Annotated in this window: 61 protein-coding genes and 2 pseudogenes (1 of these 63 only partly in view); 31 read left to right on the forward strand and 32 right to left on the reverse strand. The window is 63.8% G+C overall.

The features are described from left to right. Window positions 1-381: 381 nt before the first annotated feature. From X771_RS139260 to X771_RS139240, 5 genes are all read right to left on the reverse strand, one after another. Window positions 382-627: a MoaD/ThiS family protein gene (locus X771_RS139260; RefSeq protein ID WP_023690044.1), complete on the reverse strand. Its 246-nt coding sequence runs from the start codon at window positions 625-627 to the stop codon at window positions 382-384. Window positions 628-651: 24 nt separating this feature from the next. Continuing rightward, complete coding sequence (locus tag X771_RS139255; RefSeq protein ID WP_023690045.1) at window positions 652-2,916, reverse strand: xanthine dehydrogenase family protein molybdopterin-binding subunit; 2,265 nt, start codon at window positions 2,914-2,916, stop codon at window positions 652-654. Next, complete coding sequence (locus tag X771_RS139250) at window positions 2,913-3,395, reverse strand: (2Fe-2S)-binding protein (RefSeq protein WP_023690046.1); 483 nt, start codon at window positions 3,393-3,395, stop codon at window positions 2,913-2,915. The genes X771_RS139255 and X771_RS139250 overlap by 4 nt, the downstream gene beginning before the upstream one ends. Next, window positions 3,395-4,255, reverse strand: coding sequence for a xanthine dehydrogenase family protein subunit M (locus X771_RS139245; RefSeq protein WP_023690047.1), 861 nt, complete (start codon window positions 4,253-4,255; stop codon window positions 3,395-3,397). Before X771_RS139245 ends, X771_RS139250 begins: the two co-directional genes overlap by 1 nt. A 178-nt stretch (window positions 4,256-4,433) precedes the next feature. Further along, entirely contained in the window at window positions 4,434-5,390 is a 957-nt protein-coding gene (locus X771_RS139240; protein ID WP_023690048.1) for an SDR family oxidoreductase, read from the reverse strand. Window positions 5,391-5,485: 95 nt separating this feature from the next. Between X771_RS139240 and X771_RS139235 the strand changes: the two genes are divergently transcribed. Next, window positions 5,486-6,394 (forward strand): LysR family transcriptional regulator, encoded by a 909-nt coding sequence (locus X771_RS139235; protein WP_023690049.1) that lies wholly within the window; start codon window positions 5,486-5,488, stop codon window positions 6,392-6,394. Here the strand turns inward: X771_RS139235 and X771_RS139230 are convergent. The 3 genes from X771_RS139230 to X771_RS139220 all read right to left on the reverse strand — a co-directional run bounded on the left by X771_RS139230 (window position 6,358) and on the right by X771_RS139220 (window position 8,807). Beyond that, complete coding sequence (locus X771_RS139230; protein ID WP_023690050.1) at window positions 6,358-7,533, reverse strand: MFS transporter; 1,176 nt, start codon at window positions 7,531-7,533, stop codon at window positions 6,358-6,360. The genes X771_RS139235 and X771_RS139230 overlap by 37 nt on opposite strands. 155 nt (window positions 7,534-7,688) lie before the next feature. Further along, window positions 7,689-7,997 carry a DUF1244 domain-containing protein gene (locus X771_RS139225; protein WP_023690051.1) on the reverse strand — a complete coding sequence of 103 codons (309 nt, stop codon included), beginning with the start codon at window positions 7,995-7,997 and terminating at the stop codon, window positions 7,689-7,691. A gap of 12 nt (window positions 7,998-8,009) precedes the next feature. After that, a complete protein-coding gene (locus X771_RS139220) occupies window positions 8,010-8,807 on the reverse strand; it encodes an N-formylglutamate amidohydrolase (protein ID WP_023690052.1) in 798 nt (265 codons plus the stop codon). 246 nt (window positions 8,808-9,053) lie between these two features. On the opposite strand from X771_RS139220, the gene X771_RS139215 reads away from it, so the two are divergent. Both X771_RS139215 and pyk read left to right on the forward strand, forming a co-directional pair. Beyond that, window positions 9,054-9,542 (forward strand): DUF1036 domain-containing protein, encoded by a 489-nt coding sequence (locus X771_RS139215; protein WP_023673118.1) that lies wholly within the window; start codon window positions 9,054-9,056, stop codon window positions 9,540-9,542. Next, on the forward strand, window positions 9,539-10,984 hold the full coding sequence (gene pyk / locus X771_RS139210) for a pyruvate kinase (protein ID WP_023690053.1): 1,446 nt from the start codon (window positions 9,539-9,541) through the stop codon (window positions 10,982-10,984). Before X771_RS139215 ends, pyk begins: the two co-directional genes overlap by 4 nt. On the opposite strand, the pseudogene X771_RS01000000165445 reads toward pyk, so the two are convergent. The 4 genes and pseudogenes from X771_RS01000000165445 to ykgO all read right to left on the reverse strand — a co-directional run bounded on the left by X771_RS01000000165445 (window position 10,942) and on the right by ykgO (window position 13,466). Beyond that, a pseudogene (locus X771_RS01000000165445) lies at window positions 10,942-11,447 on the reverse strand (hypothetical protein). The gene pyk and the pseudogene X771_RS01000000165445 overlap by 43 nt on opposite strands. Before the next feature lie 5 nt (window positions 11,448-11,452). Next, on the reverse strand, window positions 11,453-12,517 hold the full coding sequence (locus tag X771_RS139205; protein WP_023690054.1) for an alpha/beta hydrolase: 1,065 nt from the start codon (window positions 12,515-12,517) through the stop codon (window positions 11,453-11,455). Between the two features lie 128 nt (window positions 12,518-12,645). Beyond that, window positions 12,646-13,227: a hypothetical protein gene (locus tag X771_RS139200; protein ID WP_023690055.1), complete on the reverse strand. Its 582-nt coding sequence runs from the start codon at window positions 13,225-13,227 to the stop codon at window positions 12,646-12,648. Window positions 13,228-13,340: 113 nt separating this feature from the next. After that, the gene (ykgO, locus tag X771_RS139195; RefSeq protein ID WP_006327841.1) at window positions 13,341-13,466 is read right to left on the reverse strand and encodes a type B 50S ribosomal protein L36; all 126 of its coding nucleotides are present in this window, start codon (window positions 13,464-13,466) and stop codon (window positions 13,341-13,343) included. Window positions 13,467-13,708: 242 nt separating this feature from the next. On the opposite strand from ykgO, the gene X771_RS139190 reads away from it, so the two are divergent. After that, window positions 13,709-14,137 carry a lysozyme inhibitor LprI family protein gene (locus X771_RS139190; RefSeq protein WP_023684031.1) on the forward strand — a complete coding sequence of 143 codons (429 nt, stop codon included), beginning with the start codon at window positions 13,709-13,711 and terminating at the stop codon, window positions 14,135-14,137. Between the two features lie 38 nt (window positions 14,138-14,175). On the opposite strand, the gene X771_RS139185 is transcribed toward X771_RS139190, so the two are convergent. From X771_RS139185 to X771_RS139150, 8 genes are all read right to left on the reverse strand, one after another. Beyond that, window positions 14,176-15,252: a 5-(carboxyamino)imidazole ribonucleotide synthase gene (locus tag X771_RS139185; protein ID WP_023690056.1), complete on the reverse strand. Its 1,077-nt coding sequence runs from the start codon at window positions 15,250-15,252 to the stop codon at window positions 14,176-14,178. Beyond that, complete coding sequence (gene purE, locus X771_RS139180) at window positions 15,249-15,746, reverse strand: 5-(carboxyamino)imidazole ribonucleotide mutase (RefSeq protein ID WP_023684029.1); 498 nt, start codon at window positions 15,744-15,746, stop codon at window positions 15,249-15,251. The genes X771_RS139185 and purE overlap by 4 nt, the downstream gene beginning before the upstream one ends. A 74-nt stretch (window positions 15,747-15,820) precedes the next feature. Continuing rightward, complete coding sequence (locus tag X771_RS139175; RefSeq protein WP_031203187.1) at window positions 15,821-17,026, reverse strand: aminotransferase class V-fold PLP-dependent enzyme; 1,206 nt, start codon at window positions 17,024-17,026, stop codon at window positions 15,821-15,823. A 20-nt stretch (window positions 17,027-17,046) separates the two neighbouring features. Continuing rightward, complete coding sequence (locus X771_RS139170; protein WP_023673109.1) at window positions 17,047-17,508, reverse strand: RidA family protein; 462 nt, start codon at window positions 17,506-17,508, stop codon at window positions 17,047-17,049. A 117-nt stretch (window positions 17,509-17,625) separates the two neighbouring features. Continuing rightward, complete coding sequence (locus X771_RS139165) at window positions 17,626-18,420, reverse strand: amino acid ABC transporter ATP-binding protein (RefSeq protein WP_023690058.1); 795 nt, start codon at window positions 18,418-18,420, stop codon at window positions 17,626-17,628. A gap of 4 nt (window positions 18,421-18,424) precedes the next feature. After that, window positions 18,425-19,075 carry an amino acid ABC transporter permease gene (locus tag X771_RS139160; RefSeq protein WP_023684027.1) on the reverse strand — a complete coding sequence of 217 codons (651 nt, stop codon included), beginning with the start codon at window positions 19,073-19,075 and terminating at the stop codon, window positions 18,425-18,427. Window position 19,076: 1 nt separating this feature from the next. Next, window positions 19,077-19,742 (reverse strand): amino acid ABC transporter permease, encoded by a 666-nt coding sequence (locus tag X771_RS139155; RefSeq protein WP_023673106.1) that lies wholly within the window; start codon window positions 19,740-19,742, stop codon window positions 19,077-19,079. Between the two features lie 69 nt (window positions 19,743-19,811). Continuing rightward, window positions 19,812-20,642 (reverse strand): transporter substrate-binding domain-containing protein, encoded by an 831-nt coding sequence (locus X771_RS139150; RefSeq protein WP_023673105.1) that lies wholly within the window; start codon window positions 20,640-20,642, stop codon window positions 19,812-19,814. Between the two features lie 155 nt (window positions 20,643-20,797). On the opposite strand from X771_RS139150, the gene X771_RS139145 reads away from it, so the two are divergent. Beyond that, window positions 20,798-21,613 (forward strand): IclR family transcriptional regulator, encoded by an 816-nt coding sequence (locus X771_RS139145; RefSeq protein WP_023684025.1) that lies wholly within the window; start codon window positions 20,798-20,800, stop codon window positions 21,611-21,613. Between the two features lie 24 nt (window positions 21,614-21,637). Here the strand turns inward: X771_RS139145 and X771_RS139140 are convergent, their stop codons facing one another. Next, window positions 21,638-21,841, reverse strand: a complete 204-nt coding sequence (locus X771_RS139140) for a YdcH family protein (protein WP_023673103.1) — start codon at window positions 21,839-21,841, stop codon at window positions 21,638-21,640. Between the two features lie 239 nt (window positions 21,842-22,080). Between X771_RS139140 and X771_RS139135 the strand changes: the two genes are divergently transcribed. The 6 genes from X771_RS139135 to X771_RS139110 all read left to right on the forward strand — a co-directional run bounded on the left by X771_RS139135 (window position 22,081) and on the right by X771_RS139110 (window position 27,362). Next, window positions 22,081-22,260, forward strand: a complete 180-nt coding sequence (locus X771_RS139135) for a YdcH family protein (RefSeq protein WP_023684024.1) — start codon at window positions 22,081-22,083, stop codon at window positions 22,258-22,260. Between the two features lie 287 nt (window positions 22,261-22,547). Continuing rightward, window positions 22,548-23,801 (forward strand): flavodoxin-dependent (E)-4-hydroxy-3-methylbut-2-enyl-diphosphate synthase, encoded by a 1,254-nt coding sequence (gene ispG / locus X771_RS139130; protein ID WP_023690059.1) that lies wholly within the window; start codon window positions 22,548-22,550, stop codon window positions 23,799-23,801. A 3-nt stretch (window positions 23,802-23,804) separates the two neighbouring features. After that, on the forward strand, window positions 23,805-24,662 hold the full coding sequence (locus tag X771_RS139125; protein WP_023690060.1) for a lytic transglycosylase domain-containing protein: 858 nt from the start codon (window positions 23,805-23,807) through the stop codon (window positions 24,660-24,662). A gap of 8 nt (window positions 24,663-24,670) precedes the next feature. Continuing rightward, window positions 24,671-25,222, forward strand: coding sequence for a chloramphenicol phosphotransferase (locus X771_RS139120; RefSeq protein ID WP_023690061.1), 552 nt, complete (start codon window positions 24,671-24,673; stop codon window positions 25,220-25,222). 176 nt (window positions 25,223-25,398) lie between these two features. Then, window positions 25,399-26,529, forward strand: coding sequence for a sterol desaturase family protein (locus tag X771_RS139115; protein WP_023690062.1), 1,131 nt, complete (start codon window positions 25,399-25,401; stop codon window positions 26,527-26,529). Window positions 26,530-26,609: 80 nt separating this feature from the next. After that, window positions 26,610-27,362 carry a Stf0 family sulfotransferase gene (locus X771_RS139110; protein ID WP_023690063.1) on the forward strand — a complete coding sequence of 251 codons (753 nt, stop codon included), beginning with the start codon at window positions 26,610-26,612 and terminating at the stop codon, window positions 27,360-27,362. Here the strand turns inward: X771_RS139110 and X771_RS01000000165450 are convergent. From X771_RS01000000165450 to X771_RS139100, 3 genes and pseudogenes are all read right to left on the reverse strand, one after another. Then, window positions 27,363-29,715 (reverse strand): annotated as a pseudogene (locus X771_RS01000000165450) (response regulator). It abuts the gene before it with no gap. A gap of 85 nt (window positions 29,716-29,800) precedes the next feature. Further along, window positions 29,801-29,986: a hypothetical protein gene (locus tag X771_RS139105; protein ID WP_023684018.1), complete on the reverse strand. Its 186-nt coding sequence runs from the start codon at window positions 29,984-29,986 to the stop codon at window positions 29,801-29,803. 37 nt (window positions 29,987-30,023) lie between these two features. Continuing rightward, complete coding sequence (locus X771_RS139100; protein WP_031195645.1) at window positions 30,024-31,043, reverse strand: substrate-binding domain-containing protein; 1,020 nt, start codon at window positions 31,041-31,043, stop codon at window positions 30,024-30,026. 218 nt (window positions 31,044-31,261) lie between these two features. Between X771_RS139100 and X771_RS139095 the strand changes: the two genes are divergently transcribed. The 6 genes from X771_RS139095 (at window position 31,262) to X771_RS139070 (ending at window position 38,021) form a co-directional block, all read left to right on the forward strand. Continuing rightward, window positions 31,262-32,095 (forward strand): inositol monophosphatase, encoded by an 834-nt coding sequence (locus tag X771_RS139095; RefSeq protein WP_050587494.1) that lies wholly within the window; start codon window positions 31,262-31,264, stop codon window positions 32,093-32,095. A gap of 34 nt (window positions 32,096-32,129) precedes the next feature. Beyond that, the gene (locus tag X771_RS139090) at window positions 32,130-33,182 is read left to right on the forward strand and encodes an ABC transporter substrate-binding protein (protein ID WP_084023702.1); all 1,053 of its coding nucleotides are present in this window, start codon (window positions 32,130-32,132) and stop codon (window positions 33,180-33,182) included. Window positions 33,183-33,290: 108 nt separating this feature from the next. Then, window positions 33,291-35,477: an iron ABC transporter permease gene (locus X771_RS139085; protein WP_050587496.1), complete on the forward strand. Its 2,187-nt coding sequence runs from the start codon at window positions 33,291-33,293 to the stop codon at window positions 35,475-35,477. A gap of 14 nt (window positions 35,478-35,491) precedes the next feature. After that, a complete protein-coding gene (locus tag X771_RS139080) occupies window positions 35,492-36,592 on the forward strand; it encodes an ABC transporter ATP-binding protein (RefSeq protein ID WP_050587493.1) in 1,101 nt (366 codons plus the stop codon). A 98-nt stretch (window positions 36,593-36,690) separates the two neighbouring features. Beyond that, entirely contained in the window at window positions 36,691-37,164 is a 474-nt protein-coding gene (locus X771_RS139075) for a carboxymuconolactone decarboxylase family protein (RefSeq protein WP_023673089.1), read from the forward strand. Further along, entirely contained in the window at window positions 37,164-38,021 is an 858-nt protein-coding gene (locus X771_RS139070; protein ID WP_023684011.1) for a sigma-70 family RNA polymerase sigma factor, read from the forward strand. The genes X771_RS139075 and X771_RS139070 overlap by 1 nt, the downstream gene beginning before the upstream one ends. Before the next feature lie 115 nt (window positions 38,022-38,136). On the opposite strand, the gene X771_RS139065 is transcribed toward X771_RS139070, so the two are convergent. Then, window positions 38,137-38,721, reverse strand: coding sequence for a TetR/AcrR family transcriptional regulator (locus X771_RS139065; RefSeq protein ID WP_023690068.1), 585 nt, complete (start codon window positions 38,719-38,721; stop codon window positions 38,137-38,139). Between the two features lie 102 nt (window positions 38,722-38,823). Here X771_RS139065 and X771_RS139060 point away from each other — a divergent pair, with 102 nt between their 5' ends. Next, window positions 38,824-39,639: an oxidoreductase gene (locus X771_RS139060; protein WP_023690069.1), complete on the forward strand. Its 816-nt coding sequence runs from the start codon at window positions 38,824-38,826 to the stop codon at window positions 39,637-39,639. 68 nt (window positions 39,640-39,707) lie between these two features. After that, the gene (locus X771_RS139055; RefSeq protein WP_023690070.1) at window positions 39,708-40,709 is read left to right on the forward strand and encodes an NADP-dependent oxidoreductase; all 1,002 of its coding nucleotides are present in this window, start codon (window positions 39,708-39,710) and stop codon (window positions 40,707-40,709) included. Window positions 40,710-40,807: 98 nt separating this feature from the next. Here the strand turns inward: X771_RS139055 and X771_RS139050 are convergent, their stop codons facing one another. Next, window positions 40,808-41,725 (reverse strand): polyprenyl synthetase family protein, encoded by a 918-nt coding sequence (locus X771_RS139050; protein ID WP_023690071.1) that lies wholly within the window; start codon window positions 41,723-41,725, stop codon window positions 40,808-40,810. Window positions 41,726-41,857: 132 nt separating this feature from the next. On the opposite strand from X771_RS139050, the gene X771_RS139045 reads away from it, so the two are divergent. The 4 genes from X771_RS139045 (at window position 41,858) to X771_RS139030 (ending at window position 44,639) form a co-directional block, all read left to right on the forward strand. Continuing rightward, window positions 41,858-42,565, forward strand: a complete 708-nt coding sequence (locus tag X771_RS139045; RefSeq protein ID WP_050586887.1) for a transglycosylase domain-containing protein — start codon at window positions 41,858-41,860, stop codon at window positions 42,563-42,565. A gap of 153 nt (window positions 42,566-42,718) precedes the next feature. Next, window positions 42,719-42,901, forward strand: coding sequence for a 50S ribosomal protein L32 (gene rpmF / locus X771_RS139040; RefSeq protein WP_008834724.1), 183 nt, complete (start codon window positions 42,719-42,721; stop codon window positions 42,899-42,901). 198 nt (window positions 42,902-43,099) lie between these two features. Continuing rightward, window positions 43,100-44,047: an agmatinase gene (locus X771_RS139035; RefSeq protein WP_023690073.1), complete on the forward strand. Its 948-nt coding sequence runs from the start codon at window positions 43,100-43,102 to the stop codon at window positions 44,045-44,047. Between the two features lie 190 nt (window positions 44,048-44,237). After that, window positions 44,238-44,639, forward strand: a complete 402-nt coding sequence (locus tag X771_RS139030; protein WP_023670154.1) for a hypothetical protein — start codon at window positions 44,238-44,240, stop codon at window positions 44,637-44,639. A 238-nt stretch (window positions 44,640-44,877) separates the two neighbouring features. On the opposite strand, the gene X771_RS139025 is transcribed toward X771_RS139030, so the two are convergent. The 3 genes from X771_RS139025 to X771_RS139015 form a co-directional block, all read right to left on the reverse strand. After that, complete coding sequence (locus tag X771_RS139025; protein ID WP_023690074.1) at window positions 44,878-45,309, reverse strand: heme-binding protein; 432 nt, start codon at window positions 45,307-45,309, stop codon at window positions 44,878-44,880. Between the two features lie 175 nt (window positions 45,310-45,484). Continuing rightward, window positions 45,485-45,718: a hypothetical protein gene (locus X771_RS139020; RefSeq protein WP_023684002.1), complete on the reverse strand. Its 234-nt coding sequence runs from the start codon at window positions 45,716-45,718 to the stop codon at window positions 45,485-45,487. A 79-nt stretch (window positions 45,719-45,797) separates the two neighbouring features. Beyond that, on the reverse strand, window positions 45,798-46,325 hold the full coding sequence (locus X771_RS139015; protein ID WP_023670151.1) for a helix-turn-helix domain-containing protein: 528 nt from the start codon (window positions 46,323-46,325) through the stop codon (window positions 45,798-45,800). 114 nt (window positions 46,326-46,439) lie between these two features. On the opposite strand from X771_RS139015, the gene X771_RS139010 reads away from it, so the two are divergent. The 5 genes from X771_RS139010 (at window position 46,440) to X771_RS138995 (ending at window position 49,257) form a co-directional block, all read left to right on the forward strand. Next, window positions 46,440-47,273 carry an alpha/beta hydrolase gene (locus X771_RS139010; protein ID WP_023690075.1) on the forward strand — a complete coding sequence of 278 codons (834 nt, stop codon included), beginning with the start codon at window positions 46,440-46,442 and terminating at the stop codon, window positions 47,271-47,273. A 116-nt stretch (window positions 47,274-47,389) separates the two neighbouring features. Then, a complete protein-coding gene (locus tag X771_RS139005) occupies window positions 47,390-48,046 on the forward strand; it encodes a glutathione S-transferase family protein (RefSeq protein ID WP_023690076.1) in 657 nt (218 codons plus the stop codon). A gap of 5 nt (window positions 48,047-48,051) precedes the next feature. Beyond that, the gene (locus tag X771_RS0135050) at window positions 48,052-48,378 is read left to right on the forward strand and encodes a metalloregulator ArsR/SmtB family transcription factor (RefSeq protein WP_031197100.1); all 327 of its coding nucleotides are present in this window, start codon (window positions 48,052-48,054) and stop codon (window positions 48,376-48,378) included. Between the two features lie 23 nt (window positions 48,379-48,401). Beyond that, the gene (locus X771_RS139000) at window positions 48,402-48,776 is read left to right on the forward strand and encodes a nuclear transport factor 2 family protein (RefSeq protein WP_032904808.1); all 375 of its coding nucleotides are present in this window, start codon (window positions 48,402-48,404) and stop codon (window positions 48,774-48,776) included. Window positions 48,777-48,792: 16 nt separating this feature from the next. Continuing rightward, complete coding sequence (locus tag X771_RS138995) at window positions 48,793-49,257, forward strand: SRPBCC family protein (RefSeq protein WP_023690078.1); 465 nt, start codon at window positions 48,793-48,795, stop codon at window positions 49,255-49,257. Window positions 49,258-49,286: 29 nt separating this feature from the next. Here the strand turns inward: X771_RS138995 and X771_RS138990 are convergent, their stop codons facing one another. The 3 genes from X771_RS138990 to X771_RS138980 form a co-directional block, all read right to left on the reverse strand. Then, window positions 49,287-49,550: a metalloregulator ArsR/SmtB family transcription factor gene (locus X771_RS138990; protein WP_023690079.1), complete on the reverse strand. Its 264-nt coding sequence runs from the start codon at window positions 49,548-49,550 to the stop codon at window positions 49,287-49,289. Between the two features lie 32 nt (window positions 49,551-49,582). Next, window positions 49,583-50,821, reverse strand: a complete 1,239-nt coding sequence (locus X771_RS138985; protein ID WP_023683997.1) for an MFS transporter — start codon at window positions 50,819-50,821, stop codon at window positions 49,583-49,585. Window positions 50,822-50,917: 96 nt separating this feature from the next. Next, window positions 50,918-51,112 (reverse strand): DUF1192 domain-containing protein, encoded by a 195-nt coding sequence (locus X771_RS138980; RefSeq protein ID WP_023670145.1) that lies wholly within the window; start codon window positions 51,110-51,112, stop codon window positions 50,918-50,920. A 146-nt stretch (window positions 51,113-51,258) separates the two neighbouring features. Between X771_RS138980 and X771_RS138975 the strand changes: the two genes are divergently transcribed. From X771_RS138975 to X771_RS138970, 3 genes are all read left to right on the forward strand, one after another. Next, entirely contained in the window at window positions 51,259-52,269 is a 1,011-nt protein-coding gene (locus tag X771_RS138975) for an NAD(P)H-quinone oxidoreductase (RefSeq protein ID WP_032887144.1), read from the forward strand. Window positions 52,270-52,626: 357 nt separating this feature from the next. Further along, the gene (locus tag X771_RS1000000167430; RefSeq protein WP_023670143.1) at window positions 52,627-52,767 is read left to right on the forward strand and encodes a DUF1127 domain-containing protein; all 141 of its coding nucleotides are present in this window, start codon (window positions 52,627-52,629) and stop codon (window positions 52,765-52,767) included. Between the two features lie 326 nt (window positions 52,768-53,093). Then, window positions 53,094-53,520 carry the 5' portion of a DUF1013 domain-containing protein gene (locus X771_RS138970; protein WP_023690082.1) on the forward strand. 266 nt of this gene lie beyond the right edge of the window, so the window shows 427 of its 693 coding nt (coding positions 1-427); its start codon is at window positions 53,094-53,096; the stop codon falls past the right edge of the window.

Here is a 53,520-nt window from a genome sequence, read left to right on the forward strand (position 1 = left end):
GACACGATAGCCGATCAGCTCGGCGAGATCGTGAAGTCCACAGCAGACAAGACCGAGCATGCCGTGCGCGAACGAATTTCCGATACGTCTCAGCGCCAAACCTAGCTTGATGATCCTGGATCAACGATAGCCGGCCTCTCCAGAAAGGGGCCGGTGTTGTCCGTCAAACGGTGACCCGCTCGAGTCACTTCAGAGCCGTGTGCGGACTGATGTCCCTTGCCGATAGTAATCCAGCGAATCAGGTTCTCTGGATTGTTGGCCAACCCGCCGCCGATAAGACGCGGTCAGCAAAACTGGCATCTAGGCGAGGACCGACATTGCACTTGAAGTTCGCAGACCGAGGATGCCGGTCCGCTCTGGGACGTAGGGCGACACCCCACTTCACCCCCCAGCCAACCGCGGCAGCAGGAAAATCTCCGCTCCCTGTGGCAGTTCCTTCGACCAGGTATCGCGATAGATCGTACCGTCGATCGCCACCGCAATGCCCTTCTCGATCCAGGGCTCGATGCCGGGATACTGTTCAGCCAGCTTCCTGAACAGCTCCCTTATGTCCTTGGCCTCGACCTCGATCTTGCTCTGGCCGCCGGCGAGCTGGCCCAGCGCGCCCCAGAGCGTGACTTCGACCATTAGGGCAAGAACCTCATTTTTGCCCTAGCCTCCCCGTTCCGCCTCGATCGCGGCGAGAACCCGTGGCGGCGACATCGGGATGTGGGTCATGCGCACGCCGGCGGCGTTGGAGACCGCGTTGGCGATCGCCGCCAGCGGCGGCACGATCGAGGTTTCGCCGACGCCGCGCACGCCATAGGGGTGGTTGGGATTGGGTATCTCGAGGATCTGCGTGTCGATCATCGGCAGGTCCGAGCAGACCGGGATGCGGTAGTCGAGGAAGCCGGCGTTCTGGAGACGCCCGTCCTTTCCGTAGATGTACTCCTCGTTGAGCGCCCAGCCGATGCCTTGCGCGGCGCCGCCCTGGTACTGGCCCTCGACATAGGTGGGGTGCACCGCCTTGCCGGCATCCTGGATCACCGTGTAGCGGATCACCCTGGTCGAGCCGGTATCGGGGTCGACCTCGATGTCGCATATATGGGTGGCGAAGGAGACGCCGGCGCCGTCGGCGACGAGCTCGCTGTGGCCGGCGATCGGCCCGCCGGTCTTGCCGGACGCGGCGGCGATCTCCTTCAGCGAGAGGGCTGCAAGATTGCCGTACTTCTCGCCCTTGGCGATGGCGTGGCCGTTTTCCCAGACCACGTCGTCGACGGGGATGTCCCACGTCTGGGCGGCGCGCTCACGCAGGATCTTGATGGCGTTGCGGGCGGCCGAGATGGTCGCCATCGAGGACGAGAAGGTGCCGCGGCTGCCGTCGGTCATGTCGTTGTAGCCGAGCGAGGAGGTGTCGGCGACCACCGCCTTGAGCTGGGCATAGTCGATGCCGAGCTCCTCCGCCGCCACCAGCGACAGCGACGCGCGCGAACCGCCGACGTCCACCGTGCCGACGGCCAGCGACACCGAGCCGTCCATGCCGATGTTCAGGTCCACGCAGGTCTGGCCGCCGAAATTGAACCAGAAGCCGCAGGCCATGCCGCGGCCCTGGTTCTTGCTCAGCGGCGCCTTCATGTGCGGATGGTGCTTGGCCGCCTCCAGCGTCGGGCCGATGCCGATCGGGCCGTAGACCGGACCGTAGGAGGAGCGGGTGCCTTCCTGCGCGGCGTTCTTGATGCGGAACTCGACCGGGTCCATGCCGAGTTCCTTGGCCAGCTCGTCGACTGCACTTTCCACCGCGAACGCCGCCATCGGCGCGGAGGGCGCGCGATAGGCCGCGGTCTTCGGCCGGTTGACCAGCACTTCGAAGCCGACGGTCTGGACGTTATCGAGCTTGTAGCAGGCGAAGGCCGTCATGGCGCCGATCTCGGCCCAGGTGCCGGCATAGGGACCGCTGGTGTAGCGCAGCGTCGCTTCGGCGGCAGTGATGGTGCCGTCCTTGCGGGCGCCGATCTTCACGTCGATCGAGGTGGCGCTGGTCGGACCCGAGGCGCGGAACACCTCGTCGCGGGTCATGACGAGCTTGACCGGCCGACCGGCCTTGCGCGACAGCGCCAGCGCCACCGGCTCGGCCCAGACATGGGTCTTGCCGCCGAAGCCGCCGCCGATCTCCGAGGAGGTGACGCGCAGCTTCGAGGCTTCCAGCCCGAGCAGTTGCGCACAATGCTGGCGGTAGACGAAATGGCCCTGCGTGCAGACCCAGAGGTCGGCGGTGCCGTCCGACGAGACGCTCGCCACGCAGGCATGCGGCTCGATATAGCCCTGATGCGTCTGCTCGGTCTTGAAGGAGCGCTCGACAATGACATCGGCGTGGCCAAAGCCCTGATGGACATCGCCATGGCCAAACTGGCTGCGCTTGGTGACGTTGGACGGCTTTGCCGGCTTTTCCTCGAGACCCTCGGTGAAGATCGTGTCGTTGATCAAGGGGGCGGTGTGCTTCATCGCCTCGTCGACATCGGTCACATGCGGCAACAGCTCGTATTCGACCTCGATGAGCTTCAGCGCCTGCCTGGCCGTGCGGGCATCGACGGCGGCGACCGCGGCCACGGCGTGGCCGTCATAGAGCGCCTTGCCGCGCGCCATGCAATTGTCGAGGACGTCATACATGGCGGCGTCGCCATCGGTGAGGTCGGGCAGGTCGGCGGCGGTGATCACCGCTTTCACGCCGGCCAGCTTTTCCGCTTTCGAAGTGTCGATCTTGAGGATCCTGGCATGCGCATGCGGGCTGCGCAGGACACGCCCGACCAGCTGTCCCGCCATGTTGAAGTCGGCGCCGTAACGGGCGCGTCCCGTCACCTTGTCGACGCCGTCGGGACGGATAGGCCGCGTGCCGACGGAGGAGAATTTGCGGCCCGAAAAGCGTGGATCGAAGTTCATGCGTGCGCTCCCTTCATCACATTGGCCGCATCCTGGACCGCGCGCACGATCTTGTCGTAGCCGGTGCAGCGGCAGAGGTTGCCGGCGAGGCCGAAGCGGATTTCTTCCTCGGTAGGATCGGGGTTCTTGGCCAGAAGATCCTTGGCCGCGATGAGGAAGCCCGGCGTGCAGATGCCGCATTGCAGGGCCGCATGCTCCAGGAATTTCTGCTGCAGCGGATGCAACTGATCGCCATGCGCCATGCCCTCGACGGTCTCGATATGCCTGCCTTCGGCTTCAGCGCCAAGCACAAGGCAGGAGCAGACCAGCCGATTGTCGAGAACGATCGAGCAGGCGCCGCAGTCGCCGGTGCCGCAGCCTTCCTTGGCGCCGGTCAGGCCGAGCCGATCGCGCAGGACGTCGAGCAACGTCTCGTCGGGCTGGCAAAGGTATTCGACGTGATCGCCGTTGATTGTCGTTGAAACTGCTACACCGGCCATCATTTGCCTCCTGCGCGTGCGTAGGCGGTCGTCGCGGCCCGTCCGGCCAGCACGCCCGCAACTTTTCGTCTGAATTCGATTGTGCCGCGCTTGTCGTCGATGGGGCGGCAGGCCCCAGCGCAGATCTTGGCGAGCCGCTCAAGTACCGCCTCATCCAGCTTCCTGCCGATGAGTGCCTCGGCTGCTTCTTCCACCAGAAGCACGGTCGGGGCCGCGGCGCCCAGCGCGACGCGGGCGGCTGTTATGACGCCATGCTCGTCGAGCGTCAGGTTCACGCCGGCGCTCACCACCGCGATGTCCATCTCGGTGCGCGGAATGAATCTGAGATAGGCGTCGCCCGAACGCGGCGCGCGCTTGTCGAGCAGGATCGCCTCGACGATCTCACCCTTGGTGAGCGAGGTCTTGCCAGGCCCGATCGGCACAGCCTCGACCGGAATGGTGCGCTTGCCCGACGGACCGGCAACCACGGCCTTTGCGGCGGCGGCCACCAAGGCCGGGACGCTGTCGGCGGCCGGCGATGCGTTGCACAGATTGCCAACGATGGTGCAGCGGCCCTGGACCTGTTTAGAGCCGATCAGCTTCGACGCTTCGACGACACCGGGCCAGGCCTTCTTCAGAACCGCGCTCTCGCCCAGGACGGCGCAGGGGACGGTGGCGCCGATGCTGAAGCCGTCGGCCGTCTCCCTGATCTCGCTCAAGCCCTCGATCGCCTTGATATCGACGATCAGGTCGGGATCGACAAACCCGCCCTTCATCCGAACGAGGAGGTCACTGCCTCCAGCGAGAATGGCTGATGTGCCGGAAGCGTCGGCCAGCAGGCCAACGGCGTCTTCGATTGAAAGCGGACGTATGTAACGCATCGTCTCCCCTTGGTGATGGTGATCTCGCCGACCGTTATAAACAGTCTCCTCATAATGACCATCCGGTTGCTGATTTCCAGCGATTGGGCCAGCACCGCGAGAGAGATTTTTGTCTAAAGTCTTTGTTCTGATGCATGTCGTTGTCCCAGAACCGCGCACACTTCTGGGCGACATGCATTTAAGCGGCGTCTTTTGCATTGTCGAGGCTGATGCCGATGTCCTTCAATGCCTCGGCCACGGCCTCGTCCAGCGGCGTGTGCGGGACTTCGCCGATGATGCTTGCCAGCCGGTCGGACACGAGCCGGTGCGGTTCGAAGCGCAGATAGGACATCGAGACGATCTCGCGCCACATCGCCACGAACGGGCTGCCGGCGCGCAGCACCCACCAAGGCATGAAGGTCAGTTTCAGCGGACGGCCCAGCGCCTTCTCGGCGGCGGCCTTTATGTCCATGTCGGTGACGGCGTGGCCGGGGAAGTTGAGCGCCTCAAAGAAGCCGAGCTTGCCCTGATTGCGCGCCAGGCCGACGAAGCCGATGGCGAAGTCCGGCAAATAGGCCCATTCGTGCACGAGGTTGGCAGGGCCAGGCGCTGTGTAGACGCCCTTGTTCATCTTGGCGGCGACGACGAGGTCGAACCATGAACCGCTGCCCGTGCCGCCGAAGAAATCGCCGGCGCGCAGGATGATGGTGCGGACGCGGCCGGCATCCGCCTCGCGGCGAAACAGCGCTTCCATGGCGCAGCGGATGCGGCCCTTCTCGGTCGTCGGACGAAATGGCGCGTCTTCGGTGACCACCTCAGGCATCGGCGAGCCGTAATTGTAGACAGTGCCGGGGAAGAGATGCAGCGCGCCGTTGGCATGGCAGGCGGCCATGACGTTCTCCGCCATCGGCCGGCATTTGCTCCAGTCGGTGTAGATCGGGTTGAGACCGTTGAAGACGATGTCGACACCCTGCGTGGCGCGGATCAGCGCCTCGCGGTCGAGCGCATCGCCGGCGACGGCGGTGGCGCCCTTGAGTTCGGCTGGGACCTTGCCGCTGCGGGTGACGGCGCGGACGTCGAAACCGGCGTCGATGAAGGCTTTCCCAACCACGCGGCCGAGCCGGCCATTGGCGCCTAGAATTGCGATCTTGGTCATTTTTCTTCTCCGTGTCTGTGTTTGCACGGCGAATATGATGCGTTCATACGCGAATGAAAATTGACTATGGATGCAGATTTGTTATTCATAAATGAATGGAAGACATCGACTGGAACCTGATCAAGAGTTTCGTCACCGTGGCGGAGACCGGCAGCCTGTCGGCCGCAGCGCGCAAACTGTCGGCCAGCCAACCGACGCTCGGGCGTCACATCGGTGAGCTCGAACAGGCGTTGGGCGTCACCTTGTTCCGGCGCGGGCGGCGCGGCTATGCGCTGACGGAAGCAGGCGCCACGCTGTTCGAACGCGGCAAGGCCGTGAGCGAGCAGGCGAGCGCGTTCTCACTATTGGCATTGGGCTCGGTCGAGGCGATCGAAGGCACGGTGCGCATTGCCGCCAGCGAGGTGGTGGCGGCCTATGTGCTGCCGAGGATGACGGCGCGGCTCGGCATCGAGGAACCCGGCATCGAGGTCGAGATCGTCGCCTCGAACCAGGTCGAGAACCTGCTGCGAAGGGATGCCGATATCGCCATCCGCATGGTCAAGCCGGCGCAGAACGAGCTGACGGCGCGCAAGGTCTGCGATATCAAGCTCTGCTGCTGCGCGGCGAAATCCTATCTCGACCAGCACGGCCGCCCGCTCAAGCCCGCCGATCTTCTCGACCATCCGCTGATCGGCTTCGACCGCAGCGACGAGATGATCCGGGGCTTTACCCAGGCCGGCATCCCCGTCACCCGAAGCAGCTTCCGCTTCAGGGCCGACAACCAGATCGTGCTGTGGGAAGCGCTGCGGGCGGGAAACGGCGTCGGTCTTGGCCAGGAGCCGCTGACGGACAGCGACCCGTCGCTGGAGAAACTGCTGCCCGGCCTGCCACTGCCCAGCCTGCCGGTGTGGCTGGCCATGCATCGCGACGTGCGCACCAGCGTGCGCATCCGCCGCGTCGCGGATTTCCTCTATGAGGAGCTGAAGCGCTATTCGGCGGGGGCGGCCGCGAATTCGGCGCGGTGAGCGAGCCCGGCCATCAAAAGCACGACGATCAACAGCCCCGACATGGCGACGAAGATCGGCCCGAAGCTGGAATGCTCGGCGACGAAGCCGATCGCCGACGGCGCTACCAATATGCCGGAATAGCCCATGGTGGTGACGACGCTCATGCCGGTGCCCGACGACATGCCTTCCTGGTTGCCGCCGGCCGAGAAGATGATCGGCACCATATTGGCGATGCCGAAGCCGCACAGGGCAAAAGCCGCGATGGCGATCCAGGGCGAAGGCGACAGGCCGGCGACCAGCATGCCGGCGGCGGCGACCACCGCCGAGCCGCGCAGCGTCGCCACCGCGCCGAAGCGGTTGCGCACGCCGTCGCCGAAAAAGCGCATGACAGCCATGACGCCGGAGAAGGCGGCGTAGGCAAGGCCGGCGATGGCGAGGTCGGCGCCGAGCTCCTGCCGGAGATAAAGCGCTGCCCAGTCGAGCACGGCGCCCTCGGAAATCATCGTCAGCAGCGCCATCAGCCCGACAAGATAGACCAGCGGGTTGGCCGGCAGCGTTAATCTGTGATGCTCGGCGGCCTGCGGCTTGTCCTCGGCGATGAGGTAGCCGACCGCCACGGCAATGACGGCAAAAGCTATGACCGTGACCACAGCCGCATGGGCGAGGTGGCCGTAAGTCTGGATGGCGTAACCGCCCAGACCGCCACCGGCGAAACCGCCGAGGCTCCAGAAGCCGTGCGAGGACGACATGATGGCGCGGGACAGCCGGCGCTCGACCACCACCGCATTGGCGTTCATCGCGACATCCATGCCGCCGATCGAGCCGCCGAAGATGATCATGGCGATCGCCGCCAGCGGCACGTTGGGCGCCAGCGCCACGATCAGCAGGCCGAGGCTGCCGCAAAGGCCGAACCAGCGCAACACGGTGCGCGAGCCATGCCTGGAGATCAGATGGCCGCACCAGCTCATGGCCGCGACCGCGCCGACGCCGAACAGCAGGATCAGCAGACCGAGGGTGAATTTCGAGATGTCGAGCCGGGTCAGGAACACCGGAATCTGCGGCGCCCAGCTGCCGGTCAGGAAGCCGTTGGCGAGGAAGATCGCGGCTACGGCCCATCGCCCCTGAAGGGCGCTCTGCATGGTGTCTTGCGCGTTCATGGCCCGAATCCGGTCAAGGAATGGCTTTGCGCGGCAAATTAGATCGATTCAATTTCTCGTCAAGCGCTTGGCTGCGAAAAGCTTGTGGGCCACATCTAAGGGGAAACCGTTAGGCGCTGTCCCGCCGACGTCAATCCTGTGAACCGCGCGCTACTTCAGTGATCCCTCGGCCGTCTTGCCTCGAACTCCGCTTTCTTGGCGTCCGAAGCCTCGGTCTGGTTCAGCGCCTGCCATTGCGCATAGGGCATGCCGTAGACGATTTCGCGCGACTGATCCTTGCCGAGATCGACGCCCTCAGCCTCGGCCGCTTCGCGATACCAGTTCGACAGGCAGTTGCGGCAGAAGCCGGCGAGGTTCATCAGGTCGATGTTTTGCACATCGCTGCGCTCGCGCAGATGCTCGACCAGCCGGCGGAAGGCCGCGGCCTCGAAATCGCGTTTCTGGTCATCGCTGAGTTCGGTCATTGCCTTGGGTCCTCACAGCGGCCCGGTGCGCGAGCCGAACATCTTCACCTGATGTATATCGGGACGGCGGTCGATGGCGTCAACGATCGGCGCCAGCCGTTCCGCCCAGGCCAGCGCCCCCTTGCGGTCTGATATCAGGTCCTGGCGGATCTCGATCAGCGCATGGGCAAAGCCGTTGACGATGGCGTGCTTGAACATGGTGTCGCCGCGCAACGCGCCGTCATAGGGTTCATTGTCGCCAACGACGAGGTTTTTATCCTGCGCCAGCATGTCGATCAGCGGCCGCGCCACGCGGTCGTCGAGGTCCCACAATATGCCGACATGCCAAGGGCGGATGAAGCCCTGCATGACAGGGGTGAAGGAGTGTACGGAGAAGATGAGCGGCGCTTTGCCTGAGGCGTGCGCCACCGACGCGATCATGGCGCCGACCGCGTCCTGATAAGGCCGGTAGAAGCCGTCGAGCCGCCTTTCGCGTTCGGCCGGTGCCATAGGGTAGTTTCCCGGCACGACAGTGCCGTCATAGAGCTGGCGGATCAGCGTCGGGTCGTCCTCGCCGCGATTGGGATCGATCAGCAGCCGCGAAAAATTGGCGATCACCGCCGGCACGTCGAGCGCTGCGGCCAGTTCGCGCGTCACCGTCTCGACACCGATGTCGTAGGCGATATGGCGATCGAGTTCCGCCGCCGGCAAGCCGAGACTGCCATACTCCTCCGGCAGGTCGCGGCGGGCATGGTCGGCGACAAGCACGATGCCTCGCTTGCGGTCGCCTTCGACGATATCGAAAGGCGCGAAAACTGTGGATCGGGTCATTGGCTGGAAAGGTCTGTTCGCTGGCTTCCGGGGAGGGTGGTATCGTCATTCCCACGAAGAGGACTGTTGCGCAATGCCGTTGTTTGGCCACGGTTTCTGCGAAAATCCTGTGACGCGCGGCAGATCGCGTGTCGGGGGCCTTTCTAAATCGATTGGAATTGGACAGAACGGCGCGTTGACATGCGCCCGGACTTTTCCGAAAAGGGGCGCTGAGAGATGCAGATGACGTTATTGAGGGGTTTCGGGATGGGTTCCGCCGGCAGGCCGCGTGCGCGCACCGCCTTTGCCGTGCCGCTCCTGACCCTGACGCTAGGGCTCACCGCGCTGGTCGCGGCTTCGCCTGCCCGCGCCGATTTCCGCGTCTGCAACGCCACGCAGAACCTGGTCGGCGTCGGCATCGGCTACCGCGCCAAGGCAGGCTGGATCACCGAGGGGTGGTGGCACATCGAAGGATCGAGCTGCAAGACGCTGATCGAAGGTCCGCTGTCATCGAGGTTTTACTATCTTTATGCAGAAGACGCCGAGCGCGGCGGGCGCTGGGATGGCCCGATCAACATGTGCGTGGCCGAAAAAGAATTCAAGATTGCCGGCGTTACCGATTGCGTCGCCCGGGGCTTCCAGCGCGCCGGATTCCAGGAATATGACACGGGCGAGCAGGCAAGCTGGATGGTCCAGCTGACCGATGAGTCCACAACGGGAGGCGCTCCAGCCGCCCCGGGAACAAACAGTCAATGAGACGTAGCCGCAAGGTCAAGATCCTCGCCACCATCGGTCCTGCCTCCTCGTCCGAGGAGATGCTGCAGAAGCTGTTCGAAGCCGGCGCCGATGTCTTCCGCATCAATATGAGCCACACCGATCACGAGCTGATGCGCACGCTGGTCGGCCGCATCCGCGCGGTCGAGGAAAAGGTCGGCCGTCCGATCGGCATCCTGGCCGATTTGCAGGGACCGAAGCTGCGCGTCGGCAAGTTCGCCAACGGCAAGGAGGTGCTGACCCCGGGCCAGACCTTCACCCTCGACAACAATCCCGAGCCCGGCACGTCGACCCGCGTCTACCTGCCGCATCCCGAAATCCTGAGTTCGGTCGAGGCCGGCCACCGTCTGTTGATCGACGACGGCAAGCTGGAGCTCAGGGCGGTGAAGAGCGACGGCAAGTCGATCACCTGCGCGGTCGTCGCCGGCACCACCATTTCCGACAAGAAGGGCGTCAGCCTGCCCGACACCGACCTGCCGGTCGGTGCGCTGACCGAAAAGGACCGCAAGGACCTCGATGCGGTGCTGGCGGAAAGCGTCGACTGGGTGGCGCTGTCGTTCGTGCAGCGGCCGGAGGATTTGGCGGAAGCCCGCAAGATCGCGCGCGGCCGGGCGCTTATCATGGCCAAGATCGAAAAGCCGCAGGCGGTAGCCCGGCTGGCCGAAATCATCGAACTCTCCGACGCGCTGATGGTCGCCCGCGGCGATCTCGGTGTGGAAATGCCGCTGGAAGCGGTGCCCGGCATCCAGAAGCAGATCACGCGCGCCGCGCGCCGCGCCGGCAAGCCGGTGGTGGTCGCCACGCAAATGCTGGAATCGATGATCACCGCGCCGGTGCCGACCCGCGCCGAGGTCTCCGACGTGTCGATCGCCGTGTTCGAGGGCGCCGACGCCATCATGCTTTCAGCCGAATCCGCTGCCGGCGCCTATCCGGTCGAGGCGGTGGCGATGATGAACCGCATCGCCACCAAGGTCGAAACCGACCCGACCTATGCCGGCATCATCAACGCGCAGCGCTCGGAACCGGAAGCAACCGGCGCCGACGCCATTTCGCTCGCCGCCCGCGAGATTGCCGAGACGCTGAAACTGTCGGCGATCATCACCTATACGGCGTCGGGCACCACCGGCCTGCGCGCCGCGCGCGAGCGGCCGCAAGTGCCGATCATCGCGCTGTCGCCGATCCTCAACACGGCGCGGCGGCTGTCGCTTTTGTGGGGCACGCATTGCGTCGTCTCGCCCGACGCCAGCGACCTCGACGACATGGTCGACCGCGCCTGCCGCATCGCTTTCGAAGAGGGGTTCGGCCAGCCGGGCGACCGTGTCATCATCACGGCGGGCGTGCCGCTGAGGACGCCGGGTTCGACCAACATGCTGCGCATCGCCTATGTCGGATCGGACGTGCAGGCCACCCGCAACATAGGCTGAGACCTCGTCACAGTCCGCAGCGCTCTTGCCGCACCTTCGGCGTGATCGATGCGCCGAAGGAAGCGGCGAGCCCGGGGAACGGGGTCGTGCAGGTACTGGTCCGGACCCAGCATCTTTCGCCGGTTGAGTTCGACTGTGTCGAGCAGATCGAAATCGACCGTGGCGATCGTGCAGTGCCACCCGGGATTGCGCGACGCCCAGCCCCTCTTGTGGTGTCCAAAAGCTGCTCGCGGGCGGAATAGCCGTGATAGTCGAACGCGATCACGCCGTTCGTCGCGTAAATATGGTTCCCGGAAAAGCCCTCGCCAGGAATGATCCGTTCGCCGTAAAATCCTTCCAGAGGAGGATGCTCGAGAAAGGCGCCGGCAAGAATGGCGCACGCGCCATAACCGAAGAAGATGCGGTCCGGCAACGCCCATCGCTTCTCCGGGTTTCTCTTGATGCCGTGTTTCAGGACATACATGGCGATCAGGTCGGGGCCAGTTCCGCGTCGGGCACGGTGATGTCGGGGCATCGCCCCTCATTGTACGCATCGACGGCGATCCGTGCTTCCACGGTTTTTGCGACTGCCTCCAGGTCGATCTCCTTGCCGGCGACTTTCTCGATCGCGCCGACGACGAGATCGGAGGCGATCCAATCCGGCTTGTGGCCGAGATTGTGGACCCAGATCAGTTCGGCGCCGGGGATGTCCCTGACCAGGCCGACCGAATGGATCGAGGCATAGACCACCTTGTCGCGGTCGCCCGAGATGACGATGGTCGGCGCTGTGATGTCGCGGTAATGCGGCGCGGCCTTCAGCGTATAGTCGTAGAGGCCGGCGACATCGATGGCGTTGGCGCGGAAAGCGCCGGGACGCAGCACCAGCGGAATCGAGGCATTGCCGACATAGCCTTCCGGCACCTTGTTGGGAGAAAACACGCAGGCCGTGGCGCCGTCCATCTGCAGCGTGCCTGCCGGATAGGTCAATGTCTCCGAGAACAGCCAGCCGATGATGGGGGTGGCGGTCAGCTTGTAGTACCAGGCGGTCGCGCCGCCCGGCCAGGGGTGGCTGACCGGCGACAGAAAGACCAGCCCGAGCGTCTTCTCCGGGTGTTCGCGGCCAAAGGCGGCGGTGATCACGCCGCCAAACGAATGGCCGACGATGATCGCCTTGTGGATGCCGAGACGGTCCATCAGCCTGGCGATGGTGTCGGCCTGCCCCGACGGGCTCTCATTGCCGGGGCCGCGCGCCGACCAGCCGAAGCCCGGCCGGTCGAGGAAGACCATCTCGGCGCGGCCTTCGAGCAAAGGCCTGATCGGCAGCATCTGATCCCTGAGGTTGGCGCTGGCGCCATGGATGAAGACGATCGCCGGCAGCTCGGCATTTTGAGGCGCCGGCACGTGGACATAGTGGATGCGGGTGGCGTCGATGTCGGCAAATTCGCCGGCCGGCGGGTTTCGCCACTCGATCAGCCACGCGCCGGCGCGGGTGACACCGGCCAGGGCAAAGACGAGCGCGAGGAGCAAAGCACAGGCGGCGTAAATGAGGTTCATGCGCGGAGATACGGGGTGGAGGGAGTAGGGAGTAGGGAGTAGGGAGTAGGGAGTAGGGAGTAGGGAGGTGGCGTCTCGACCAATCTTCTCTACTGACTACTGACTAATCCCTAATTCCTACTGACTAATCAAATTCCTTCGCCGGCAAGCTCTTCCGAAATTGCCGCGACCTGGTCCTGGGCGCTGCGCATCATCGGATAGATGGTAAGCACCTTCTGCCAGGCTTCGAGCGCCGATTGCTTGTGGCCGGTGGCGGCCATGATCTGGGCCAGGCCCGAAAGCGCGCCGAAATGGCGTGGTTCCAGCTGCAGCGTCTGGTCGATGTCGGACATCGATTTCCCGAAATTCTTCATCATGTAATGCACGGTGGCGCGCCGGTTCCAGCCTTCGGCATATTTTGGCTGCAGGATGACGACCTGGTCGAGGAAGTCGAGGGCGACGTCGAACTTCTGGTCGTCAATCGCCTTTTGCGACCATTGCATCATCAGGTCGATCGAGGCGCTGCCGGACTGGAACCATTCGCCCCAGATGCGCCCGGCGATGCGCTCGGCCGCCTTTTCGTTGCGCTCGCGCTTCAGCTCGGCAAACAGTTGGTCGAGCCTGGCTTCCCTGGTCAGGGCAACCGGCGGCTTTGCCGGCGGATCGTCCGCCGACGCCGGAGCGACGCCGAAAAGAAAGAGGGTGGCCAAAAATGCAAAAAGAATCCGCATCGCCGGAATCTAACCCCGGACGGCGGATCGTCAAACTGAAATTAGCGTGAAAGTGCCTGGAACCAGGCAATTACCATCGTATGGACGGAGGCAACGAGCCTCCGGCCGAACACTCAGCCCTGGCGCGCCTTGTAGCGTGGAGCGGTCTTGTTGATGATGTAGACGCGGCCCTTGCGGCGAACCAGCTGGTTGTCGCGGTGACGCGCCTTCAGCGCCTTGAGCGAATTCTTGATCTTCATGGTCTTGCCCGTCGGTCTGGGCCCTGTCCGGGCCGAATTATTAAGGCGCGCCTGAAAAGCGCGCCTTTGAACTTGCGGTGGCTCATAAACGAGGAGCCTTGCCCGTGTCAACCGCAAGCGTGCTGGATAGAGGCCGAGAATGGCTTTGGCCATCAAATATCCGCCATCTCGGCTCCACGCCATTGCGCGGCCGAAGGCGGGCTGGAATGGTGCGGCACCCGCAAGCCGATTTGGAGACCTCTATGCGCCTGTTGTTTGTGTCCGCGAGCCTTGCCGTTATGGCAGCCGCCTCCATCGCGCAGGCGCAGGAATGCGACCGCAACGACGACAGCCAGCAGATGATGAACATCTGCGCCGGCGAGGACTATCGGGCCGCCGATGCCAAGCTCAACCAGGCCTACAAGGATCTCGTCGGTCGCAACGACGACAAGGGCAGGAAGCTGCTGCAGGTCGCGCAACGCGCCTGGATCGCCTTCCGCGACGCCGAATGCGCCTACACGACGACAGACAGCGAGGGCGGCTCCATCCATCCGATGGAGGTTTCACAATGCCTGACCGAACTGACGGACCAGCGCATCAAACAGCTCACCGCGGGCGCCAATTGTAGGGAAGGCGATGCGAGTTGCGCCAGCCCCGACGAAGACGGGGATCTGAACGACGAGCTGCAATAGGGCTCGAGCCACGCCCTCGCGCAAAGTGCCGGAATGGCTTAGCTACGGCGGCTGATGCGCGTGAAATGGCCCATCTTGCGGCCTGGGCGCGCTTCCGCCTTGCCGTAGAGATGCAGCATCAGATCGGGCTCGGCGAGCAAAGCGGGTACGCGCAGCACATCGTCGCCGATCAGGTTTTCCATGATGCAGTTTGAATGCCGGCCAGGGTTGCCCAGCGGCAGGCCGGCAATGGCGCGGATATGCTGCTCGAACTGCGAAACGATGCCGGCGGCTTCCGTCCAGTGGCCGGAATTGTGCACGCGCGGCGCCATTTCGTTGGCCAGCAGCGTGCCATCGGCAAGAACGAAGAACTCGACGCCGATGACGCCGACATAGTCGAGGGCCGCCAGGATTTTCGCTGCCGACCCCTGTGCCGTCGCCGCCGTCTCCAGCCTGATCTGGGCCGGCAGGGTCGAGGTATGCAGGATGCCGTCGCGGTGGACGTTCTCAGCCGGATCGTAGGCGGCGACCGCGCCGTCCAACCCGCGCGCGGCGATGACCGAGATTTCGCGCTCGAAAGCGACGAAGGATTCGAGGATCAGCGGCACATTGCCCATGGTCTCGCATGTGCCGGCAAAGCCGCCCGTCTCCATGTTGCGGAAGACGCGCTGGCCCTTGCCGTCATAGCCCATGCGGCGGGTTTTCAAGATGCCGCTGCCACCGAACTCTCTCAGCGCCGCCGTCAGCTCGTCGTCATTGTCGACGGAGCGGAAATCCGCTGTCCTGATGCCGATGCCGTTCAGGAATAGCTTCTCCGCCACCCTATCCTGGGCAACTTCCAGCGCTCGCGGCGGCGGATAAACCGGGACCTTGGAAGCAAGTGCGCCGGCGGCCGCCACCGGCACATTCTCGAATTCGTAGGTGACGACGGCGCTGACTGCCGCCAGTTCGGCAAGGGCGTCCGCATCGTCATAGGCGGCGGTGATCTGGCGGTTGGCGACCTGAGCCGCCGGGCAATCGGCCTGCGGTTCGAGGATAGTTGTGCGGTAGCCGAGGCGCGCTGCGGCAACAGCCAGCATGCGGCCGAGCTGGCCGCCGCCGATGATGCCGATGCTCGATCCCGCGGGCAGGCTCACGGCGCATCCGTCGGTTCGGTGGCGACCCTGGCGGTTTGGGCGGTGCGCCAGGCATCCAGGCGGGCGGCAAGTTCTTCGTCGTTCAGCGCCAGCACGGCGGCCGCCAGAAGGGCGGCGTTGGCCGCACCCGCCTTGCCGATGGCAAGCGTGCCGACCGGAATGCCGGCCGGCATCTGGACGATGGAGAGCAGCGAATCCTGGCCTGACAGCGCCTTCGATTCGACCGGTACGCCGAACACCGGCAGCGGCGTCATCGCCGCCGTCATGCCGGGCAGGTGGGCGGCGCCGCCGGCGCCGGCGATGATCACCTTGAAGCCGGCCGCCTTGGCGCCCTTGGCGAAATCATAGAGGCGGTCCGGGGTGCGGTGGGCGGAGACGATCAGCCGCTTGTGCGGAATGCCCAGCGCCTCCAGCGTTTCGGCGGCGTGGCGCATCGTCGCCCAGTCGGACTGGCTGCCCATGATGATGGCGACGTCGGCGCGGTGGTCGGTCAAGCGCATGCTCCCGGCGGTAAAGGCGCGCCTTAGCGGAATTCGGGCTGGCCCGCAAGGATGGCGGCCGCCGCAGCCTAGTCCGGCCAGCGTAGGGCGCCGGATGAATCCTTTCGCGGCTGTCTCATCGCATCCGCCGGCCTGTCGGCCGCGGTGAGCACGGCGCGGAGGCGTTCGGCGACGATCTCGGCCTCGCCTGGGTGCAGATTGCAGGGGTCGAGGAAGAAATGGCCACGCTCGACCTCGTGATTGCGCACGATGATGGGCGGCGATCCGGCCGCCAATGCCGAGGCGAGGCCGGCGGCACTGAAGCGGCTTTCGGGGGAGACGAAGATCTGCAGCCGGTCGAGCGGATTGGCGGTCGGGTCGGGAATGATGTTTGCGACGATGCCGGGTGTTCCCTGCAGCGAATCCCTCCATAGATTGAGCGCCGCTTCCTCGCGTCGGCGGATGCCGGCATGGTCGCGCTTTTCCCAGGCTTCGAGCGCCGCCATGGTGCCGGCGATGCTTTCCTTGCCGACCTTCATGGCGCGGGCGACGCCGCGGTTTTGCAGATAGGCGGCGCGGACGAGATCCTTGCGGCCGGCGACGATTCCGCTGGTCGGCCCCGAAAGGAATTTGTGGCCGCTGTAGACGACGATGTCGGCGCCGCGCGCCAGGAAGCTGCGCAGGTCATATTCGGAAGCCGCATCGACGATCACCGGCACGCCCCTGGCGTGGCAGATATCGCAGAATTCCTCCAAGGAAAGCATGCCGTATTGCACGGTGTGGTGCGCCACGACGTAGAGCGCCGCCGCCGTGCGCTCGTTGATAGCCTCGCGCACATGATAATCCTGCGTGACGCTGACCGTGCCGGCCGGAATGACCTTGGCGCCGGCGACGCGGATCGACTGGTCGATCGGTGCGCCGTAATTGACGATATGGCCAAGCTGGATGACGACTTCGGACTTCAGGCCTTCGGTGTCGTCGGGCAGCCGTTCGATCGCCAGCAAATTGGTGCCGGTCATTGCCCCGGCGATCGCCATTGTGATGCCTGAGGCGCAGCAGGCGGTGATGAAGCCGGCCTCGCCGCCGGTGAGGCGGGCGGTGATCACGCTTGCGGCGCGCTGCAGATCGTCCATCTCCACCCATTGCGAGGCGATCTCGGCCATGGCGCTGATCGCCTCGGGAACGATGATCGAGGCGCCGAGCGTCGTCATCGTGCCGGAGACGTTGATGATCGGCCGCAGTCCCAGCCGTTCACGGATCGTGGTGTTGGAGCCGGTGTCGGAATAGGTTTTCATGTTCAGCAATCCCTTGACGGTCAGGCGGCGATCTCGACGACCGCTTCGATTTCGACGGTGATGTTTCCAGGCAGCGAGCCGACCCCGATCGCCGAGCGGGCATGGCCGCCGATCTTGTCGAAGACGCTGGCGAACAGGTCCGAGCAGCCATTGACCACTTTCGGGTGGTCGCTGAAGGTCGGCGTCGCATTGACGAAGCCGAGCAATTTGACGACGCGCACGATGCGGCCGAGATCGCCGGCGGCGGCGTGCATGACGGCGAGCAGGTTGAGGCCGGTGAGGCGGGCATGCTCATAGGCCTGCTCGACGGTGACGTCCTCGCCGACCTTGCCGGTGCACAGCGTGCCGTCGGCGCGCAGCGGCCCTTGACCCGAAAGAAAGATCAGCCGGCCGCTTTCCGCATGGGTGACGAAATTGGCGATCGGCGTCGGCGGCTCGGGCAGCGTCAGGCCGAGCTCGGCGAGCCGGATGTAAGGCGTCATGGAAGAATTCTCCTTGGGACGGCCTGTTGTTTTACGCAATTCCCAAGGGAAAGCGCTTCGCGCTTTTCCCGGGAAAACCGCTTACACTTTTCCTGGAATTGCTTTGGGCCGCCCATGTCAGAAATGCGAGGCGCGGAACCGCGCCAGGAAAGAGCGCAGGCGCTCATTGGTGGTCTCTTCGGCAAGGATCTCCTTCGGCGGGCCAACAGCGCTGACACCGCCATCGGCCATGAAGACAATGCGGCTCGAAGCGTCGCGGGCAAAGGCCATCTCGTGCGTGACCATCACCATTGTCATGCCGTCTTCGGCCAGGCTGCGCACAACGGCCAGCACCTCGCCGACCAATTCGGGATCGAGCGCGGAGGTGATCTCGTCGAGCAGCAGGATCTTTGGCTCCATGGCGACTGCCCGCGCTATGCCGACGCGCTGCTGCTGGCCCCCGGAGAGTTCCGCCGGCAGGCTGTCGGCCTTGTGGGCCAGGCCGACGCGGCTCAGCCAATGCTCGGCGATCTGGCGCGCCTCGGCCTTGCTCTTGCCGCGCACCTTGGTGAGGCCGAGCATGATGTTGCCGGCGGCGGTGAGGTGCGGAAACAGGTTGAAGCTCTGGAACACCATGCCGGTTTCGGCGCGCATATTGGCAAGGTCGCGCTCGCTGCGCCGCTGGCGCGCGCCGACCTCACGAAAACCGACCTCCTTGCCGTCGATTCGGATCGAGCCTGAGTCGTAGCTTTCGAGAAAGTTGACGCAGCGCAGCAGGGTGGTCTTGCCGCTGCCGGAAGGGCCGATGACGGTGACCACCTCGCCCCTGTCCACCTTGAGGCTGACCGAGCGAAGCACCTCGACCGAACCAAAGGCTTTCGAGACCCCGGCAATGTCGAGAAGGGCAGCATTGTCGTTCGAGCTTGTGGCCATCGTGCTAGTCCCGGATGAAGGCAAAGCGCCGTTCCAGCCGCCGGCTGGCGTAGGAAAGCGCATAGTTGACCGCGAAATAGATCAAGGCGCCGAGGATGTAGAGCGGCATCGCCTCATAGGTGCGGCCGATGACCTGGTTGATCGCCTGCATCAGGTCGGTGATGCCGAGCAGCGAGACCAGGGCGCTGCCCTTGACCGCATCGGTGACGCCGTTGATCCAGGGCGGCAGGAAGCGGCGGAAGGCCTGCGGAAAGATGACGTAGGTGAGCCGCTGGCGGAAGGTCAGCCCAATCGCCATCGCCGCCTCGGACTGCCCCTTGGGAATGGAGCCGACGGCGCCGCGGAGATACTCAATGACCTGCGCGGTCTTGAACAAGGTGAGCGCCAGCACCGCCGCCGAGAAGGATTGCAGATGCAGGCCGATGGCCGGCAGGCCGTAATAGACGAAGAACATCAGCACCAGGATCGGGATGCCGCGGATGGTGTCGGAGAAGATGCGCACGGCCCAGCGCAGCGGCGCCGGGCCGTAGACCAGGCCGACGCCGAGCGCGACGCCGGCAATCAGCGACAGCACCACGACCAGCAGCGACACCCACAAAGTGATGGCGAAGCCCTGGGCGAGGAACGGTACGGCGTAGAGGATCTGGCTCAGCATGTCAGCGCGCAGCCCTGAACCGGCGTTCGACCAGCCGCAGCCCGAAGAGCAGGGTGTAGCCGGTCACCAGGTACATCGCCGTCGTCACCAGATAGACCTCGACAATGCGGAAGGTGTTGAAGTTGATCCACTGGGCGCCGAAGGTGAGCTCGGGCACCGAGATCACCGAGGCGATCGACGTGTCCTTGAACAGCGAGATGAAGGTGTTGGACAGCGCCGGCAGCGTGATGCGCAGCATGGTCGGCAGGCGCACATGAACCAGCCGCTGCCAGGGCGTCAGGCCGATGGCTTTGCCGGCATCGAGCTGGCCGCGCGGCACGGCTTCCAGGCCGGAGCGGAACACCTCGACCAGATAGGCGCCGCTATAGACCGACAGCGTCAGCACGAACGAGGTCGGCGCGTCGTAGGCGACGTCGATCACCGTCGGCAGGCCGTAGAAGACAAGATAGACGAGCAGGATCAGCGGCACGTTGCGGATGAATTCGACGTAGGCCGCAATGATGGCGCGCACCACGCGTCCTGCCGAGACATACCAGACCGCCAGCATCAGGCCGATGACGACGCCGATGGCAATCGAAATCACGGCAAGCTCGAGGCTGAGCAGAAGGCCGCCCCACAGCTTGTCGAAATGCCGCCAGATCAGGTTGAAGTTGAGCGTATAGCCCATGCGTCTCCCGCAATAACCAAGGGGATGCGAACTAGAAGGCGGAAGGGCTAACCCTTCCGCCAGCACTTGTCAGACAACCGGGAAACCGGGATGGCGGGCCGGCGGCTCCTGGCCGAAATAGTCCTTGAAGGCGGCGTCGTAGAGTGCGGTCTCATGGCCGAACATAGCGATGGTGAAGGTCTGGTTGACGAAGGTCAGCCAGTCCAGGTCGCCCTGCCTGACCGCCGCGCCGTAGAGCATCGAGTACCAGCTCTTGCCGGCATCGAAATATTTGTCGGGGTTGCGCGAGGCCAGCCAGCGCACGGTTGAAAGATCGACAGCGGCGGCATCGGCGCGTTTCGATTCCAGTGCCTGCAGCACATTGGCCTGAGTGTCGATCTGCAGCACCTGCGCCTCCGGCAGGGCGTAATGGACCGAGCTTTCGGCATCGACATTCTGCAGGATCGAGATGCGCGTCGCCGAACCACCGGCGAGCAGCTTGTCGAAGGTCTTGTTTTCCGCCGTCGGCAGCGTCAGCAGGGCGACGCCCTCGACATAGTATGGCCTGGAGAAGTGGATCAGCTGCGAGCGCTGCGCGGTCATGGTCATGAACTGGATGGTAATGTCGACCTTGTTGGTGGTGACATTGGGGATGCGCTGCGCCGGATCCTGCATGACGAACTCGACCTTGCTCGGATCGTCGAACAGACCCTTGGCCAGAATGCGGCCCATGGTGATGTCCATGCCGACTAGCTCGCCGGCATCGTTTTCGAAATGCCATGGCGCGTTGGTGCTGCCGGTGCCGACGATCAGCTTGCCGCGGTCAAGCGCGGTGCGCAGAACGCTGTCGGATGCGGCTTGTGCCGCCGCCTTTTCGGCGCTGACAGCGGTCATCACGCCCGCCGTTGCAAGCCCGGCCATGCCCAGTTTCAGAAAATCTCGCTTGGATGCGTCGTTCACTGCGACCTCCTGTTGTTTGAGTTCCCCTACAGACACACGTGTCGCCGACCTGAATTGTCTCTTACAATAGACATATGTATCCTATACAAGACAGATACTAACATCAGGAATCAGTTATGCAAGACAGCAATGGACTCACGGATCGGGCGGAGCTTGGTCCAGCCGAGAGCCCGACGCCCGACAAGACCTCCGGCTCGCGCGAGAAGGGCCTCAACCGGGTGCTGGAGATCCTGGACTTCCTGCATGTTACGCAGCGCGCCATCGGCATTGGCGATCTCGCCAAGGGGGTGAATGCGCCGCGCTCCACCACCTATACGCTGGTGCGTTCGCTGGTCGATGCGGGTCTCCTGGAGATGGAGGGCGACGGCAACCGGGTCTATTTCGGCAAGAAGCTCTACCTCTATGGGATGGACTATGTCAGGGGCAACGACCTGCTTAGGCGGGGCCGGCAGGAGGTCGACAATCTGTCGCGCGAGACCGGCGAGACCTCCGAATTGTGCATGCTGCAAAGCGGGCGCTATACCATCGTCCATTCCAGCCCCGGCACCAGGCCGTTCCGCATCAGCTCGGCCACTGGCTTGCAGATCCCGCTGCCATGGACGGCATCGGGGCGGCTGCTTCTGGCCGGATTGGAAAGGGCCGCCATCCAGGACATGGTCTCGGAAGACGACCTTTTGCTGCCCGACGGCCGCAGGCTGCAGTTCGACGACTTCATTGCCGATATCGCGACGGCCAGAACGACCGGCTATTGCATCACTTCGGGGCTGGTCGACGCCTACACCAAATGCCTGGCCGCCCCTGTCTTCGCGGCCGCCGGCAAGGTCGAGGCGACGATGTGCCTGGTGGTGCCGATCGACACTTCAGCGGAGAAGACCGACGAATTGCTGACGTTGCTGCGCCATCGCGCGGCGCGGCTGTCGATAGCGGGGTGAGCAGTTAGGCCCCGAGGCCGTCGGCTAAGCGATGATGTCCGGAATGATCTTGTCTTCCAGCGCCATCAGCCGGTCCTTGAGGAAAAGCTTCTTCTTCTTCATGCGCTGGATCTGCAAGGGGTCGCAGCCCATGGCGATCATCGCATTGATGGCCGCGTCGAAATCGGCATGCTCCTGCTTCAGGCGGGAAAATTCGAGGCGGACATCGGCCTTTTCCTGGTCGGACATTCTCTACCGTCTGCATGTCTGCGGCGCCCGGCAATGGGCATGATTGGGCGGGGGCGGCATCAATTGCCGCCGGCGCGCAGCCAATATCACATATCACATTGTCGTGGAATGCTACCACGCAGCATTCGACATCGCAGCCGGATGGTGGCAGACTGTCATGGTGCCGTCACAGATGCGACCTGCGGTGGACGTGCCTTTGACGGCTGCAATCGAGGAAACCATGAAAGGGAGAACCAATCATGTCTCTTGCATCCCATCTTGATGAGTTGCAGCGGAAACACGGTGATATCGAACGCGAGATCGACGATGCGATGAACCATCCATCGGTCGACGACCTCGAAATCGTGAATCTAAAGCGACGCAAGCTGGCACTCAAGGACGAGATTGAAAAACTGAAGGCGAAACCGACGAGACACTGACGCCCTTCCAGGATTAGACGCGCCGCCTTGGCGCGTGACTATCGCTCCGGTGGCGACATGCCGCCGGAGGCCTGTTTTTGCTACTGATTCCGATACTGTTGGCCGGCGAAACCCGTCTGTGGGGTCGCCGCGCTGCTGCGATTTGGCGGCTCTGCTTGTCTGTCGCCATTGACAAGCCATCTTTGCTCCTCCACCTCATGCCCGAACCTCAGCGCTATGCGCTGATAGCTGTTTGAGCGTGCGTCGACGTGGACGTATGTCGCTCGGGTGATCAAGAGGCTGCCGGCATGACCGGGTATTTTTCCTCCCCCTTTGCGCGCCGGACATCGGTCGGCGTCGATGTCGGCGGCGTGGTCGTCGGCGGCGGCGCGCCGGTCGTGGTGCAGTCGATGACCAACACCGACACGGCCGATATCGACCAGACCGTCGCGCAGGTTGCGGCTTTGCATCGCGCCGGCTCCGAGATCGTGCGCATCACCGTCGATCGGGACGAGAGCGCCGCCGCCGTGCCGCGCATCCGCGAACGGCTCGAACGGCTCGGCATCAATGTGCCGCTGGTCGGCGACTTCCACTATATCGGCCACAAGCTGCTGGCCGACCATCCAGCCTGCGCCGAGGCGCTGGCCAAATACCGCATCAATCCTGGCAATGTCGGCTTCAAGGACAAGAAGGACCGCCAGTTCGCCGCGATCGTCGAAATGGCGATCAGGCATGACAAGCCGGTGCGCATCGGCGTCAATTGGGGGTCGCTCGATCAGGAGCTGCTCACCCGGCTGATGGACGAAAACCAGCGCCAAGGCTTTCCGCTGACGGCGCAGGAAGTAACCCGCGAAGCGATCGTGCAGTCGGCCATCCTGTCGGCCGAAATGGCCGAAGAGATAGGCCTCGCCCGCGAAAAGATCATCCTGTCGGCCAAGGTCAGCGGCGTGCAGGATTTGATCGCCGTCTATGCCGAGCTTGCCACGCGCTCCAACCATGCGCTGCATCTTGGCCTCACCGAAGCCGGCATGGGATCCAAGGGCATCGTCGCCTCGTCGGCTGCCATGGGCATCCTCTTGCAGCAAGGCATTGGCGACACCATCCGCATCTCGCTGACGCCGGAGCCGAATGGCGACCGCACGCGCGAGGTGCAGGTCTCGCAGGAACTGCTGCAGACCATGGGCTTCCGTCAGTTCGTGCCGATCGTCGCCGCTTGCCCCGGCTGCGGCCGCACGACCTCCACCGTGTTCCAGGAGCTCGCCCAGAACATCCAGGCCGATTTGCGCAAGAACATGCCGGTCTGGCGGGAGAAATATCCCGGCGTCGAGAACCTCAAGGTCGCGGTGATGGGCTGCATCGTCAACGGCCCCGGCGAATCCAAGCACGCCGATATCGGCATATCGCTGCCCGGCACCGGCGAGACGCCGACCGCACCCGTCTTCGTCGACGGCAAGAAGTCGGCGACGCTGCGCGGTCCGTCGATCGCCGCCGATTTCGAAAAAATGGTTGCCGACTATATCGAGCGGCGGTTTGGCCAGCACGGCAAAGCCGCGGCCGAATGAGCCATGCGGGGGCTGCTCAAAGCCGGGGTGATCCTGCTCTGCGGGCTGAGTGCCGGACAGGCACTTGCCGATCCACCGCAATCGCGCTCGGCGGCGAAACGATTGATCGGCCGTGTCTGTGACCTGATCGAGACGCATGCCGAGCGGAACGGCCTGCCGAAGGATTACTTCGCCCGGCTGATCTGGAAAGAAAGCCGCTTCGATCCCAATGCGGTTAGCCCGGTGGGCGCCGAAGGCATCGCCCAGTTCATGCCGGGCACCGCCAAAATGCGCGGGCTGGCCGATCCTTTCGACATCGAGCAGGCGATCCCGGCTTCGGCGAAATATCTCGGCGAGATGAAGCTCGCCTACGGCAATCTCGGCCTGGCGGCGGCCGCCTACAATGCCGGCGAGAACCGGGTGTCGCGCTGGCTGGGTTCGGGCGGCTTCCTGCCGATGGAGACAGAGAGCTATGTCTTCGACGTCATGGGCGAACCCGTCGACAAGTTTTCCGACAGCGCCTACGCCGGAACGATCGAGCCGCTCGACGCGAAAACCAGCTTTCCCGTCGCCTGCCGCAAGCTGCCGGTGATCATGTCCAGAACCGTGGCGATGGCCTCGATCAATGTGAAGCCATGGGGCGTCCAGGTGGCCGGCAATTTCCGCAGGGGAGCTGCGATCAATCAGTGGCTGAGGGTCAGGAGCCGGTTTCCGGCGCTGCTTTCCGGTCCTGACCCGGTGGTCAGCCGGGTGCGCACGCCGATCGGCCGACGCGGCATCTACGCCGTCAGGATCGGCGTCGACGACCGTGCCGCCGCCAACGTCATCTGCCAGAAACTGCAAAGCGTCGGCGGCGCCTGTATCGTCGTGCGCAACCGATAGGGGGCGACATGACGGCCAAAATCGTCCTGCTTAATGGCGTCGGCAGCGCCGGCAAAAGCTCGATCGCCAGGGCGCTGCAAACAATCGCCACCGAGCCCTTCCTGCATGTCCAGATGGATGCTTTCATCGACATGCTGCCGCCGGCGCTGCAGGATCATGCCGACGGGTTTTCCTTTGAGACCGTGCTGGAAGACGGCAAGCCGTCGGTGGTGATCAGGAGCGGGCCGGTCGGCGCGCGAGCCATGCGCGGCATGCGCCATGCCATCGCCGCCATGGCCGGGCAAGGCAACAATCTCATTGTCGACGACGTGATCTTCAATGACGAGATAGCGGAGCACCGCAAGTTGCTGTCGAGCTTTGACCTGCATCTGGTCGGCGTCATGGCGCCGCTGGAGGTGCTGGAAGCGCGCGAGGCCGCGCGCGCCGACAGGCTGCCTGGCCTGGCGCGCTGGCAATATGGACGCGTCCACAAGGGCATGGACTACGACCTCGAAGTCGACACCAGCCGGCTGACGCCGCTTGAATGCGCCCGTCGCATCCAGGAAAGATTCCGACTATAGTGGCCGGTGTTCTTTTGTTGCAATCATGGCTCTTCCAATCGCCCAAAAGCGATAGTCACCCGTCATGTGCAGGGTCGTGGCGATTAAATATTAATGAGCCCTGCTGTAGCAAAAGAGGTCGATATCTCCGACGAGAGCTTTTTTGCGATCGTCAAAAAGGCGGGGCATAGGGGGCGGTGGCAAATTTCCTTAGACGCGTTGTAAGTGAACTTGAAACGCCGCGCGCCAAACGGCCGTTCGGTTCTGGCTGGCTGTCCGGCTCGATTGGCTTGCTTGCCGGGGTCACCGCCCTGCTGATGGTCATCGTGCTGCGCTACCCGTCGCTTACATCGATGCCGGATCTGGCCCCCATCCACCAGATGCTGTTCTTCAAGCCGGTGCTCTATTTCGTCCTCATCTCCGGCTATATCCTGGCGATCCTCAGCATGACGCTGCGCAGGCAAAAGACGCTCGGCGCGGCAGCGATGTTCACTGTGCTGCTGGCGTCGCTGGTCGGCATGCTTCCGGTGCGCCATCAACTGCACATCGACGGGGTGTTCTTCGGGCTCGATTTCTTCATCCTGAACGCCTTGTTCATGGGTGTGCTGTTCGTCCCGCTCGAACGTCTTTTCGCGCGCAACAAGGATCAGACCGTGTTCCGCGACGAATGGCGCGAGGACCTGTTCTACTATCTGGTCTCGTCGCTGCTGGTGCAGATTTTGACCTACCTGACCTTGGCGCCGTCCAACTTCGTCAATTCACAGGGCGCCCTTGGTTCGGTGCGCGCCTGGGTCCACGGCTTGCCGTGGCTGGTGCAACTGCTGGCGGTGATGTTCCTGACCGACCTTGCCCAGTATTGGGTGCATCGGGCCTTTCATCGCATTCCCTGGCTGTGGAAGTTCCATGCCGTGCACCATTCCGCCAAGTCGATGGACTGGATTGCCGGTGCGCGCATGCATTTCCTGGAAATCATCGTGCTGCGCAGCCTGACGGCCACCCCGATGTTCGTGCTGGGGTTCGATGAATCGGCTATCCAGACGTATATATTGATCGTCTACGTCTATTCGTCGTTCATCCATTCCAACATCGGAACCAGTTTCGGTCCAGTCGAAAAGGTGCTGGTGTCGCCGCGTTACCACCACTGGCATCACGGCCTCGAAAAAGAAGCGATCGACGTAAATTTCGCCATCCATTTCCCGCTGCTCGACCGGCTGTTCGGCACCCATCATATGCCCGAAGGGCGCTGGCCGAACGGCTACGGCATTCACGGACATCCCGTTCCGAACGGATACTGGCAGCAATTCCTCTATCCCTTCCGGCGCGGCTAGACTGGAGCCTTTCGCGAAGCGCGCGTGTCACCGCGCCCTGGCGGGGTTAGCCCAATCCATGACAAGCGACAGAGTCCCAGATGCTTGACGGCTACATAATCTGCGGCACGCCGAGAACCGGAAGCACTTTGCTGTGCGGCCTTCTGGCCTCGACGAAAACAGCCGGCGATCCGCACTCATTCTACCGGCGGCAGGACAAAGCGGAATGGGCCGAAGAGTGGAAATTGCCGCATCCCGAGACGATGAGCGCGCATGATTTCGACGTCGCCTATCTCGGTGCGGCAATCAGCGCGGGAAGGGGCGGAACAGGCGTCTTCGGCTTGCGCCTGATGCGGGAAAACCTGGGTGAACTCTCGGCCATCCTCGACCGGATCTACCCAGACCTGCCATCGGACAAAGCACGCTTTGAAAAGGCCTTCGGCCGGATCCTCTACATCCATCTTTCGCGCGAAAACAAGCTGGCGCAGGCGGTGTCGCTGATCAAGGCCGAGCAGACTGGGCTTTGGCACATCGCGCCCGACGGAACCGAGATCGAACGGGTCGCACCGCCGCAGGAACCCCGCTACGATTTCAAGCGGATCCAGCGCGAGCTTGCCGAACTCGAAGCCTATGACGCGGGCTGGAATGTCTGGTTCGCGGAGCAGGGGATCGTCCCGCTGCGAATCGGCTATGAGCGCCTGTCAGCCGATCCGGCAGCGGCATTGGCATCCATCTGCGAGGCCCTGGGTGTTCCGGCGCCGAATGCCGCCGACATAAAGCCTGGTGTCGCCAAGCTCTCGGACGAGACCAGTCTCGACTGGATGCACCGCTATTGTCTGGACGCGGCGATTTGATCAAGCCCTCTTTACCGCCACCGTTTCGCTGAGCCATGTGCCGATCTTGCTGCCGAGACGGTCGGGCGACACCGGCTTGGGCAGATAGTCGTCCATGCCGGACTCGATACATTTGTCGCGGTCGCCCTTCAGTGCGTGCGCGGTGACGCCGATGATTGGTGTGTGATTGCCACTCGCTGCCTCCGCCGCCCGGATGGCGCGGGTCGCCTCGTAGCCGTTCATCTCCGGCATGGAGACGTCCATGAGGATCAGCTTCGGTCCCAGCGCCCGGTACATCTCGACGGCCGTGCGGCCATTGCTGGCGATGCGGTAGCTGAGGCCAAGCCCATTGAGGATCTGGCCGAACACCAGCTGGTTCACGTCATTGTCCTCGGCGATCAGAATATCGATCGGGCCGTTTGGCGTGGCGATCGATTCAGGCACTGTGGCCGCCGGAATTGCCGGGCCGCGAATGACGGTGAAGGCGGGTGGCGCCACAGGTGCCGCCTGCGGAACAACAGGCTCGCGAACAAACTGGGCCTTGCCGATCTGGGCCCGCACTTTCTGGATTGCCGAGATGACGGTGCCGAGCAGGACGGCCGAGCGCGCCGGCTTGGTGAGATGCGCGGCGATGCCGAAATCGATGACCATCTTGCCGAAATCGACCTGATCGACCGAGGTCAGCAGCACCACCGGGATGGCGGAGAGACGGCTGTCGGCGGAAATCGCCTTGGCGACATCGGCGCCGTTCATGCCGGGCATCTGGTAGTCGAGGATGATGCAGTCGACCGCAGCACCGAGTTGGCTGGCCCGGTCTAGAAAGGCGAGGCCGACGGCGCCGCTTTCGGCGGCCGCGCAGTCGAAGCTCCAGCTTCTGAGCTGCTCCAGCAAGATCTCGCGGTTGACCGGGTTGTCGTCGATGACCAGCACGCGAGCGCCGGTGACATCGACCGGCACGACCTCGTTGCGCGTGTCCTGCTGATGCGCCGGCAGCGGCACGGCGAACCAGAACACCGAGCCGCGGCCGATCTCGCTTTCGACGCCGATCTTGCCGCCCATCAGNGCCCATCAGATCGATGAGGCGGGCGGCGATGGCAAGGCCGAGGCCGGTGCCTTCATGGCGGCGCGTCGACGAGCCGTCGACCTGCGCGAATTTCTCGAACACGTTCTCGAGCTTCTCGGCAGGAATGCCGATGCCTGTGTCCTCGACGCGGACCTTGAGCTGGACCATGCCGTCGACCACCTCGCCGCCGACATCGATCAGCACATGGCCCTTCTCGGTGAACTTCACCGCATTGCCGAGCAGATTGGTGACGATCTGACGGAACCGTCCGGCATCGCCGACGACATGGGCAGGCAGGCGCGGGTCGACACGCACGATCAGCTCGAGGTTCTTTTCGGCGACGCGCGCCGACACCAGTGTGGCCACGTCCTCGACCGCTTCGGCAAGCCGGAAGGGTGCAGGATCGAGCGTCAGCTGACCGGCATTGATCTTGGAGAAATCGAGGATGTCGTTGATGATGGTGAGCAGCGCATTGCCGGACTTGACGATGACTTCGGTGAAGGTTTTCTGGCGCGCGTTAAGCTCGGTCTTGGCGAGCAGTTCGGCCATGCCCAGCACGCCATTCATCGGCGTGCGGATCTCATGGCTCATATTGGCCAGGAATTCCGATTTGGCGCGGTCGGCCGCTTCGGCCTTGAACAAGGATGCGGCGGATTCGGTGAAGGCGCGGCGGATCGCCTTTTCCATCGGCCGGAAGATCCAGAGGGCAACGATGGCAAGAACCGCGAACAGAAGGCCGCTTGCCCACAACAGCAGCCTGTCGCTGGAGGCGTCGGCCAGATGGCGTTCGCCATCCATGGCGGTACGCACACGCACCAGCATCGGCTGGACGAACAGGTCGTTCTGGTTGAGGATTTCGCGCGAACTCCATTCGTCGGTCTGTTGCGCCGCCGACATCTGGTTGAAGTTGCGCACGATGTCGCGCGACGACCAGAACAGGTCGCCGTTGACGGCGGCCGACGAGAGTTCGTCCAGCGTTTTGGCCGACAGGCTCGGCTTGATCGCGGCCAACTCCGCGGACAGTGTTTCGATCTCGCTGGTCAGGCGTTGCGAATGGCCGCGCGCTGCGGCGGCAAGGCCGTCACGGGTTTCGGTGCGCCAGGTCGTGCTGGCGGTTTCGGCAAAGCTGGAGGCGTTGCGCAGGTCGCGGGTGAAGACGACGAGATTGCTGCTCAGCGCGTCGATGTCGTGGCGGAAGGAATTGACGCGATTGAGCGCAAACATCACCGCGGTGGAAGCCAGCGCAAAGATGAGCAATCCCGAGATGTAGCGGATCCGGATCGAGCGGATGAAGAAAGAATATTCCGGCATGCGCAACCCCAACACATACGCATCATTTTAACGGTCGGGATTACGCTTGATTTACATTAAAATTCCGTTCGCGCCTGGCGGGCCGTCAAGATCCTGGCTGCACGTGCCCGGAGTTGGCGCCATAGAGGGTGGCATCGCATTCGCGCATCATGCGCAGTGCTTCTTCCTCGGTCAGGCCGAACTTGCGCATCATGCTCCGGATTTCGGGGCCTACAGCTATCTCCACCGGTCTTGCCGCCTGGCGGGTCTTCCTGGCCTTTTTCTTGGACATCAGTACGTTTCCCGTCTTGACCGACACATGTTTCGCATCAGCCCTGACCCGGCCTCACCGTGCTGCGCCAGACCATGGGCGCATGGCAGATCAGGCGGCTGCCAGCCTCCTCCCGCGCGCCGGTCGCGAGCCGCACGGCGCGCCTGGCGATCTCCTCGATCGGCGGCGAGAACGTCGTCAGCCGGTAAGAGGCCCAGTCGGCCTGTTCAATGTCGTCAAAGCCGATGACGCAGAGATCGCGGGGTACGTTGATGCCGAACTCGTGGCGGGCCGCATCGAGAAAGCCGCACGCAATCAGGTCGGTCACGCAGAACGCCGCATCCGGCCGCTGCCGGCCGGAAAAGAGCCGCCTGGCGCCATCGGCTCCGGTGGCATAGCCGGTGCGGCCCTCGCGCCACACGGTCACCTCCAGCCCTTCCTTCTGCGCGGCGGTAAGGAAGGCGGTTTCGCGGGAGAGCAGGCTGGGCGTGCCGGCAGCCGAGGTCACCAAAGCGGGGCGGGTACAGCCGGCCCGGATGAAGGCATGCAGCGCTGCCTCTGCGGCTGCAGCGTTGTCGACACCGATATTGTGCGGGCCGTCGAAGCGGTCATCGCGATTGATCAGCACCAGCCGCTGGCCGTTCTCAAGACAGGTGCGGATCAGCAACTGCGGCGGCGAGCCGGACAGAACGATGCTCGCATCGGCGCGATAGTTCAGCGTGTTGCGCAGCGCCTGGTCGACATGGTGGCTGGGGCCGGAGGTGTTGAACACCATGGCCATTTTGCCGGCGTCCCGCAGATGTTGGGTCAGCGCCTTCTGCAGGCGGGCATGATAGGGCGTGTCGCCATCGGCAACGATGAGGCAGACAATGCCGGTCGAGGCCCGCATCAGGCCGCGAGCCAGATGGTTGACGTGATAGCCGAGTTGCTCGGCGGCCAGCATCACCCGCTCGCGGGTTTCCCCGGAAACGGAAGCGCCGGGCGTGAAGGTACGTGACACCGCCGAACGTGAAACCCCGGCGAGGTCGGCAACCTGCTGGGCGCTGGAAAAACCGGTGCGGATTCTCGGAACCGTCAAGCGAACGCTCTCGCTGCTGTTTTCGTGATTCTTTGCACGCCAGTGCAATGTAATGCAACTCTTCTGCCATTGCCACCCACCGCACTTGACAGGCATGGCCGAATGCAACAGCTTTGCACAGCCGTGCAATACAAGCCGGCTCAAGAGTGGCATCGGAGGAATACCCTGTCCATTTCGCCGAAGACGGCATTGAGGGCGCGATTGTCCGGACCGGCTGCATGAGCAGGGCGGCGGCGCATCCGAAGGCGGACCGGCTGTCCGAGGCCGAGATGGACAGGCGTGCCGAGGTCTGCCGGAAACTGCTTGTCACGGCCGGGCAACTGGCGATGGAAGGCTATGCCCGGCAGGGCGCCGTCCAGCCGGTGGCGATGAAAGGCCCGCAGGATTTTCTCACTGAAACCGACGGCAAGGTCGAGGAGCACATCCGCGCGACGCTGGCAGAGGCTTTTCCGCAGGACGGGTTTTTGGGCGAGGAAGGCGGTGGCATCGGCTCTGCCCGCATGTGGGTCGTCGACCCCATCGACGGCACCGCCAATTTCATGCGCGGTATTCCGCATTTCTGCATTTCGATAGCTTTCGTCGAGGACGGCCGCAGCGAGATCGGCGGCATTGCCAATCCGGCCATCGGCGAAACGTACTTTGCCCGTCGCGGGCACGGCGCGACGCGCAATGGCGCGCCGATCCATGTGTCGCCGACGCAAGCGTTCGACCGCGCCTTTGTCGAGTTCGGCTGGTCGCCCAGGATTCCCAATCGCGACTATCTGGACAAGGTGAGCCTTGTCTGGGCACTCGGCGCCAATGTGCGGCGCTCCGGCTCCGGAGCGCTTGGGCTGGCCTATGTGGCCGACGGCCGCTCGGATGCCTATGCCGAGCTGCACATCAATTCGTGGGACTGCCTGGCCGGATTGCTGCTGGTGGAGGAGGCCGGCGGCCGTGTGAACCGGTTCCTCGACGGCGACGGCATGGCGAAGGGCAATCCCGTGCTTGCGGCAGCACCCGGTGTCGCGGCGACATTGTCCCAGGTGATCGGAGTGCCGCTCGACGACGGGTAGATCGTTTCCAGTGAGAAGACAGGGAGGAATATCGATGAAGACATTTGACAGTAAGCAAGGCTTGCGCGCCGCCTGGCTTGGCCTTGGCGCGGCGCTGGCCATGTTCGGATTGGCGGGTGCCGCCCAGGCGGCCGACCGCAGCCTCACAATGTATTGCGCCGTCGACGAGGCCTGGTGCCGGGCGATGGCGACCACCTACCAGAAGGAGACGGGCGTCAGCGTCGACATGACCCGCATGAGCGCCGGCGAAATCTACGCCCGCCTCCGGGCCGAGAAGGACAATCCGCAAGCCGATATCTGGTGGGGCGGCACCGGCGACCCGCATCTGCAGGCGGCGGAAGAGGGCCTCACCCAGGAATACAAGTCGCCGCAACTGGCAAACTTGCGCGACTGGGCGCTGAAGCAGGCCGACAGGTCGAAGAACCGCACGGTCGGCATTTATCTCGGTGCGCTCGGCTATGGCTACAATGAGGAAGATCTGAAGCAGCGCGGGCTGACCGCGCCGGCGTGCTGGGCCGATCTGGTCAAGCCGGAATTCCAGGGCGAGATCGAGATGGCCGATCCGAATTCATCGGGCACGGCCTGGACCATGCTTGCCACCATCGTCCAGCTGATGGGCGAGGACAAGGCATTCGACTATCTCAAGCAGCTCAACAAGAACATCGCCGAATACACCAAGGCAGGGGCCGCGCCGGCGCTCGCCGTCGGCAAGGGCGAGACGCTGATCGGCATCTCCTTCCAGCACGACGTCATCAACGCGGCCAAGCAGAACCCGGCGGTGAAGGTGGTTTCGCCTTGCGAGGGCACCGGCTTCGAGATCGGCTCGATGAGCATCGTGACGGGCGCCAAGCATGTCGAAGAGGCGCAGAAATTCTACGACTGGGCGCTGAGCCCGGAAGCGCAGAAGCTCGCGGCGCCGAACGGCAGCTTCCAGATCCCGTCGAACACCGCCACGCCGGTGCCGCCCGAGGCGCCGGACCTCTCGAAGATCAAGCTGATCGACTACGACTTCGCCAAATACGGCTCGTCGGCCGAACGCAAGCGGCTGTTGAAGAAGTTCACCGATGAGGTCCGCAATGGCGGCTGAGCGCGTTCTTTCGCGCTCACTCTAGCATCTGATCGCCGGCTGCCCCTCGCGGCAGCCGGCGCACCATCCTTTGGCACAGAAAGACATTGAATGGCCGCGGCCGGTTCCATGGTCAGTTCCGCTCCTGGACGCAGCGCGCTCGCCTGGGTGATGGCCGCGTGGGCGAGCTTCGTGCTCTTGCCTTGGTACAAGGTCGAAGGCGGCTTCCTGTCGTTCGAGTGGCTTGCACAGCCGGCGGATGCGACGCCGGCCATCATGCTGGCGCTCGGTGGCCGGCCCTGGCTGTTGCCGCTTGTCCTGCCGCTTCTGCTGGCGAGCTGGCTGGTGGCGCGCAACAACCCCAAGAGCCTGGCGGTTGCAGGCGCGGCGGGCCTGCTGTGGCTGGCCATCGAAGGCTTTTCCATCATCCATTCGGGCTGGGGATTTGGCTTGCTTACCCGGATCGCCGGCACGCCGGGACCGATACAGCCGGGGCTCGGCTGGGGTGCGGCGCTCTATGCCGTGGCGATGCTGATGTTCATCGCCGAGGCGCTCGCCGCGCGCGGCTGGTGCAAGGGCGACCGTTTCGTCGTCGGCTCGCTCTCAATCGTGATTGCTTCGCTGATCCTGTTCGTCGCCTATCCGCTGCTGTCGATCCTCACCTCGGCCATCCAGGACAATGACGGCAATGTCGTGCCGGCGCTGTTCGTCGAAAAGATCTTCAGCGCCAACATATGGAGCCTGCGCTGCCTCTATGGCGAGGGCCCCTGCGGCGTGGCGTGGAACACGGTGGCGATCGCAGTCCTCGTCGGCTTTTTCTGCACGGCGCTTGGGCTGGCTCTGGCGCTGATTGCGCTTCGCACCAAGCTGCCGGCCAAATGGCTGCTGCGCGGCCTGTCCATCCTGCCGATCATCACGCCGCCCTTTGTCATCGGCCTGGCGCTGATCCTGCTTTTCGGCCGCGCCGGCATCGTCACCAACCTCATGTCGGTGCATCTCGGCATTCCGCGCAGCCGCTGGATCTATGGCATGGCCGGCATCACCATCGCGCAGGTGCTGGCCTTCACGCCGATCGCCTTCCTGGTTCTGGTCGGCGTGCTGCAAGGGGTCAGCCCAAGCATGGAGGAAGCATCACAAACCCTGCGCGCCAGCCGCTGGCGCACGTTTCGCACCGTCACCTGGCCGTTGATCCGGCCGGGGCTGGCCAGCGCCTTCCTGATTTCGTTCATCGAGAGCATGGCCGATTTCGCCAATCCGCTGGTGCTGGGCGGAAACTTCAACGTGCTGTCGACCGACATCTTCTTTGCAGTGGTCGGTGCGGCGCACGACCAGGGCCGCGCGGCGGTGCTGGCGATCGTGCTGTTGATGTTCACGCTGGCAGCCTTCGTCATCCAGCGCCGCTGGATCGGCAGCCGCAGCTACGTCACCGTCGCAGGCAAGGGCGATGGCGGTGTACCGGCGACGCTGCCCAAGGCCTTGCGGATCGGCTGCTACGCCGCCGTCGTTCCGTGGCTGGTTCTGACCATCGTGGTCTACGGCATCATCCTGGGCGGCGGTTTCGTGCAATCGATCGGGCGCGACAACACGCCGACGCTCCAATATTTCCTCACCGCCTTTTCGATCGAGAAAGGCGTCAATGGCTGGTTTTTCAGCGGCTCGGCCTGGCCGTCGCTGCTGATGACCATCGGCCTGGCGCTGGTGGCGATGCCGTTCACCGCGGCGCTCGGCATCCTGACGGCCTATCTGCTCGACCGGCAGCGTTTCGCCGGGCGTACCATGTTCGAGTTCCTGGCCATGATGAGTTTCGCCATTCCCGGCACGGTGATCGGCGTCAGCTATATCCTTGCCTTCAACGTGCCGCCGGTGCAGTTGACCGGCACCGGGCTGATCATCGTCATCTCCTTCATCTTCCGCAACATGCCGGTGGCGATCCGTGCCGGGCTTGCCAATCTCGGACAGATCGACAAGAGCCTGGACGAGGCATCGCTGACGCTTGGGGCGCGGTCTTTTGCTACCTTGCGGCGGGTGATCCTGCCGATCCTGAAGCCGGCGATCGTGACCGCGATGATCTACAGTTTCGTGCGCGCGGTGACGGCGGTCAGCGCCGTCATCTTCCTGGCGAGCGGCCGGTTCAATCTCGCCACGGTCTACATTGTCGGGCGCGCAGATGTCGGCGAATACGGCATCGCGATTGTCTATTCGGCGGTGATGATCGTTGTCATGATGGTCATCCTCATCGGCATCCAGCTGCTGGTCGGCGAACGCCGGCTCGGCCGGCGCCGTGCGGGTCCGGAAGCCGTCGTGGCGGCAATCTGATGGGGAGAAGCGGCGTGGATCAGACGGCGAAGAATGCTGCCCCGGTTGTCACGGACAGGCCGGCCGTGCGGTTCGAGGGCGTCACCAAGAAATACGGCGCGGTGATCGCCGTCGACAATGTCAGCTTCGACATCGCGCCGGCCAGCCTGGTGACGCTGCTCGGGCCCTCGGGTTGCGGCAAGACGACGACGCTGCGGCTGATCGCCGGGCTGGAACAGACCAGCACCGGGCGCATCCTGATCGACGACAAGGACGTCACCTTGCTGTCCGCCGCCGAGCGAGATGTCTCCATGGTGTTCCAGTCCTATGCGCTGTTCCCGCACATGAACGTGATGGAGAATGTCAGCTACGGCTTGCGGGCTATGGGGCTTGGCAAGGCGCAGGCAGCCGAGCGCGCCGCCGAAAAGCTGTCGCTTGTCGGCCTGTCCGGCTACGAGAAGCGCCAGCCGAGCGAATTGTCCGGCGGCCAGCAGCAGCGCGTCGCGGTGGCGCGAGCCATCGTACTGGAGCCGAAGGTGCTGCTGTTCGACGAGCCGCTGTCCAATCTCGACGCCAAGCTGCGCCGGCGCGTGCGCGACGAAATCCGGGGTCTCCAGCAAGATCTGGCGCTGACCATGGTCTATGTCACGCATGACCAGGAAGAGGCGCTCGCCGTCTCCGACCGCATCATCGTCATGAACGCCGCTCGCGTCGCCCAGGACGGCACGCCGCGCGACCTCTACAACGAGCCGACCAACCGCTTCATCGCCGACTTCATGGGCGACGCCAATCTGCTCGACGTCGAGGTGCTTTCCAGCAATGCGACCAGTGCAAGGGTCAAGGTCGGACCCTTGCTGCTCGACATGCCGGGTCGCGGTAACGCTCCGGGGCCGGCGATGCTCGCTGTGCGCCCGAATGCCGTGCGCATCTTGCCCGGCCAGCCAGCGGGCACCATGAAGGGCCGGGTGGTCAAGAGCTCGTATCTCGGCGACCACATGGAATACCGCATCGCGATCAGCGATCCGGCGGTCGAACTGTTCGCGACATCGCCTGATGTCACACCCGCCGTGGCGGAAGGGACGATGGTCGGGATCGATTTCGATCCGGCGAAGATCGTGCTGATCAAAGACGATTGAACGCGCCGGGAAAGCACCTTCGAAAAAATCCAGCCTGAATGTCACACCGGCCGGTCTTGTCTCGTCATGATGGCGTACCCAACACAAGGACTGCAATCATGACCGCCAAGATCGACCTCTTCGCCGCCGCCCCTGCGCTGATCAAGCAGTGGCAGCGCGCATCGACCGAACTCTCCGTCGCCGCCGGGCTCGAGCACAGCCTCAACGAGCTGGTGAAGCTTCGGGCGTCGCAGATCAATGGCTGCGCCAACTGCATCAATCTGCATGCCACCGAAGCGCGCGAGAATGGCGAGACCGAGCAGCGCATCTATCTGCTGCCGGCCTGGCGCGAAGCGCCCTGCTACAGCGACCGCGAGCGTGCCGCGCTCGGCTGGACCGATGCGCTGACGCGCCTCTCGGAAGGACAGGACCGCGAAAGCGCCTATGATGATCTTAAGGCGCATTTCACCGAGGAGGAGCAGGTGAAGCTCACCGTTTTGATCAACATCATCAATGGCTGGAACCGCATCGCCGTTGGCTTCGGGCTCTACACCGACGCAGCAACGATACGCGCCAGCGCCAAGGCGGCCTGATGACGGCGACGGCACCCGACGACGCGGCAGCGGGCTTCGGCCCGCTGCGTCCGAAGCTGATGCGGGTCGCCTATCGCATGCTGGGCTCGGTGAGCGACGCCGAGGATGTCGTGCAGGATGCCTTCATCCGCTGGATGGGGACCGACCGCTCGCAGGTTCGCGAGCCAGAAGCGTTCCTGCGCCGCACGGTGACGCGGCTTTGCCTTGACCAGCTCAAATCCACGCGGCGCCAGCGCGAGACCTATATCGGCCCTTGGCTGCCCGAGCCGATCGTCGAAGAGGACGATCTTGAAGATGTCACCTTGCCGCTGATGTTGGCGCTGGAGCGGCTTTCGCCGCTCGAGCGGGCGGCCTTTCTGCTGCACGATGTGTTCGGGCTGGAATTCGAGGAGGTCGCGACCGCCATCGAGCGCGATTCAGCCGCCTGCCGCCAGCTTGCCGCTCGCGCACGGGGCCATGTCCGCGAGGCGCGGCCTCGCTTCAAGGTGGAGAAGCAGCGTGGCCTGGAGATCGCCGAAGCCTTTTTCGCGGCATCGCGCAGCGGCGACATGCAGGCGCTCGGCGCGCTGCTGACGGAAGATGTCAGCGCTCATGCCGATGGCGGCGGCAAGCGTCCGGCGGCTTTGGCGCCGGTGCTGGGCTTCGACGCCGTCATGAAGCAATACGCGCAAGTCGCGGCCTGGCTGCGCGACAATCGCTCGACGCTGGTGCGCATCGGCTTCGTCAATGGACTGCCGGGGTTCGTCACGCGGGAGGCCGATGGCGAACTGCAGACGACCGCGCTTGACATCGAGGACGGGAAGATCGCGGCCGTCTATGTCATGCGCAATCCCGACAAGCTCAGGCATCTGCGTTAGACCCGATTGAATCGGAGCGAAATACCGGTTCGGCCCGCCTCCAAAAGCCGGCCCTTCCTGTGTGCGACCCGAGGACGATGTCAGGGCTGCCCTTTGCCGCTGCCGCCACCGACCTCTAGGATGCCTTCTCCCCGTCACGTGGCTGGATCAGCCTGCGCGCGGCATCTGCTCCTGCCGCAAGGAAGCGATCCGACAATTCGGTCCCTGCCACCGCGCGGGCCAGTTGAAGCGCGCCGATGAGGGTCGCAAAGACGCCCGTGGCAACGCCTTCCGGATCCCTGGCCTGCGGAAGCGCTGCAGACAACTGGCGCACCAAAACCAGCAAGCGTTCGGTGTAGACTTGGCGCGTTTCGGGCGGCTGACGCGCGAGTTCCGGCAACAGGGCGGCCGACGCGCAGCCGGCTCCCGGATTGTCCCGGTGCTCAGCTGACAGATACGCCGCTATGCCCATCTCCGGACCACCGGCTGCCAATACCTCCTGCAGTTGCTGCGACTGGGCCTCCAGTGCCGCTACAAGGCTTTCACGCACAAGCTCCGCCTTGGACTGGAAATGCGGATAGAAGGCTCCGTTCGTCAGTCCGGCGTCGCCCATGATGGCTGCCAGTCCGGACGCGGCGATGCCGTCACCGCGAAAACGCTGGGCTGCGACCTCGACGATGCGATCGCGAGAGGCGTCCTTTCGGCCCTTTTCGTAGCGCATGGCGCTCTTCCTTTCTGCTATTGCATTATAGGTGTAATGTGATATTACGATCATAATTCAATCAACGGCAAAAAGCTAGCCCTCATGTCTGTGGAGTATCAAATGAGTACCCTTTCGGGAAGAACCGCAGTCGTGACCGGAGCCTCTTCGGGCATCGGCCGCGCCAGTGCCGAGGCCTTGGCGCGGGCGGGGTATACCGTCTTCGGGACAAGCCGCAGCAAGGCCGGCAACGGCCCGGCGCAGGTGTCCATGCTGACCTGCGACGTGACCGACGGGGAGTCGGTCAGCGCCCTCGTTGCAACCGTGCTGGCCCAGACCGGTCGTATCGATCTGCTGGTGAACAATGCCGGTGTCGGCCTGCTTGGCGGTGCCGAGGAATCTTCGGTCGCACAGGTGCAGGCTCTGTTCGACGTCAATCTGTTCGGCGTCATGCGCATGACCAATGCGGTGTTGCCGTCGATGCGGCGCCGCGGCCAAGGGCGCATCGTCAACATCGGCTCGATTCTGGGATTGGTGCCCGCGCCATACTCAGCGCACTACTCGGCGGTCAAGCACGCGCTGGAGGGCTATTCGGAATCGCTCGATCATGAGGTTCGCGCCTTCAACATTCGCGTCTCGGTCATCGAGCCGGCATTCGTGCGCACCGTCTTCGACCAGAACGGCATCGAGCCGGATTCCCTGTTGAAGGACTACGATCAGGCGCGCGCCGGTCTCAAGGCGCTGCTTGCCGATGTGATGCCCAAAGCCGATCGGCCGGAAGTGGTGGCGGATGTGGTCGTCAAGGCAGCGACCGACGCCCGTCCGCGACGGCGCTATACCGCAGGGAAGGCAGCGCGCCAGGTCAGCCTGCTGCGCCGCTTCGCCCCCGCGGAGATGTTCGACAAGACCTTGCGCAAGCAGTTCCGCTTGCCGGTCTGAACAACGGCGGGACGGAGAATTTCACGCACAGACAGCAGGCCAACAGACACTTTCAGAAAGTCACTGCCATGAAGGCATTCGTTGTCGATAAATATAGCAAGAAAGGCATTTTGCGGCTGGCCGAGATGCCGGAGCCGGAGCTGCTGGACAATGACGTCCTGGTCGAGGTCCATGCCGCCGGGGTGAACCTGCTGGATTCCAAAATCAGAACCGGCGAATTCAAACTCGTCCTTCCCTATCGCCGGCCCTTCATCCTCGGTCACGACGTTGCCGGGAGGGTTGTCAGGGTGGGCTCGAAAGTCCGCAAATTCAAACCCGGCGACGCCGTCTATGCGCGGCCGCGCGACGGCCGGATCGGGACATTCGCCGAATTCATCGCAATCGATGAAGCCGACGTGGCGCTGAAGCCGGCGAACCTCAGCATGGAAGAGGCGGCCTCGATCCCGCTGGTCGGTCTGACCGCCTGGCAGGCTCTCATCGAGAGGGCGGGTCTGAAGACAGGCCAGAAGATCTTCATCCAGGCTGGCTCCGGCGGCGTGGGGACATTCGCCATCCAGTTGGCAAAGCACCTCGGCGCGATCGTTGCGACAACAGCGGGCGCGGCAAGCAACGATCTGGTCAGGGATCTCGGCGCCGATGTCGTCGTCGACTACAGGAAGGACGACTTCGAGAAAATCCTGTCGGGCTACGACGTCGTCCTGAACAGCCAGGACGCCAAGACGCTTGAGAAATCCCTGACTGTGCTGAAACCGGGTGGGAAGCTCATCTCGATTTCCGGTCCTCCGGATCCCGAATTTGCCAGGAAACAGAGACTGAACGTGGTGCTAAGGCTGCTGCTGCGGCTGCTGGGCCGTGGTATCAGGACCAAAGCCAAGCGCCGGGGCGTGGGATTTTCGTTCCTGTTCATGTCGGCGCAAGGTGAGCAACTGAGCAAAATCACGTCCCTCATCGAAGATGGGGCGATTCGCCCGGTCGTCGACAGGGTCTTTCCTTTTGAAGCGACCAATGAGGCGCTGGCTTACGTCGAAACAGGACGCGCCAAGGGCAAGGTCGTCGTCAAGGTCAGATAGCGCGCCCAGTTGCTTTGGGGGCATTTGAGAGACACCAAAGCAAGGCAGCGCAAGGCCGACAAATTCCGAAAACGGTTCGGCATCCGATCGCCCAAACCTCAGTTGTTGCGGATTGCCACGAAGCTTGCCGCTGCCTTCAGCAAGGCTGCCTGTTCACCGTAAGGCTCGAGCAATTCATGCGCCTGCTTGACCAGCCCATGGAGCTGGCTGCGCGCCCAGTTCGCGCCATGCAGCGCCACCAGCGTCGCCTTGCCGGCGGCTGCGTCCTTGCCGGTCGCCTTGCCCATCTGGCTGGCATCGGCGGTCAGGTCGAGCAGGTCGTCGGCGAGCTGGAAGGCAAGCCCGACCGCCGAGCCGAATTCGGCCAGCCGGTCGCGGTCCTGCGGTGCAGCGCCGGCAATGATCGCGCCGGCTTCGCAGGCGTAGCGGATCAGCGCGCCGGTTTTCATCGCCTGCAGCCGGACGATGCCGGCCTCGTCCGGCCTGTTGCGCTCGGCTTCGAGATCGAGCGTCTGCCCGCCGACCATGCCCCCCGTGCCGGCGGCGCGCGCCAGCGCCAGCACCAGCGCCGCCCTGCGCTCCGCCGGCAGCGCCGTCGCCTCATCGGCGAGGACATCGAAGGCAAGCGTCAGAAGCGCATCGCCGGCAAGTATGGCGGTGGCTTCATCGAAGGCCTTGTGCACTGTCGGCTGGCCGCGGCGCAGATCGTCGTCGTCCATGGCAGGCAGATCGTCATGGATCAGCGAATAGCAATGCACGCATTCGAGCGCCGCCGCCACGCGCATCGCCGCCTCGCCATCGGCGCCAAAAAGGGCGGCACTTTCCATGACCAGGAAGGGGCGCAGCCGCTTGCCGCCGTTCAGCACGCCATGGCGCATGGCCGCCATCAGACGCTCCGGCCGGGCGATCTCGCCGGCAAGCGTGCGGCCGTCGAGCAGCAGCCTGAGCCCGGCCTCGATCGCCGCCGCCCGCCCCAGAAGTCCGGCCTCAAAGGCCAATTGCTCGTCTTTCGTCATGGCCGGGAGCGGTAGCCGACACTCAGACGTTGCGCAAGAAGCCTCGCGCCATTATGCCGGAGGCGGGAGAGTGGCGCGGGTGGGGGCGGCTTGACGGAACCGATCGTCGATCATGAAACCGAAGGGTTTGAGATGGCGCGACCAAGGCGTGTGAACCGCGCCGGTCTGAAGCGCCTGGCACGGCGCGGCCTGGTCGTCGCCGTCGTGCTGGCGGCGATACCCATTGGGCTGACCTTCCTCTATCTGCCGTCCTTCGTGCATCCGATATCGACCTTGATGGTCAAAGACCTCGCGACCTTCTCCGGTTACGACCGGCGTTGGGTGTCGATCGACGATGTGTCGCCGGTGCTGGCCAATTCGGTGATCATGTCGGAGGACGGTCAGTTCTGCTTCCATCGCGGCATCGATCTCGGCGAATTGCGCGGCGTCGTCGACGATGCGCTGGCCGGCGAGGCGACGCGCGGCGCCTCGACCATCACCATGCAGACGGTGAAGAACCTTTTCCTGTGGTCGCGGCCGCTGGGCTCGGTGCGCAAGGTGGTCGAACTGCCGCTGGCCGTCTATTTCGATGCGGTGATGTCGAAACGGCGGATCATGGAAATCTATCTCAACATCGCCGAATGGGGGCCGGGCATTTACGGCATCGAGGCGGCGGCGCAGCATCATTTCGGCGTTTCGGCCAAGCAGCTGTCGCGGCGGCAGGCGGCATTGCTCGCCGTCTCGTTGCCCAATCCGATCGCCCGCAATCCGGCCAAGCCCGGTCCGGGTCTGCGGCGCCTGGCGTCGCTGATCGAACGCCGCGCCGGCCGTTCGGGCGCGTATGTCGGTTGTCTTGATTAGGTCGAACCGCTGCCGGCTCAAAAAAAATCGCCACGGTGCTGGCCAAAACGGCGCAGGGCGTGTATAGGCACCCGACTTTCTCAGATTATGGCCCTGACGCGGCCCTTTCACGAGGGCTATCGGGGCATTTTGACCATGTAGTGGAGCATATCCATGGCCGTTCCGAAACGAAAAACCTCTCCGTCCAAGCGCGGCATGCGCCGCTCGGCCGACGCTCTCAAGGCCCCGACCTATGTCGAGGACAAGAATTCCGGCGAAATGCGCCGCCCGCACCATATCGACCTGAAGACCGGCATGTATCGCGGTCGCCAGGTGCTGACGCCCAAGGAAAGCTGAGACCAGCTTTCGAAGGGTTTGATGCCAAAAGAACCGGCCATTGGCCGGTTTTTTTGCGTTTGGTGCGCGCCGCGCCGCCAACTATGCCAAAGACCGGGCGTCCGTGGCGATACAAGCTGCGGCGGCGGTGCTGTATTGAGTCCGCATGCCTTGTCGCGGCGCTTCCGCGCGATGATCGACCGGCTTCAGAGGGACCGCATGACCAAGCTCACCACAGCACCCCGCGATATCTTCCAGACCTTCATGAACTTCCCGCTGGTCGAGGACCTCGATGCGCTGAAGGCGGATGTCGCCATCATCGGCATGCCTTACGGCAGTCCCTACACGATCGACGAGCTGGTCAACGACCAGACCAACGCGCCGACCGCGGTGCGGCGCGCCTCGCAGCGCATCAGCCTCGGGCTCGACCGCTATGATTTCGACATTGGCGGAACCCTGTTCGACGGGCAGGACGTCAAGGTGGTCGATGTCGGCGATGTCCCCGGCGATGCCGCCGGCAGCCACTACAGGTTGGCCGAAACGGCGATCCGCAAGATCCGCGTCGCCGGCGCCTTGCCGATCACCATTGGCGGCGATCACGGCATTCCAATCCCGATCCTGCGGGCGCTTGACGGCGAAGGGCCGATCACCCTGGTTCAGATCGATGCCCATCTCGACTGGCGCGACAATGTCAACGGGGTCAGGGAAGGCTATTCCAGCCCCATCCGCCGCGCTTCGGAGATGGCGCATATAGCCGGGATTTTCCAGCTCGGCATCCGCGGCCAGGGCAGCGCCCGGCTCGAGGAGGTCGAGGCGGCCCGCGCCTACGGCTCCAACATCGTCACCGCCAATGAATGGCAGGATATCGGTACGGCGGCGCTGCTCAAGCGCATCCCGGACCGTGGCCGCTATTACCTGACCATCGATGCCGACGGTCTCGATCCCGCTGTCATGCCGGCGGTCGAAGGGCCGGCGCCTGGCGGCATCAGCTACCGGCAGACGATCGAACTGATCAAGGGGCTGTTCGCCAAGGGACGTGTCGTCGGCATCGACATCGTCGAGATCGCGCCGGCGCGCGACGTCAACGAGATCACCTCGATGACCGCCGGCCTTTTCATCCTCAACGCTATCGGCGCCGCCGTGCGGACAGGCCAGTTCAAGCGCTGAATCCGGCGTGTCGGTGGTCAGCCGGGGCAACTGTGGCTGACAGGGTTGTTTCGCGCGGTCTTTTTCCGTGTTTGCGGGCGCTAGCGAAAAATCTTGACGGCGTGCCTGCGGGGCATTCTACAGAAGGTGCCCCCATTGTTCGCAATTCCTTGGGAAACCGCTTTCCTGGAATTGCTAGAGGAGACGCCTGATGTTCGGTGCCATCCCGCTGCTGATCGTGCCCTTCGTGGCCTACAATCTCGGACTCCTCGGAATATTCGGCAGCGGCGACGATCCGTGGGCGACCGAGATCTTCTCGTTCAGCATGATGTCGGGCGGGGTGTTCTCGATGACGCTCGGCGACCTGATGGTGGTGATCGGGCTGATCTTCCTGTTCCTCGAAATGGTGAAGTCGGTGCGCACCACGAACGCCTCGATCATGGACCATCTGTTGTCGACGCTGGTCTTCGTGGCGTTCCTGGTCGAGTTCCTGCTGGTGAAGGGCGCGGCGCACTCCGTCTTCTTCACGCTGATGGTGATCGCCCTGTTCGATGTGCTGGCCGGGTTTTCGGTGTCGATGCGGTCGGCGAGTAGAGACATAAATTTGAACTAGCCGCCTTCGGTCGCATCCGTTCGCGATTGGCGTGGCTGCTCTTTCTGGTCCTCCTGGGGCGAAGCAAGGAGCGAAGCGACGCGGCGCAGACCTTGGGATCCATTCCGTGAAGCTAAGGCGTTGCAATGGTTCAGAATTCTGCTCCGCTTACACTTGCGGCAAAGGTCGCGGCATGGATCCCGGGGTCTTCGCGACGGAGCTTCGCTCCTGCTTCGCCCTGGGATGACGAAGCTCCCCCTCAGCCCGGATCGGCGGTGAAGCCCGCCGCTTCGATGCCGGCGATGGCGGCGGCCTCGTCATTGTCCGACGTATCGCCCGAAATTCCGACGGCGCCGATGACGGCGCCTGCCTTGTCGCGGATCAACACGCCGCCGACGACCGGCAATACGCGTCCACCCGAAACGTCCGAAATGCCGGCGACGAGATGCGGCCGCTCCTTGGCGAAAGCCTCGACACGGCGCGAGCCCATGCCGATGGCCAGCGCCCCATAGGCCTTGCCGGCCGACATTTGCGGGCGCAGGAACGAGGCGCCGTCCTGACGCTGGAAGGCGACGAGATGCGCGCCGGCATCCAGCACGGAAACGCCGAGCGGCTTGAGCTTCAGCTCGGCGCCCTTGGCGAAGGCGGCGTCGATGATGTGCTTGGCTTTTTCGAGGGTCAGTGCGGTCATGGCTGTCTCCTGATCAAAACGCGTCAATCATCGCCTGACATGCGGGATGCGAAATCCCGGTTGCGGTTGAAATTGCCTCGCGTGGGAAAGCGGAAATGGCGGGCATTGCTGATCGTGGCACATGGCCGATACGATCCGCCGGCATCCAGATCGGGCGTCGATGAAGAAGGCCGCGCTATTTTTTCTTGGCTCGGGGCGCTTTCTTGACCGGAACGGCAGGGGCGTTGGCGAGGTCTTCCGCTTCCTTGGCAAGGCGCAATGCCCGGAGCTTGTTGGTCTTGGCCTGGCGGGCGTCGGCCTCGGCGACATACTCCGCCATCGCCTTTTGCCGCACCGTGGCTGCCTCTTCCTGCTTCTTGAAACGCATATCTGCCCTGGCGCGGGCAGTATCCTTAGAGTTCTCGACCAAGAGCGTTATCCAATCCCGTAAATTATGTTTTTCAGCCCCTTGATAGCAGAGCCGGCCTGATAATGGGGAAATAAGTTGGTCAAGCGGCCGGGGCCTCGATGCCGCTCGACGCCTTGCGGGCTACCACCGCCTCATATCCGGCCTGCAATGTAGCGCGGACGGAAGGCTGCGCGGGTGTGGCGACAGGCGTGCCCAGATGGTCGTGGCGCAACTCGTCCATGAACTGCTCCCACATTGGCGGCCCGCCTTTCTCCAGCAGCTCGGCGCGGATCGAAAGCTCCTCGCTCACCGGCAGCCAGACGCGGCCCCAAGCGCCGAGATGCGCCATGATCGGCACCAGCGTGATGGCCATCTCGGTCAGGCTGTAGATCGCCTTCTGCTTGTGCGAGGGGTCGTCGGCCTTGGTCAGCATGCCGAGTTCCATCAGCCGCTTCAGCCGGTCGGCCAGGATATTGGAAGCGATGCCCTCGATCGAGCCGTTGAGCAGTTCGCGAAAGTGGCGTTTGCCGCCAAAAATCATGTCGCGCAGGATGATCAGGCTCCAGCGATCGCCGAACACTTCCAGCGACAGATTGATAGGGCATCCCGAGCGGTGTTCGGTTTTCATCCGACTCTCCTCAAAAACCGGTTGCATTATCGTATCAGTTTTATTATCGTGCAACCGATTGCAAAATGCAACCAGTTTGATTGGCCTTTGATTGGCCGATAGGAGGAGAGTCCCATGACAAGGGCCGCAGCACCCGAAATCGTCTCCCAGACGTTTGGCGATCCCGGAGATCCAGCCATTCTGCTGATCATGGGCGCCATGGCCTCGATGCTCTGGTGGCCGGAGGCGCTCTGCAGAAAGCTCGCCGGCGAAGGCCACTTCGTGATCCGCTACGACAATCGTGACACCGGCCTGTCGACCAAATATACGCCGGGCGAGCCGCCGTATACGTTCGACGACATGGCGGACGATGCGGTGCGCGTCCTCGACAGTTGCGGCATCGGCAAGGCGCATGTGATCGGGATGTCGATGGGCGGCATGATCGCGCAACGACTGGTGTTGAAACATCCCTTGCGTGTCATCTCGCTGACCGTAATCAGCAGTTCGCCGGTGGGGATCGACACATCGCAGCTGCCGGGAACGACCGAAGCCTATATGGAGCACTCGGCCGATGGCGCCAGAGTCGACTGGTCGAACCGCGACCAGGTGGTCGGCTTCGTCGTCAAGGATGCGCGTGCGATCGCCAGCACCGCGCATCCCTTCGACGAGAAGGCGATGCGGGCGTTCGTCGAACGGGACTACGACCGATCCGGCGGCTTCCTGAGCGCGACTAACCATTTCATGCTGAAGAGCTGCGAGGATCTGAAAGGACGCCTGCGCGAGATCAAGGTTCCGCTGCTCGTCATTCACGGGACATCGGATCCGATCTTTCCGGTCGAGCATGGCGCAGCCCTTGCCGACGCTGTTGCCGGCGGGCGGCTTGTCCGCGTCGAAGGCGGTGGCCACGAACTGCATCCCGACGACTGGGGCACGATCGTTGCCGCCATCGTGGCGCATACCAAACCCTGAAGGCAGTCTGGAACCTTGACACATTCGCCTCACGGAAATAGTTAAGTAAATGCTTCAGTGTTGGCGCTGGCTGGCACCGCTCCAGCATCGACGAACCGCAAACAGACGAGCAAAAAATGTCCCTGACCTTCCATTTCCATCCGCTGGCATCGTTCTGCTGGAAACCGCTGATAGCGTTTTACGAGAACGATACGCCCTTCACGCCGGTTATCGTCGACCTCGGCGATGAGCAGTCGCGGGCAGCGTTCCTGAAGGTGTCCCCGACCGGCAAGATGCCGGCGCTGCGTGACGATGCACGCAACCGCACGGTGCTGGAATCGACCATCGTCATCGAATATCTGGCGGCGCATTATCCCGGGCCGGTTGAGCTTATCCCGGCCGAGGCCGACCTTGCTCTCCAGGTCCGCCAGGCCGACCGTTTCTACGATTTCTACGTGCAGGCGCCGATGCAGAAGATCGTCGGCGACAGGTTGCGCCCGCAGGACAAGACCGATCCGTTCGGGGTCGATGAGGCGCGCGCGCAACTGCGCAACGCCTATGCGATCATCGAGGAGGAGATGCGCTCGAAACTCTGGGCGGCCGGGCCTACCTTCACCATGGCCGACTGCGCGGCCTCGCCGGCGCTGTTCTACGCCAACAAGGTCGAGCCATTCGGCGACAGCTATCCGGCCGTGAAACACTACCACGACCGCCTGCTCAAGCGGCCGTCCTTCGCCCGGGTGGTCGAGGAGGCGCAGCCCTACTTCAAGTTCTTTCCCTACAATAACGGCTGATCGCGATGCTGCACGATCCCGCCCAGTTCGACCTGATGTTCCAGGCGCTCGCAGACCCGGCCAGGCGCAGCATGGTCGAACGGCTGTCGCGTGGGCCGGCCTCGGTCAGCCAGTTGGCCGAACCGCTGGCGATGTCGCTGTCGGCCGTCGTCCAGCATCTCAACGTGCTCGAAGCAAGCGGGCTGGTGCGCTCGGAAAAGCTCGGCCGTGTGCGCACCTGCCAGATCGCGCCGCAGGCGCTGCGCAGCGCAGAACACTGGATCAACGAACGGCGGCTGACATGGGAGCGTCGGCTCGACCGGCTCGGCGATTTTCTCGCCGAGACCGAATGACCTGAAGCAGAGGAGAAATGACCATGCCCGGCAAAAGCAGAGCGGAGTTGATCCGCGGCTATTTTTCCGCCTACCAGGCGAATAACAAGCCTGCCGTCGCGGCGGTGCTCGCCAACGATTTCACCTTCACCAGCCCCTATGACGACGCCATCGACCGTGCGACCTATTTCGAGCGCTGCTGGCCGGACAGCCCGGCCTTCAGCTCGATCGTCATCGAGCGGATATGCGAGGACGAGGACGCCGCCTTTGTCCTCTATCGCTGCGAGACGGCGGACGGAAAGACCTTCCGCAACACCGAACTGCATCTGTTCCATGGCGACAGGTTGCGCGCCGTCGAAGTCTATTTCGGCGCGTCCTATCGCGACGGCGTCTTCGTCGCGCAGAAACCATCAAGCTGACCAAGAGGACCCGACCATGGCCGAACGATCCGTCGTCCACTCCACCTTCGTCCTCGAGCGCCTCTATCCAGTTGCGCCGGCGAAAGTCTATTTCGCGCTCAGCGATCCGGCCGCCAAGCGGCGCTGGTTCGCCGACCCCGACAACCCGATGACCCACAGGCACGAAATGGATTTTTGCGTCGGCGGCCAGGAGGTCAATGCCGGCGGGCCGAAGAACGGGCCGATCCACACCTATACCGCCACCTATCAGGACATCGTGCCCAACCAGCGCATCGTCTACAGCTACGACATGCTGTTCGGTGATGTCAGAATCTCGGTTTCGCTGGCGACAATTGAGCTTCGCCCGGAAGGCACGGGCACGCGTCTGGTGCTCACCGAGCAGGGCGCGTTTCTCGATGGGCACGACACACCGTCATCGCGCGAGCATGGTACCCGATTCCTGCTCGATGCGCTGGGCAAGGCGCTGGCAACGGACACTTGAAAGCCAGGGAGGCGAGCTGGAATCTCGGCCTATGCTTCCCAGAACTGATCAAGCCAAATATTGAGCTTGAGGAAGCCGGCACTGCTGACTGTATAGACGCGCCTCGTGCCCTCGGCCCTGGCCTGAACCAGACCGGCGTCCAGCAACACTTTCAAGTGCTGGGACACGGCCGGGCGGGAGACTGGAAGGCCCGAAGCCAGCTCGTTGACGGTTTTCGGGCCACGCCGGAGCTCTTCCAGAAGATAGCGCCGGTTGGGGTCGGCAATCGCCATGAAGGCGTCAGAAAAGATCATGCCTATACTTGTGGGGCAAAGCTTTTCAAATCTCAACCGTCGGCTTCCGCTTTTCTGAGCCGCAGTGCTTCAGGGGTGACCGAGCGATCGGCCGGCTGGGTCTTGAAGGCATCGCGGTCTTCGATCGGCACCGGCGCGCGGCGGCTGATGCGCAGCAACGTGTAGGCGGCGAGGCTGAGATGCGCCAGCGCGGTGGCCAGGAACAGGCCTTCGGGGCGGAGCCAGCCCATCAGGGCGGCAGCCAGCAAGGGCCCGATCATGGTTCCGAAGCCATACAGAAGCAGCAGGCCGCCCGAGACCTTGACGAAATCCTCCGATCGGGCGTGGTCGTTGGCATGCGCCACGGCGATCGAATAGAGCGTGTAGGCAAAGGCGCCGTAGGCAGCGGCGAAGACAATGACGAGGACGGCGGAACGCGGTTCGAACAGGAAGATCAGGATGGCGAACAGTGCGGCGCCGAAAGCCGCGCCCGCCAGCACGAAACGGCGGTCGGTCTTGTCGGAGAGGCGTCCGGCCGGAAGCTGCATGGCCGCGCCGGCAATAACGACAAGGCTCATCATCAGTGCGATCTGGGCGGTGGAGATGCCGATACGGGCGCCGTAGACGGCGCCAAGCGTGCCCCAGGCGCCATTGGCGATGCCGACCAACAGGCAGGCGATCGCCGACACCGGCGAGTTGGCGTAGAGACCTTTGACGTCGAGCTTGACGTCCTGCAAAGGCTTGGGAGACGAAGCCGACGACACCGCGGTCGGGATCAGCGACAGGCAGAACAATATGCCGGTGATCATGAACAGCGATGCCGATCTGACGTCGCCGCCGGCAACGATCATCTGGCCGCCCATGATCGAGGCATAGGTGACCATCATGTAGAGGCCGAAGACGGTGCCGCGGTTCTCGTTTGTGGCCTTCTCGTTCAGCCAGCTTTCGATGACCATGAAGGCTCCGGCCATGGTGAAGCCGGTGAAGGCGCGCAGCAGGATCCAGACATATTCGTCGATGATCAGGCCGGTAAGCAACGCCACGATGGCGCCCGAAGCGGCAAAGGCGCCGAACGCCCGGACGTGGCCGGCGCGGCGCACCAGGCGCGGTGCGAAGAAGCAGCCGGTGACGAAGCCACCGGCCCAGGCCGTGCCCATCAGGCCGAGCGATGCGGTCGAAAACCCTTCGAGCTGGCCGCGCAACGGCAACAACAGGCCGTGCAATCCCGAAGCCGCGAGCAGGAAAGCGGTGCCGCGAAGCAGCGAGAGGATCGGCCTGTAGCTTGCAAACATTGTTTGATCCGTCTGGAGATTCGGTGGCGGGGTCTGAAGACAGGCGCATTCGGGCTTTTCGGCGGCGGATGCTCAACGCCGAAACTAACGCGAAAACTAGCCGCGGCGAAACAGGGCTTCGGCCGCCGATTTGGTGCTGCCCTTGGTCTGGAGCTCGGCTTCGAGCCGGGCAATCTCCTCGCGCAGGATGCTGATCCGTTCGGTAAGGTCACCGACCGAAAGCAGCGACAGATCCTGTCCGATCTCATGCGGGCGGGCTTTCTTTTTGGGTTCGTCGTCGAAGATCGCCATCGTCGCTCCTCCCTATTCAGTTTTGGGCTGATTTGGCCATTTGCCTGATCCGGCAATCAGCATACATAGGGCAGGGGCGCAGATGCAAACAGCCGGCAAGAAGCTGGCAGCCGGCGACAGACCGGCGGACCGAGACGGGAAATTTCATGGCGAGCGGACATAAAATTCCAGCCACGATGACGGCCATCGCAATCTCGCAACCGGGCGGGCCGCGGGTGCTGAAACCGGAAACGCGCGACGTGCCGGTGCCTGGTCCCGGCGAAATCCTGATCCGGGTGCGTGCGGCCGGCGTCAACCGCCCCGACGTGCAGCAGCGCAAGGGCGCCTATCCGGCGCCGCCCGGCGCCTCCGACCTGCCCGGTCTCGAGGCATCGGGCGAAGTGGCCGCCCTTGGCGACGAGATATCGCGCTGGCGCATCGGCGACCGGGTCTGCGCGCTGACGCCGGGGGGCGGTTATGCCGAATATGTCAAGGTTCATGCCGGCAGCGTGCTGCCGCTGCCCGCCGGCTTCACCCACACGGAGGCGGCCGCGGTTCCGGAAAACTATTTCACCGTCTGGCACAATGTGTTCGAGCGCGGCGGCTTGAAAAAGGGTGAGACGCTGCTGGTCCATGGCGGCTCATCGGGCATCGGCACCACGGCGATCCAGCTGGCGTCGGCCTTCGGCGCGTATGTCGTCACCACCGCCGGCAGCAAGGAAAAATGCGACGCCTGCCTGAAGCTCGGCGCCGACCGGGCGATCAACTACCGCGAGGAGGATTTCGTCGCGGCGGTCAAGGATGCGACTGGCGGCAAGGGGGCCGACGTCATTCTCGACATGGTCGGCGGCGACTATATCGCGCGCAACTACGAGGCCGCCGCGGTCGAGGGCAGGATCGTCCAGATCGCCGTCCAGGCCGGCGCGGTGGCGAGCGCCGATTTCTCGAAAATCATGGTCAAGCGGCTGACCCACACCGGCTCGACGCTGCGGCCTCGCACGGTCGAGTTCAAGGCGGCGCTCGCCGCCGCACTGGAAGCACAGGTGTGGCCGCTGCTCGGCACCCGGAAGGTAGCGCCGGTGATGGACATGATCTTCCCGCTGACCGACGCCTGGCGGGCGCATGAGCGCATGGAAGAGGGCGAGCATATAGGCAAGATCGTTCTCGACGTCGGCTAGATGGGGCGAGATTCAGGTGAGGCCGGCCTGCGAATGGCGGCTCCCTGCGCTTCCGGCCTTCCGCCGGCCGAAGCCCTCATGAGGGGTTGCGGCAGTTAAGGCTACGGCCGGCGTAGGCCGGTGCTTCGTACTGAAGTACGCTCCGCTCCGGTTCTCGGGAGCCGCCATTCTCTGCTCGGCCTGACCTGAACCTCGCGCCATGCTCCGCGCTCAGCCTGTCGGCAAGATGAACAGAAGCTTAATGCTGCAATGCAGCATTTGCATTGCGGCTATGCAAAGACGTCTGTTCAATTCGTGGGCAGCACTGCCTATCTAAGCGTCATCGAAACGATTTGATCCAACAACTGGAGGACAACCATGAACCCGATCCGCGCTTTCCGTAACTGGCGTATGTACAACGAAACCGTGCGCGAGCTGAACAAGCTCAACGCCCGTCAGCTCAGCGACCTCGGCATCAGCCGCGGCGACATCGAGAGGATTGCCCGCAAGGCCATCTAATTCGAAGCCTGGTCGGCCGATGAGGCCTGACCACGCGGCAGAAGCAAGAGCCGCCGCAGACGGTATCCCGTCGCCGGTTCCGAGCCCGCTGGACCCTGTCCGGCGGGTTTTGTCGTTTTGGACCCCCTGTACAACTCGGCATCAATGATCGCCGGAGCCGAGGTCCTCTTGGCCTCCCCCGCTGTCCGGTGTCCGACGGCTGCGCCCTGCGCCAAAAACATTGCGAAACGGCAGCGGAGCGGTTATACAGGCCGCGAATTTCCCATTTTGGTGGCTCTAAACCACCGCCCGCGCGGGAACGCGGGCGAACGAGAAGGATTTTTGAAATGGCCAATACGCTGCTGATGCCCAAGGCGACCGCCGTCTGGCTGGTCGACAACACCGCGCTTTCCTTCGAGCAGATCGCGCAGTTCTGCGGGTTGCATCCGCTCGAGGTCAAGGCGATCGCCGACGGCGAATCGGCGCAGGGCATCAAGGGCATGGATCCGATCATGACCGGACAGCTGACCCGCGACGAGATCGCGCGCGCCGAGAAGGATCCGAACCAGCGCCTGAAACTGTCCGACCCCAAGGTGCGGGTGCCGGAATCCAAGCGCAAGGGTCCCCGCTACACACCGCTGTCGAAGCGCCAGGACCGGCCCAACGCCATCCTGTGGCTGGTCCGCAACCATCCGGAATTGAAGGACGCGCAGATTTCGCGCCTGGTCGGCACGACCAAGTCGACGATCGAACAGATCCGCGAGCGCAAGCACT

The organism is Mesorhizobium sp. LSJC269B00 (assembly GCF_000502815.1).
In the GTDB taxonomy this organism is placed as follows: Bacteria; Pseudomonadota; Alphaproteobacteria; order Rhizobiales; family Rhizobiaceae; genus Mesorhizobium.

What these genes read in the sequence shown, in the direction of transcription:
- X771_RS139260 (WP_023690044.1), bottom strand. Translation starts at nt 627, where the DNA reads ATGGTCGAAGTCACGCTCTGGGGCGCGCTGGGCCAGCTCGCCGGCGGC.
- X771_RS139255 (WP_023690045.1), bottom strand. Translation starts at nt 2,916, where the DNA reads ATGAACTTCGATCCACGCTTTTCGGGCCGCAAATTCTCCTCCGTCGGC.
- X771_RS139250 (WP_023690046.1), bottom strand. Translation starts at nt 3,395, where the DNA reads ATGGCCGGTGTAGCAGTTTCAACGACAATCAACGGCGATCACGTCGAA.
- X771_RS139245 (WP_023690047.1), bottom strand. Translation starts at nt 4,255, where the DNA reads ATGCGTTACATACGTCCGCTTTCAATCGAAGACGCCGTTGGCCTGCTG.
- X771_RS139240 (WP_023690048.1), bottom strand. Translation starts at nt 5,390, where the DNA reads ATGACCAAGATCGCAATTCTAGGCGCCAATGGCCGGCTCGGCCGCGTG.
- X771_RS139235 (WP_023690049.1), top strand. Translation starts at nt 5,486, where the DNA reads ATGGAAGACATCGACTGGAACCTGATCAAGAGTTTCGTCACCGTGGCG.
- X771_RS139230 (WP_023690050.1), bottom strand. Translation starts at nt 7,533, where the DNA reads ATGAACGCGCAAGACACCATGCAGAGCGCCCTTCAGGGGCGATGGGCC.
- X771_RS139225 (WP_023690051.1), bottom strand. Translation starts at nt 7,997, where the DNA reads ATGACCGAACTCAGCGATGACCAGAAACGCGATTTCGAGGCCGCGGCC.
- X771_RS139220 (WP_023690052.1), bottom strand. Translation starts at nt 8,807, where the DNA reads ATGACCCGATCCACAGTTTTCGCGCCTTTCGATATCGTCGAAGGCGAC.
- X771_RS139215 (WP_023673118.1), top strand. Translation starts at nt 9,054, where the DNA reads ATGGGTTCCGCCGGCAGGCCGCGTGCGCGCACCGCCTTTGCCGTGCCG.
- pyk (WP_023690053.1), top strand. Translation starts at nt 9,539, where the DNA reads ATGAGACGTAGCCGCAAGGTCAAGATCCTCGCCACCATCGGTCCTGCC.
- X771_RS139205 (WP_023690054.1), bottom strand. Translation starts at nt 12,517, where the DNA reads ATGAACCTCATTTACGCCGCCTGTGCTTTGCTCCTCGCGCTCGTCTTT.
- X771_RS139200 (WP_023690055.1), bottom strand. Translation starts at nt 13,227, where the DNA reads ATGCGGATTCTTTTTGCATTTTTGGCCACCCTCTTTCTTTTCGGCGTC.
- ykgO (WP_006327841.1), bottom strand. Translation starts at nt 13,466, where the DNA reads ATGAAGATCAAGAATTCGCTCAAGGCGCTGAAGGCGCGTCACCGCGAC.
- X771_RS139190 (WP_023684031.1), top strand. Translation starts at nt 13,709, where the DNA reads ATGCGCCTGTTGTTTGTGTCCGCGAGCCTTGCCGTTATGGCAGCCGCC.
- X771_RS139175 (WP_031203187.1), bottom strand. Translation starts at nt 17,026, where the DNA reads ATGAAAACCTATTCCGACACCGGCTCCAACACCACGATCCGTGAACGG.
- X771_RS139170 (WP_023673109.1), bottom strand. Translation starts at nt 17,508, where the DNA reads ATGACGCCTTACATCCGGCTCGCCGAGCTCGGCCTGACGCTGCCCGAG.
- X771_RS139165 (WP_023690058.1), bottom strand. Translation starts at nt 18,420, where the DNA reads ATGGCCACAAGCTCGAACGACAATGCTGCCCTTCTCGACATTGCCGGG.
- X771_RS139160 (WP_023684027.1), bottom strand. Translation starts at nt 19,075, where the DNA reads ATGCTGAGCCAGATCCTCTACGCCGTACCGTTCCTCGCCCAGGGCTTC.
- X771_RS139155 (WP_023673106.1), bottom strand. Translation starts at nt 19,742, where the DNA reads ATGGGCTATACGCTCAACTTCAACCTGATCTGGCGGCATTTCGACAAG.
- X771_RS139150 (WP_023673105.1), bottom strand. Translation starts at nt 20,642, where the DNA reads ATGGCCGGGCTTGCAACGGCGGGCGTGATGACCGCTGTCAGCGCCGAA.
- X771_RS139145 (WP_023684025.1), top strand. Translation starts at nt 20,798, where the DNA reads ATGCAAGACAGCAATGGACTCACGGATCGGGCGGAGCTTGGTCCAGCC.
- X771_RS139140 (WP_023673103.1), bottom strand. Translation starts at nt 21,841, where the DNA reads ATGTCCGACCAGGAAAAGGCCGATGTCCGCCTCGAATTTTCCCGCCTG.
- X771_RS139135 (WP_023684024.1), top strand. Translation starts at nt 22,081, where the DNA reads ATGTCTCTTGCATCCCATCTTGATGAGTTGCAGCGGAAACACGGTGAT.
- ispG (WP_023690059.1), top strand. Translation starts at nt 22,548, where the DNA reads ATGACCGGGTATTTTTCCTCCCCCTTTGCGCGCCGGACATCGGTCGGC.
- X771_RS139125 (WP_023690060.1), top strand. Translation starts at nt 23,805, where the DNA reads ATGCGGGGGCTGCTCAAAGCCGGGGTGATCCTGCTCTGCGGGCTGAGT.
- X771_RS139120 (WP_023690061.1), top strand. Translation starts at nt 24,671, where the DNA reads ATGACGGCCAAAATCGTCCTGCTTAATGGCGTCGGCAGCGCCGGCAAA.
- X771_RS139110 (WP_023690063.1), top strand. Translation starts at nt 26,610, where the DNA reads ATGCTTGACGGCTACATAATCTGCGGCACGCCGAGAACCGGAAGCACT.
- X771_RS139105 (WP_023684018.1), bottom strand. Translation starts at nt 29,986, where the DNA reads ATGTCCAAGAAAAAGGCCAGGAAGACCCGCCAGGCGGCAAGACCGGTG.
- X771_RS139095 (WP_050587494.1), top strand. Translation starts at nt 31,262, where the DNA reads ATGAGCAGGGCGGCGGCGCATCCGAAGGCGGACCGGCTGTCCGAGGCC.
- X771_RS139090 (WP_084023702.1), top strand. Translation starts at nt 32,130, where the DNA reads ATGAAGACATTTGACAGTAAGCAAGGCTTGCGCGCCGCCTGGCTTGGC.
- X771_RS139085 (WP_050587496.1), top strand. Translation starts at nt 33,291, where the DNA reads ATGGTCAGTTCCGCTCCTGGACGCAGCGCGCTCGCCTGGGTGATGGCC.
- X771_RS139075 (WP_023673089.1), top strand. Translation starts at nt 36,691, where the DNA reads ATGACCGCCAAGATCGACCTCTTCGCCGCCGCCCCTGCGCTGATCAAG.
- X771_RS139070 (WP_023684011.1), top strand. Translation starts at nt 37,164, where the DNA reads ATGACGGCGACGGCACCCGACGACGCGGCAGCGGGCTTCGGCCCGCTG.
- X771_RS139065 (WP_023690068.1), bottom strand. Translation starts at nt 38,721, where the DNA reads ATGCGCTACGAAAAGGGCCGAAAGGACGCCTCTCGCGATCGCATCGTC.
- X771_RS139060 (WP_023690069.1), top strand. Translation starts at nt 38,824, where the DNA reads ATGAGTACCCTTTCGGGAAGAACCGCAGTCGTGACCGGAGCCTCTTCG.
- X771_RS139055 (WP_023690070.1), top strand. Translation starts at nt 39,708, where the DNA reads ATGAAGGCATTCGTTGTCGATAAATATAGCAAGAAAGGCATTTTGCGG.
- X771_RS139050 (WP_023690071.1), bottom strand. Translation starts at nt 41,725, where the DNA reads ATGACGAAAGACGAGCAATTGGCCTTTGAGGCCGGACTTCTGGGGCGG.
- X771_RS139045 (WP_050586887.1), top strand. Translation starts at nt 41,858, where the DNA reads ATGGCGCGACCAAGGCGTGTGAACCGCGCCGGTCTGAAGCGCCTGGCA.
- rpmF (WP_008834724.1), top strand. Translation starts at nt 42,719, where the DNA reads ATGGCCGTTCCGAAACGAAAAACCTCTCCGTCCAAGCGCGGCATGCGC.
- X771_RS139035 (WP_023690073.1), top strand. Translation starts at nt 43,100, where the DNA reads ATGACCAAGCTCACCACAGCACCCCGCGATATCTTCCAGACCTTCATG.
- X771_RS139030 (WP_023670154.1), top strand. Translation starts at nt 44,238, where the DNA reads ATGTTCGGTGCCATCCCGCTGCTGATCGTGCCCTTCGTGGCCTACAAT.
- X771_RS139025 (WP_023690074.1), bottom strand. Translation starts at nt 45,309, where the DNA reads ATGACCGCACTGACCCTCGAAAAAGCCAAGCACATCATCGACGCCGCC.
- X771_RS139015 (WP_023670151.1), bottom strand. Translation starts at nt 46,325, where the DNA reads ATGAAAACCGAACACCGCTCGGGATGCCCTATCAATCTGTCGCTGGAA.
- X771_RS139010 (WP_023690075.1), top strand. Translation starts at nt 46,440, where the DNA reads ATGACAAGGGCCGCAGCACCCGAAATCGTCTCCCAGACGTTTGGCGAT.
- X771_RS139005 (WP_023690076.1), top strand. Translation starts at nt 47,390, where the DNA reads ATGTCCCTGACCTTCCATTTCCATCCGCTGGCATCGTTCTGCTGGAAA.
- X771_RS0135050 (WP_031197100.1), top strand. Translation starts at nt 48,052, where the DNA reads ATGCTGCACGATCCCGCCCAGTTCGACCTGATGTTCCAGGCGCTCGCA.
- X771_RS139000 (WP_032904808.1), top strand. Translation starts at nt 48,402, where the DNA reads ATGCCCGGCAAAAGCAGAGCGGAGTTGATCCGCGGCTATTTTTCCGCC.
- X771_RS138995 (WP_023690078.1), top strand. Translation starts at nt 48,793, where the DNA reads ATGGCCGAACGATCCGTCGTCCACTCCACCTTCGTCCTCGAGCGCCTC.
- X771_RS138990 (WP_023690079.1), bottom strand. Translation starts at nt 49,550, where the DNA reads ATGATCTTTTCTGACGCCTTCATGGCGATTGCCGACCCCAACCGGCGC.
- X771_RS138985 (WP_023683997.1), bottom strand. Translation starts at nt 50,821, where the DNA reads ATGTTTGCAAGCTACAGGCCGATCCTCTCGCTGCTTCGCGGCACCGCT.
- X771_RS138980 (WP_023670145.1), bottom strand. Translation starts at nt 51,112, where the DNA reads ATGGCGATCTTCGACGACGAACCCAAAAAGAAAGCCCGCCCGCATGAG.
- X771_RS138975 (WP_032887144.1), top strand. Translation starts at nt 51,259, where the DNA reads ATGGCGAGCGGACATAAAATTCCAGCCACGATGACGGCCATCGCAATC.
- X771_RS1000000167430 (WP_023670143.1), top strand. Translation starts at nt 52,627, where the DNA reads ATGAACCCGATCCGCGCTTTCCGTAACTGGCGTATGTACAACGAAACC.